The 55423-nt window shown below is 63.1% G+C and carries 58 protein-coding genes (2 of these 58 cut by a window edge); 40 read left to right on the forward strand and 18 right to left on the reverse strand.

The window, feature by feature from the left end; all coding sequences use genetic code 11:
* Both ACFQ6Y_RS25045 and ACFQ6Y_RS25050 read right to left on the reverse strand, forming a co-directional pair.
* Positions 1-471: the 5' portion of a DMT family transporter gene (locus ACFQ6Y_RS25045; RefSeq protein WP_378548689.1), read on the reverse strand. Its footprint begins 390 nt before the window's first position; the window shows 471 of its 861 coding nt (coding positions 1-471); it begins with the start codon at positions 469-471; its stop codon lies beyond the left edge, outside the window.
* Positions 468-1268 carry a crotonase/enoyl-CoA hydratase family protein gene (locus ACFQ6Y_RS25050; RefSeq protein WP_378638375.1) on the reverse strand — a complete coding sequence of 267 codons (801 nt, stop codon included), beginning with the start codon at positions 1266-1268 and terminating at the stop codon, positions 468-470. Before ACFQ6Y_RS25050 ends, ACFQ6Y_RS25045 begins: the two co-directional genes overlap by 4 nt.
* Before the next feature lie 125 nt (positions 1269-1393).
* On the opposite strand from ACFQ6Y_RS25050, the gene ACFQ6Y_RS25055 reads away from it, so the two are divergent.
* The 14 genes from ACFQ6Y_RS25055 (at position 1394) to tuf (ending at position 17371) form a co-directional block, all read left to right on the forward strand.
* Positions 1394-2245 carry a TIGR03084 family metal-binding protein gene (locus ACFQ6Y_RS25055; protein ID WP_378638378.1) on the forward strand — a complete coding sequence of 284 codons (852 nt, stop codon included), beginning with the start codon at positions 1394-1396 and terminating at the stop codon, positions 2243-2245.
* On the forward strand, positions 2242-3963 hold the full coding sequence (locus ACFQ6Y_RS25060) for an acyclic terpene utilization AtuA family protein (RefSeq protein ID WP_378638384.1): 1722 nt from the start codon (positions 2242-2244) through the stop codon (positions 3961-3963). The genes ACFQ6Y_RS25055 and ACFQ6Y_RS25060 overlap by 4 nt, the downstream gene beginning before the upstream one ends.
* Positions 3960-5108, forward strand: coding sequence for an acyl-CoA dehydrogenase family protein (locus tag ACFQ6Y_RS25065; protein WP_378638388.1), 1149 nt, complete (start codon positions 3960-3962; stop codon positions 5106-5108). The genes ACFQ6Y_RS25060 and ACFQ6Y_RS25065 overlap by 4 nt, the downstream gene beginning before the upstream one ends.
* Positions 5105-6703, forward strand: a complete 1599-nt coding sequence (locus tag ACFQ6Y_RS25070) for an acyl-CoA carboxylase subunit beta (protein WP_378638393.1) — start codon at positions 5105-5107, stop codon at positions 6701-6703. The genes ACFQ6Y_RS25065 and ACFQ6Y_RS25070 overlap by 4 nt, the downstream gene beginning before the upstream one ends.
* 8 nt (positions 6704-6711) lie before the next feature.
* A complete protein-coding gene (locus ACFQ6Y_RS25075; RefSeq protein ID WP_378638398.1) occupies positions 6712-8697 on the forward strand; it encodes an acetyl/propionyl/methylcrotonyl-CoA carboxylase subunit alpha in 1986 nt (661 codons plus the stop codon).
* Complete coding sequence (locus tag ACFQ6Y_RS25080; RefSeq protein ID WP_033236424.1) at positions 8697-9857, forward strand: acyl-CoA dehydrogenase family protein; 1161 nt, start codon at positions 8697-8699, stop codon at positions 9855-9857. Before ACFQ6Y_RS25075 ends, ACFQ6Y_RS25080 begins: the two co-directional genes overlap by 1 nt.
* 24 nt (positions 9858-9881) lie before the next feature.
* Entirely contained in the window at positions 9882-10667 is a 786-nt protein-coding gene (locus ACFQ6Y_RS25085; RefSeq protein ID WP_378447207.1) for an enoyl-CoA hydratase family protein, read from the forward strand.
* Positions 10668-10744: 77 nt separating this feature from the next.
* Complete coding sequence (locus ACFQ6Y_RS25090; RefSeq protein ID WP_378447208.1) at positions 10745-11356, forward strand: TetR/AcrR family transcriptional regulator; 612 nt, start codon at positions 10745-10747, stop codon at positions 11354-11356.
* Between the two features lie 50 nt (positions 11357-11406).
* Entirely contained in the window at positions 11407-11955 is a 549-nt protein-coding gene (locus tag ACFQ6Y_RS25095; RefSeq protein ID WP_378638403.1) for a DUF3558 domain-containing protein, read from the forward strand.
* 53 nt (positions 11956-12008) lie between these two features.
* The gene (locus ACFQ6Y_RS25100) at positions 12009-12497 is read left to right on the forward strand and encodes a DUF3558 domain-containing protein (RefSeq protein ID WP_378638407.1); all 489 of its coding nucleotides are present in this window, start codon (positions 12009-12011) and stop codon (positions 12495-12497) included.
* Between the two features lie 409 nt (positions 12498-12906).
* Positions 12907-13281 carry a 30S ribosomal protein S12 gene (gene rpsL, locus ACFQ6Y_RS25105; protein WP_003941908.1) on the forward strand — a complete coding sequence of 125 codons (375 nt, stop codon included), beginning with the start codon at positions 12907-12909 and terminating at the stop codon, positions 13279-13281.
* A complete protein-coding gene (gene rpsG / locus ACFQ6Y_RS25110) occupies positions 13281-13751 on the forward strand; it encodes a 30S ribosomal protein S7 (protein WP_003941856.1) in 471 nt (156 codons plus the stop codon). Before rpsL ends, rpsG begins: the two co-directional genes overlap by 1 nt.
* Positions 13752-13952: 201 nt before the next feature.
* Positions 13953-16055, forward strand: a complete 2103-nt coding sequence (gene fusA, locus ACFQ6Y_RS25115) for an elongation factor G (RefSeq protein WP_003942073.1) — start codon at positions 13953-13955, stop codon at positions 16053-16055.
* Between the two features lie 125 nt (positions 16056-16180).
* The gene (gene tuf, locus ACFQ6Y_RS25120) at positions 16181-17371 is read left to right on the forward strand and encodes an elongation factor Tu (protein ID WP_019744283.1); all 1191 of its coding nucleotides are present in this window, start codon (positions 16181-16183) and stop codon (positions 17369-17371) included.
* A gap of 93 nt (positions 17372-17464) precedes the next feature.
* Here tuf and ACFQ6Y_RS25125 read toward each other — a convergent pair whose 3' ends face one another.
* The 5 genes from ACFQ6Y_RS25125 to ACFQ6Y_RS25145 are packed head-to-tail and all read right to left on the reverse strand — an operon-like array spanning position 17465 to position 20026.
* Positions 17465-18028, reverse strand: coding sequence for a hypothetical protein (locus ACFQ6Y_RS25125; protein WP_378537689.1), 564 nt, complete (start codon positions 18026-18028; stop codon positions 17465-17467).
* Positions 18025-19017 (reverse strand): DUF6286 domain-containing Asp23/Gls24 family envelope stress response protein, encoded by a 993-nt coding sequence (locus ACFQ6Y_RS25130; protein WP_378638414.1) that lies wholly within the window; start codon positions 19015-19017, stop codon positions 18025-18027. Before ACFQ6Y_RS25130 ends, ACFQ6Y_RS25125 begins: the two co-directional genes overlap by 4 nt.
* Entirely contained in the window at positions 19004-19183 is a 180-nt protein-coding gene (locus ACFQ6Y_RS25135; protein WP_003942043.1) for a hypothetical protein, read from the reverse strand. Before ACFQ6Y_RS25135 ends, ACFQ6Y_RS25130 begins: the two co-directional genes overlap by 14 nt.
* A gap of 1 nt (position 19184) precedes the next feature.
* Positions 19185-19562: a hypothetical protein gene (locus tag ACFQ6Y_RS25140; RefSeq protein ID WP_378638418.1), complete on the reverse strand. Its 378-nt coding sequence runs from the start codon at positions 19560-19562 to the stop codon at positions 19185-19187.
* Positions 19559-20026: an Asp23/Gls24 family envelope stress response protein gene (locus tag ACFQ6Y_RS25145; protein WP_003941912.1), complete on the reverse strand. Its 468-nt coding sequence runs from the start codon at positions 20024-20026 to the stop codon at positions 19559-19561. The genes ACFQ6Y_RS25140 and ACFQ6Y_RS25145 overlap by 4 nt, the downstream gene beginning before the upstream one ends.
* Before the next feature lie 127 nt (positions 20027-20153).
* On the opposite strand from ACFQ6Y_RS25145, the gene ACFQ6Y_RS25150 reads away from it, so the two are divergent.
* Positions 20154-21389: an NAD(P)/FAD-dependent oxidoreductase gene (locus ACFQ6Y_RS25150; protein WP_378638421.1), complete on the forward strand. Its 1236-nt coding sequence runs from the start codon at positions 20154-20156 to the stop codon at positions 21387-21389.
* Between the two features lie 42 nt (positions 21390-21431).
* Positions 21432-22196: a glutamate racemase gene (locus ACFQ6Y_RS25155; RefSeq protein WP_378638425.1), complete on the forward strand. Its 765-nt coding sequence runs from the start codon at positions 21432-21434 to the stop codon at positions 22194-22196.
* Between the two features lie 23 nt (positions 22197-22219).
* On the opposite strand, the gene ACFQ6Y_RS25160 is transcribed toward ACFQ6Y_RS25155, so the two are convergent.
* Positions 22220-22588, reverse strand: coding sequence for an SPW repeat protein (locus ACFQ6Y_RS25160; RefSeq protein WP_378537707.1), 369 nt, complete (start codon positions 22586-22588; stop codon positions 22220-22222).
* A 359-nt stretch (positions 22589-22947) separates the two neighbouring features.
* Between ACFQ6Y_RS25160 and ACFQ6Y_RS25165 the strand changes: the two genes are divergently transcribed.
* Complete coding sequence (locus ACFQ6Y_RS25165; RefSeq protein WP_378638429.1) at positions 22948-23685, forward strand: DNA alkylation repair protein; 738 nt, start codon at positions 22948-22950, stop codon at positions 23683-23685.
* 38 nt (positions 23686-23723) lie between these two features.
* Positions 23724-25040 carry a glycosyltransferase 87 family protein gene (locus ACFQ6Y_RS25170; RefSeq protein WP_378638433.1) on the forward strand — a complete coding sequence of 439 codons (1317 nt, stop codon included), beginning with the start codon at positions 23724-23726 and terminating at the stop codon, positions 25038-25040.
* Here the strand turns inward: ACFQ6Y_RS25170 and ACFQ6Y_RS25175 are convergent.
* Positions 25012-26067, reverse strand: a complete 1056-nt coding sequence (locus tag ACFQ6Y_RS25175; protein WP_378447219.1) for a 2Fe-2S iron-sulfur cluster-binding protein — start codon at positions 26065-26067, stop codon at positions 25012-25014. The two genes, ACFQ6Y_RS25170 and ACFQ6Y_RS25175, sit on opposite strands and share 29 nt — an antisense overlap.
* A 361-nt stretch (positions 26068-26428) precedes the next feature.
* Here ACFQ6Y_RS25175 and mdo point away from each other — a divergent pair, with 361 nt between their 5' ends.
* From mdo to ACFQ6Y_RS25195, 4 genes are all read left to right on the forward strand, one after another.
* Complete coding sequence (mdo, locus tag ACFQ6Y_RS25180) at positions 26429-27703, forward strand: NDMA-dependent methanol dehydrogenase (RefSeq protein ID WP_003942095.1); 1275 nt, start codon at positions 26429-26431, stop codon at positions 27701-27703.
* A gap of 85 nt (positions 27704-27788) precedes the next feature.
* Positions 27789-28871: an AAA family ATPase gene (locus tag ACFQ6Y_RS25185; protein WP_378638437.1), complete on the forward strand. Its 1083-nt coding sequence runs from the start codon at positions 27789-27791 to the stop codon at positions 28869-28871.
* A complete protein-coding gene (locus tag ACFQ6Y_RS25190; RefSeq protein ID WP_378638440.1) occupies positions 28868-30391 on the forward strand; it encodes a VWA domain-containing protein in 1524 nt (507 codons plus the stop codon). Before ACFQ6Y_RS25185 ends, ACFQ6Y_RS25190 begins: the two co-directional genes overlap by 4 nt.
* 56 nt (positions 30392-30447) lie before the next feature.
* The gene (locus ACFQ6Y_RS25195) at positions 30448-30795 is read left to right on the forward strand and encodes a hypothetical protein (protein WP_054187805.1); all 348 of its coding nucleotides are present in this window, start codon (positions 30448-30450) and stop codon (positions 30793-30795) included.
* Here ACFQ6Y_RS25195 and ACFQ6Y_RS25200 read toward each other — a convergent pair.
* Positions 30784-31203: an RNHCP domain-containing protein gene (locus tag ACFQ6Y_RS25200; RefSeq protein WP_378638446.1), complete on the reverse strand. Its 420-nt coding sequence runs from the start codon at positions 31201-31203 to the stop codon at positions 30784-30786. The two genes, ACFQ6Y_RS25195 and ACFQ6Y_RS25200, sit on opposite strands and share 12 nt — an antisense overlap.
* 11 nt (positions 31204-31214) lie before the next feature.
* The gene (locus ACFQ6Y_RS25205; protein ID WP_378638450.1) at positions 31215-31577 is read right to left on the reverse strand and encodes an RNHCP domain-containing protein; all 363 of its coding nucleotides are present in this window, start codon (positions 31575-31577) and stop codon (positions 31215-31217) included.
* A gap of 448 nt (positions 31578-32025) precedes the next feature.
* On the opposite strand from ACFQ6Y_RS25205, the gene ACFQ6Y_RS25210 reads away from it, so the two are divergent.
* From ACFQ6Y_RS25210 to ACFQ6Y_RS25220, 3 genes are read left to right on the forward strand one after another with little or no spacing between them, the layout of a single operon-like run.
* Positions 32026-33231: an iron-containing alcohol dehydrogenase gene (locus ACFQ6Y_RS25210; RefSeq protein ID WP_378447225.1), complete on the forward strand. Its 1206-nt coding sequence runs from the start codon at positions 32026-32028 to the stop codon at positions 33229-33231.
* A 58-nt stretch (positions 33232-33289) separates the two neighbouring features.
* Positions 33290-34696 (forward strand): histidine kinase, encoded by a 1407-nt coding sequence (locus tag ACFQ6Y_RS25215; protein WP_378638453.1) that lies wholly within the window; start codon positions 33290-33292, stop codon positions 34694-34696.
* Positions 34693-35376, forward strand: a complete 684-nt coding sequence (locus tag ACFQ6Y_RS25220) for a response regulator transcription factor (protein WP_003942005.1) — start codon at positions 34693-34695, stop codon at positions 35374-35376. Before ACFQ6Y_RS25215 ends, ACFQ6Y_RS25220 begins: the two co-directional genes overlap by 4 nt.
* On the opposite strand, the gene ACFQ6Y_RS25225 is transcribed toward ACFQ6Y_RS25220, so the two are convergent.
* Complete coding sequence (locus tag ACFQ6Y_RS25225; RefSeq protein WP_378638456.1) at positions 35373-35912, reverse strand: RNA polymerase subunit sigma; 540 nt, start codon at positions 35910-35912, stop codon at positions 35373-35375. The two genes, ACFQ6Y_RS25220 and ACFQ6Y_RS25225, sit on opposite strands and share 4 nt — an antisense overlap.
* Positions 35913-35995: 83 nt before the next feature.
* Positions 35996-36490: a GbsR/MarR family transcriptional regulator gene (locus ACFQ6Y_RS25230; protein ID WP_378638459.1), complete on the reverse strand. Its 495-nt coding sequence runs from the start codon at positions 36488-36490 to the stop codon at positions 35996-35998.
* A gap of 68 nt (positions 36491-36558) precedes the next feature.
* On the opposite strand from ACFQ6Y_RS25230, the gene ACFQ6Y_RS25235 reads away from it, so the two are divergent.
* Together ACFQ6Y_RS25235 and ACFQ6Y_RS25240 are read left to right on the forward strand one after the other, a co-directional pair.
* The gene (locus ACFQ6Y_RS25235) at positions 36559-37494 is read left to right on the forward strand and encodes an ATP-binding cassette domain-containing protein (RefSeq protein WP_378638463.1); all 936 of its coding nucleotides are present in this window, start codon (positions 36559-36561) and stop codon (positions 37492-37494) included.
* Positions 37491-39155 carry an ABC transporter permease gene (locus tag ACFQ6Y_RS25240; protein WP_378638466.1) on the forward strand — a complete coding sequence of 555 codons (1665 nt, stop codon included), beginning with the start codon at positions 37491-37493 and terminating at the stop codon, positions 39153-39155. Before ACFQ6Y_RS25235 ends, ACFQ6Y_RS25240 begins: the two co-directional genes overlap by 4 nt.
* Before the next feature lie 23 nt (positions 39156-39178).
* Here ACFQ6Y_RS25240 and ACFQ6Y_RS25245 read toward each other — a convergent pair whose 3' ends face one another.
* Both ACFQ6Y_RS25245 and ACFQ6Y_RS25250 read right to left on the reverse strand, forming a co-directional pair.
* Positions 39179-39967 carry a thioesterase family protein gene (locus tag ACFQ6Y_RS25245; RefSeq protein ID WP_378638469.1) on the reverse strand — a complete coding sequence of 263 codons (789 nt, stop codon included), beginning with the start codon at positions 39965-39967 and terminating at the stop codon, positions 39179-39181.
* A gap of 233 nt (positions 39968-40200) precedes the next feature.
* Complete coding sequence (locus ACFQ6Y_RS25250) at positions 40201-40677, reverse strand: MaoC/PaaZ C-terminal domain-containing protein (RefSeq protein ID WP_378638473.1); 477 nt, start codon at positions 40675-40677, stop codon at positions 40201-40203.
* Between the two features lie 110 nt (positions 40678-40787).
* Here ACFQ6Y_RS25250 and ACFQ6Y_RS25255 point away from each other — a divergent pair, with 110 nt between their 5' ends.
* Positions 40788-41213, forward strand: coding sequence for a DUF6314 family protein (locus tag ACFQ6Y_RS25255; protein ID WP_378638476.1), 426 nt, complete (start codon positions 40788-40790; stop codon positions 41211-41213).
* Between the two features lie 16 nt (positions 41214-41229).
* Here the strand turns inward: ACFQ6Y_RS25255 and ACFQ6Y_RS25260 are convergent, their stop codons facing one another.
* Complete coding sequence (locus ACFQ6Y_RS25260) at positions 41230-41442, reverse strand: molybdopterin-binding protein (RefSeq protein WP_003942061.1); 213 nt, start codon at positions 41440-41442, stop codon at positions 41230-41232.
* A 141-nt stretch (positions 41443-41583) separates the two neighbouring features.
* Here ACFQ6Y_RS25260 and ACFQ6Y_RS25265 point away from each other — a divergent pair, with 141 nt between their 5' ends.
* Positions 41584-41787, forward strand: coding sequence for a DUF4287 domain-containing protein (locus ACFQ6Y_RS25265; protein ID WP_378638479.1), 204 nt, complete (start codon positions 41584-41586; stop codon positions 41785-41787).
* A 6-nt stretch (positions 41788-41793) separates the two neighbouring features.
* Here the strand turns inward: ACFQ6Y_RS25265 and mftM are convergent, their stop codons facing one another.
* Together mftM and mftR are read right to left on the reverse strand one after the other, a co-directional pair.
* Entirely contained in the window at positions 41794-42627 is an 834-nt protein-coding gene (gene mftM / locus ACFQ6Y_RS25270) for a mycofactocin oligosaccharide methyltransferase MftM (protein WP_378638482.1), read from the reverse strand.
* A gap of 30 nt (positions 42628-42657) precedes the next feature.
* On the reverse strand, positions 42658-43257 hold the full coding sequence (mftR, locus tag ACFQ6Y_RS25275) for a mycofactocin system transcriptional regulator (protein ID WP_317552370.1): 600 nt from the start codon (positions 43255-43257) through the stop codon (positions 42658-42660).
* A gap of 150 nt (positions 43258-43407) precedes the next feature.
* Between mftR and mftA the strand changes: the two genes are divergently transcribed.
* From mftA to mftG, 11 genes are all read left to right on the forward strand, one after another.
* Positions 43408-43503, forward strand: coding sequence for a mycofactocin precursor MftA (gene mftA, locus ACFQ6Y_RS25280; protein WP_063836238.1), 96 nt, complete (start codon positions 43408-43410; stop codon positions 43501-43503).
* Positions 43488-43775 carry a mycofactocin biosynthesis chaperone MftB gene (gene mftB, locus ACFQ6Y_RS25285; protein ID WP_007728309.1) on the forward strand — a complete coding sequence of 96 codons (288 nt, stop codon included), beginning with the start codon at positions 43488-43490 and terminating at the stop codon, positions 43773-43775. The genes mftA and mftB overlap by 16 nt, the downstream gene beginning before the upstream one ends.
* Positions 43776-43851: 76 nt before the next feature.
* Entirely contained in the window at positions 43852-45066 is a 1215-nt protein-coding gene (gene mftC, locus ACFQ6Y_RS25290) for a mycofactocin radical SAM maturase (RefSeq protein WP_317552369.1), read from the forward strand.
* 40 nt (positions 45067-45106) lie between these two features.
* Positions 45107-46285, forward strand: coding sequence for a pre-mycofactocin synthase MftD (gene mftD, locus ACFQ6Y_RS25295; protein ID WP_378638488.1), 1179 nt, complete (start codon positions 45107-45109; stop codon positions 46283-46285).
* A 26-nt stretch (positions 46286-46311) separates the two neighbouring features.
* Positions 46312-48243, forward strand: a complete 1932-nt coding sequence (locus ACFQ6Y_RS25300; RefSeq protein ID WP_378638492.1) for a mycofactocin system FadH/OYE family oxidoreductase 1 — start codon at positions 46312-46314, stop codon at positions 48241-48243.
* Complete coding sequence (locus ACFQ6Y_RS25305) at positions 48240-49067, forward strand: mycofactocin-coupled SDR family oxidoreductase (protein ID WP_317552366.1); 828 nt, start codon at positions 48240-48242, stop codon at positions 49065-49067. Before ACFQ6Y_RS25300 ends, ACFQ6Y_RS25305 begins: the two co-directional genes overlap by 4 nt.
* Positions 49067-51016 carry a mycofactocin system FadH/OYE family oxidoreductase 2 gene (locus ACFQ6Y_RS25310; protein ID WP_378638495.1) on the forward strand — a complete coding sequence of 650 codons (1950 nt, stop codon included), beginning with the start codon at positions 49067-49069 and terminating at the stop codon, positions 51014-51016. The genes ACFQ6Y_RS25305 and ACFQ6Y_RS25310 overlap by 1 nt, the downstream gene beginning before the upstream one ends.
* A gap of 52 nt (positions 51017-51068) precedes the next feature.
* Positions 51069-52307, forward strand: a complete 1239-nt coding sequence (locus ACFQ6Y_RS25315; protein WP_378638497.1) for a DUF222 domain-containing protein — start codon at positions 51069-51071, stop codon at positions 52305-52307.
* A 101-nt stretch (positions 52308-52408) separates the two neighbouring features.
* On the forward strand, positions 52409-53101 hold the full coding sequence (gene mftE, locus ACFQ6Y_RS25320; protein ID WP_378638500.1) for a mycofactocin biosynthesis peptidyl-dipeptidase MftE: 693 nt from the start codon (positions 52409-52411) through the stop codon (positions 53099-53101).
* 97 nt (positions 53102-53198) lie between these two features.
* Entirely contained in the window at positions 53199-54596 is a 1398-nt protein-coding gene (mftF, locus tag ACFQ6Y_RS25325) for a mycofactocin biosynthesis glycosyltransferase MftF (RefSeq protein WP_378537756.1), read from the forward strand.
* On the forward strand, positions 54593-55423 hold the 5' portion of the coding sequence (gene mftG / locus ACFQ6Y_RS25330; protein WP_378537758.1) for a mycofactocin system GMC family oxidoreductase MftG. It continues 651 nt past the right edge of the window; the window shows 831 of its 1482 coding nt (coding positions 1-831); it begins with the start codon at positions 54593-54595; its stop codon lies off the right edge, out of view. Before mftF ends, mftG begins: the two co-directional genes overlap by 4 nt.

Below are 55423 nucleotides of genomic sequence, written 5' to 3' on the forward strand. Positions count from 1 at the left end.
GGCCCACGCAGCAGCGGCGATCAACGCGAACATCACCCCGACCGGGTCCAATCCGGATTCGCCGTGATCTCCCAACCCGAGCAGCAGCACTCCGCCGAAGGCGAGCAGCACCCACGCTCCGTCGGCCCATCGACGAGACAGCACTGCGGCCAGCGTCAACGGTCCGAGGAACTCGATGGTGACAGCGGTGCCGATGGGCACCGTGTCGAGGGCGAGGTAAAAGGCACCGTTCATGACGGCCAGCGCGATACCCAACGCGAAGATGCCTTTGCGCTGCCGGTTCGACCACCTGCTCCATCTCGGGCGGACGATGACGCCGAGGATGATCGCGGCGATCGTCAGTCGCAGTGTCGTCGCTCCGGCCGGCCCGATCTGTGAGAACAGCGTCGTCGCGAATGCCGCTCCGAATTGGAGCGAAAGTATCGAGGTGAGGACTGCACCGACCGGCAGTAGCTGACTGCCGGCCTTCATTCTCCGGTGAACTCAGGACTACGACGTTCGAGCATCGCGGCGACGGCTTCGTGGTGATCGCGAGTGTGATGCGCGATCGACTGCATGGCGGCGGAGAGTTCGAGCAGGCTCTCGAGGCTTTGGTGCTGGCCTTCACGGAGCAGTTTCTTGGTCATGCGGAGTACCTGCGGGGGATTGGCTGCTACTCGCGCTGCCAAGGCGTGCGCGGCGGAGAGCAATTCTTCGGGATCGGTGACCTGCGAGATCAGCCCCCAGTCGAGTGCCTTGGTCGCGTCGATCGGTTCGCCGGTGAACGCCATCTCGGCGGCGCGGGCGTTGCCGATCGCGCGGGGGAGCAGCCAGGCTCCGCCGTCGCCGGGGATGAGTCCCACCTTGACGAAGCTCTCGGCGAAGACCGCCGCTGTCGACGCGATGCGGAGGTCGCACATGAGCGAGAGGTCGCAGCCCGCTCCGATGGCGGGGCCGTTGACGGCTGCGATGGTCGGGACCTCACACGTGTACAGAGCGAGGGGAATGCGCTGGATCCCGTGCCGGTAGCCCTGGCGGATCTCGCCGGGAGCGCCACCGAACATGCCTTCCTTGTCCCGCATGTGTTTGACGTTGCCGCCGGAGGAGAAGGCCGACCCGGCTCCGGTGAGGATCACCGCGCGCACACTCTGATCTCGGTTTACTGCGGTGACCGCGTCTTCGAGGGCCTCGATCATGTCGATCTCGGAGATCGCGTTGCGGGTGTCCGGGCGATTGAGGGTCCAGGTGACCACGTCGCCGGTTCGTGAGATGAGTACGGCGTCGCTCATGGGTGCTCCTGTTTGATCGATGGTGCAGGGTCGGTGATCGGTTCCGCTCAGTCTCTCACCACAGGATTTCGCAATAACAATCATTCGTGCTTGATTTTTATAACCTCGAGTGTGATGCTGGTCGCATGGCCGAACTTCAGACGTTCATCGATGACTTGCGGGCCGAAGGTGAGAGCCTCGACGCCCTGGTTGCAGATCTGCCCGAGGAGAAGTGGGCGACATTGACGCCCGCGGAAGGGTGGACCATCGCCCATCAGATCGGGCACCTGCACTGGACGGACAGTGCAGCAATCCTGGCGATCACCGACCCGGACGGGTTCGCGGAGCAGTTGAAGGCGGCGTTCGTGAATCCGGCGGGGTTCGTCGACGACGGTGCTGCCGAGCAGGCCGCCCGGCCGCCCGCAGAGTTGCTCGCCGATTGGCGGGCGGGGCGCACTGCTCTCGTCGAGGCGCTCACCGCTGCCCCGGCCGGCACCAAGTTCCCCTGGTACGGCCCGCCCATGGGCGGTGTCTCCATGGCAACTGCGCGGTTGATGGAGACGTGGGCACATGGACAGGACGTCGCCGACGCTCTTGGTGCCGAACGAGTTCCGACGTCGCGCATCAAGAACATCGCTCACCTGGGCGTGCGGACGCGGAATTTTGCGTACTCGGTCAACGAGAAGACCCCGCCAACCGAGGACTTCCGGGTGGAGTTGACGGCGCCCGACGGTTCGATCTGGACCTGGGGGCCGGAAGATGCGACGCAGAAGGTGACGGGGCCGGCGTTGGACTTCTGCTTGCTGGTCACTCAGCGCGCCAATCGCGCCGATCTCGATCTGGTCGCCGACGGCGGCGACGCGGACGAGTGGCTCGGGTTCGCGCAGGCATTTGCGGGGCCCAGCGGCGAGGGACGAGCCGCCATCGGATCCAGCGGCGAGGGACGAGCGGCCATCGGATCCAGCGGTGAGGGACGAGAATCGAAGGTGGACAGATGAGTTCGGTGCGGATCGGCAACTGTTCCGGTTTCTACGGCGACCGCGTCTCGGCGATGCGCGAGATGCTCGAGGGCGGCGAACTCGACTACCTGACCGGCGACTACCTTGCCGAACTGACCATGTTGATCCTCGGCCGCGACCGGATGAAGGACCCGTCGCTCGGCTATGCGAAGACGTTCCTGCGGCAGGTGGAGGACACCCTCGGCCTCGCGCTCGACAAGGGCGTGAAGATCGTCGCGAACGCCGGCGGCCTCAACCCAGCCGGACTGGCCGAGGCGCTGCGCGAGGTCAACGCCAAGCTGGGTTTGAACGCGAAGATCGCTCACGTCGAGGGTGACGATCTGGTCTCCCGCGCCGACGAACTCGGACTCGGCTCACCGCTGACGGCCAACGCGTACCTCGGCGCCTGGGGCATCGTCGAAGCATTGTCGGCCGACGCCGATGTCGTTGTCACCGGACGTGTCACCGACGCTTCGGTGATCGTCGGTCCGGCCGCCCGTCACTTCGGTTGGAAGCGAGATGATTTCGATCAGCTGGCTGGTGCTGTCGCGGCGGGCCACGTCATCGAGTGCGGCACCCAGGCCACCGGCGGCAACTACGCGTTCTTCACCGAGATTCCCAATCTGGGCCGCCCTGGCTTCCCGATCGCCGAGATCAACGCGGACGGCTCGTCCGTCATCACCAAGCATGCCGGAACGGATGGCGAGGTGAGCGTCGGCACCGTGACGGCGCAGCTGTTGTACGAGATCACGGGCGGACGCTACGCGGGCCCGGACGTGACCACTCGCATCGACAACGCGGTGCTCACCCAGGAAAGCCCGGATCGGGTGCTGATCAGCGGCGTCACAGGCGAGGCTCCGCCGCCGCAGTACAAGGTCTCGCTGAACACACTGGCCGGGTTCCGCAACGAGGCTACGTTCATCCTCACCGGTCTCGACATCGAGGCCAAAGCGGATCTGGCAAAGGGGCAACTCGAATCCTGGCTGACGAAGAAGCCGGCCGAACTGGTCTGGACCCTCGCTCGCACGGATCATCCGGATTCCGATACCGAAGAAACTGCGAGTGCGTTGCTGCGCTGCGTGGTTCGCGATTCCGATCCCAAGGTTATCGGTCGTCCCTTCTCCGCGGTTGCGGTGGAAATGGCACTTGCCAGCTACCCAGGCTTCTCGCTGACCGCGCCGCCGAGCAACGGCCAACCGTACGGGGTGTTCACCCCCGGCTACGTCGACGCGGGATCGGTGCCTCACGTCGCCGTGCTTCCCGACGGCACTCGTGTGGACATCGCTCCGTCCACGCTGACGCAGGACCTCGAACCTGTCGACGAACCCGAGCGTCCGGAGCCCTTGCCGCCTCAGTCTTCGCTCTCGGTGCCACTCGGCACGATCGCCGGCGCTCGAAGCGGCGACAAGGGTGGAAACGCCAACGTCGGCGTCTGGGTTCGCACGGACGATCAGTGGAAGTGGTTGGCGCACACCCTCACCGTCGAGAAGCTCAAGGAACTACTGCCCGAAGCGGCAGAGTTGACCGTCACTCGTTACCAGCTTCCGCACCTTCGTGCTGTCAACTTCGTGATCGAGGGAATCCTCGGTCAGGGTGTGGCTTCGCAGGCGCGGTTCGATCCGCAAGCCAAGGGAATTGGCGAATGGTTGCGCTCGCGCCACGTCGACATCCCGATTTCGCTACTCCCCACATCTGACGAGAAAGAGGATTCACGGTGACCGTGTGGACCACACCGGAAAGGCTTGCGCTTCGCGAGACCGTACGCGGATTCGTGAACCAGGAGATTTTGCCGCACCTGACGCAGTGGGAGCGTGACGGTGAGATCCCGCGCGAATTGCACCGCAAGGCAGGCGCTCTGGGTCTGCTCGGGGCCAGTGCTCCCGAATCTGCAGGCGGTGAAGGCGGTGACGCCGTCGACTCCATCGTGATCTGTGAAGAGATGCATCAGGCCGGTGCGTCTGGCGGGTTGTTCGCCTCGCTGTTCACCTGCGGTATCGCCGTGCCGCACCTGATTGCGGCCGGCGACGAGGCGCAGATCGAGAAGTGGGTCAAGCCGACGCTGCGCGGGGAGAAGATCGGCTCGCTCGCCATCACCGAACCGGGCGGTGGCAGCGACGTCGGACACCTGACAACCACAGCCAAGCGCGACGGCGACCATTACGTCGTCAACGGCGCAAAGACGTTCATCACCTCCGGGGTTCGCGCCGACTTCGTCGTCACCGCGGTGCGCACCGGCGGCTCCGGAGCCGGTGGCGTCTCGCTGCTCGTGATCGAGAAGGGCACACCGGGATTCACGGTGTCGCGCAAGCTCGAGAAGATGGGGTGGCGCGCGTCCGATACCGCGGAACTGTCGTTTGTCGACGCAAGGGTTCCGGTGGAGAATCTGGTCGGGGCAGAGAACAGCGGCTTCGCGCAGATCGCGCAGGCATTCGTCTCCGAGCGTGTCGCCCTCGCCGCGCAGGCGTATGCCAGCGCAGAGCGATGCCTGGAACTGACGCTCGAATGGTGCCGTGCCCGTGAGACGTTCGGCCGCCCCCTGATCAGCCGCCAGGCAGTGCAGAACACCGTCACCGAGATGGCCCGCAAGATCGATGTGGCCAAGGTGTACACGCACTCGGTGATCGAGCGTTACATGGCCGGTGACGGAGATCTGATCGCCGAGGTGTGCTTCGCCAAGAACACGGCCGTCGAAACCGGTGAATGGGTTGCCAACCAAGCGGTTCAGCTGTTCGGTGGCCTCGGCTACATGCAGGAAAGTGAAGTGGAGAGGCAGTACCGGGACATGCGAATTCTGGGAATCGGTGGCGGTACCACCGAAATCCTCATCGGCCTCGCAGCCAAGCGATTGGGGTATCAGTCATGAGTGTCATCCGGTCCACACTGGACACCAATTCCGAGGTCTACAAGACCGCAACCTCGACCATGAACACCAAGCTCGCCGAGATCGAGGTCGAGCACGCCAAGGCGCTGGCCGGTGGCGGCGAGAAGTACACCGAGCGGCACCACAAGCGGGGAAAGCTCTTGGCGCGTGAACGGATCGAACTTCTCCTCGATCAGGATTCACCGTTCCTCGAGGTGTGCCCCCTCGCCGCCTGGGGAAGCGATTTCCCGGTCGGTGCCAGCACTGTGGTCGGTATCGGCGTCGTCGAAGGCGTCGAATGCCTGATCGTCGCCAACGATCCCACCGTGCGCGGCGGCACCAGCAACCCGTGGACGCTTCGTAAGGGTTTCCGCGCCAACGACATCGCCATGCAGAACCGCCTGCCGGTGATCTCCCTGGTCGAGTCCGGCGGCGCAGATTTGCCGACGCAGAAGGAGGTGTTCATCCCGGGTGGGCGTATGTTCCGTGACCTCACGCAGCTCTCCGCCGCCGGAATCCCCACCATCGCACTGGTCTTCGGCAACTCGACGGCCGGCGGCGCGTACATTCCTGGCATGTCCGACCACGTCGTGATGATCAAGGAACGCTCCAAGGTGTTTCTCGCGGGCCCGCCGCTGGTCAAGATGGCCACCGGTGAGGAATCCGACGACGAGGCACTCGGCGGCGCCGAAATGCACGCGCGCAAGTCCGGGCTGGCCGACTACTTCGCCGCCGACGAGCAGGATGCGATCCGCATCGGGCGCTCGATCGTCAAGCGAATCAACTGGATCAAGAAGGGGCCGGCGCCTCGCGCCGAGATCATCGAACCGCTCGAGGATCCGGAAGAGTTGCTCGGCATCGTTCCCGCCGACCTGAAGATCCCTTTCGATCCGCGTGAGGTCATCGCCCGCATCGTCGACGGTTCCGACTTCGACGAGTTCAAGCCGCTCTACGGGTCGTCTCTCGTGACCGGCTGGGCGGAGCTGAACGGCTACTCGATCGGCATCCTGGCGAACGCCCGTGGAGTTCTCTTCAGTGAGGAATCCCAGAAGGCCACACAGTTCATCCAGCTGGCCAACCGCTCCAACACGCCGTTGCTGTTCCTGCACAACACCACCGGCTACATGGTGGGCAAGGAATACGAGGAGGGTGGCATGATCAAGCACGGATCGATGATGATCAATGCGGTTGCCAACTCCAAGGTTCCGCACATCTCCATCCTGCTCGGAGCGTCGTACGGCGCTGGTCACTACGGCATGTGCGGGCGCGCGTTCGATCCGCGATTCCTCTTCGCCTGGCCCAGTTCCAAGTCCGCCGTCATGGGCGGTGCGCAACTCGCCGGCGTCATCTCCATCGTGGGACGCGCTGCCGTCGAGGCGCGTGGCCAGGTCTTCGACGAGCAGGCCGATGCCGGCATGCGCGCGATGATCGAGAACCAGATCGAGGCCGAGTCACTTCCGATGTTCTTGTCCGGGCGTCTTTACGACGACGGCGTCATCGACCCCCGAGACACCCGCACCGTGGTGGGAATGTGCCTGTCGGCCATTGCCACCGCCCCGATCGAAGGCACCGAGAACTTCGGCGTCTTCCGTATGTGAGGCACGCCGTGACAATCACTTCAGTACTGGTCGCCAATCGTGGCGAAATCGCCCGCCGTGTCTTTGCGACCTGCCGCAAGAACGGAATCGGCACGGTCGCGGTGTTTTCCGACGCAGATGCCGACAGCCCCCACGTCGCCGAAGCCGACGCCTCGGTTCGGCTGCCGGGTAACACACCTGCCGAGACGTACCTGCGGGGTGAGCTCATCATCGCCGCCGCCAAGGCTTCGGGCGCTGACGCGATTCATCCCGGCTATGGATTCCTCTCCGAGAACGCAGAGTTCGCGCGCAGCGTCATCGACGCGGGACTGACGTGGATCGGCCCGCCCGTCGAATCCATCGAGCTCATGGGATCGAAGGTCGAGTCCAAGAAGATCATGGACGCTGCCGGAGTTCCGGTACTTTCCGAACTTGATCCCGCCGCGGTGACCGAAGCTCATCTTCCGGTGCTCATCAAGGCGTCGGCCGGCGGCGGTGGACGCGGAATGCGTGTCGTTCGTGAATTGTCGGCGCTGGACGGCGAACTGGAAGCGGCTCGGCGTGAGGCGCAGTCCGCATTCGGCGACCCGACGGTCTTCTGCGAGCGCTACCTCGAGACCGGTCGGCACATCGAGGTTCAGGTCATGGCCGACCGACACGGCGGCGTGTGGGCGGTGGGGGAGCGCGAGTGCTCGATCCAGCGTCGGCACCAGAAGGTCGTCGAAGAGGCACCGTCGCCGCTCGTGCAACGCATCCCGGCGATGCGCGACAAGCTTTTCGACGCCTCGCGGCTCGCCGCCAATGCCATCGGCTACGAAGGCGCAGGAACCGTCGAGTTCCTCGCCGACGAAAAGGGCGACTTCTTCTTCCTCGAGATGAACACCCGTTTGCAGGTGGAGCACCCGGTCACCGAATGCACCACCGGACTTGATCTGGTGGAGCTGCAATTGCAGGTCGCTTCGGGCGACGCGCTCCCAGGCGAGCAGCCGCAGATCCGTGGGCATTCGATCGAGGTGCGTCTGTACGCCGAGGATCCCGCGAAGAACTGGCAGCCGCAGAGCGGTACCGTTCACCACATCGAGTTGCCCGGTGACGTGGCAGAATTCAGTGTCCTGCGTGAGCAGGGTGTTCGCCTCGACTCGGGTGTCATCGACGGCAGTGTCGTCGGCGTCCATTACGACCCGATGCTGGCCAAGGTCATCTCCTACGCGCCGACGCGAACGGCAGCTGCGCGGCTGCTCGCATCGACGCTGGCGCGCACCAGGATTCACGGCTTGCGTACCAACCGCGACCTGCTCGTCAACGTCTTGGCCCATCCGGCCTTCATTGCCGGAGATACCGACACTGCCTTCTTCGAGACTCACGACCTCGAGAAGCTGTCAACACCTCTGGCCGACACCGACGCCGAAAGACTCTCGGCGCTGGCGGCGGCACTTGCCGATGCCGCGCACAACCGGGCGTCGGCCCGCGTCATCGGCCGCTTGCCCAGCGGGTGGCGCAACCTCCCGTCGCAGCCGCAGAGCAAGAGTTACTCCACTGCGTCGGGCGACTACGACGTCCGCTACTCCCTGAGTCGAAGTGGTGTGCTGAATGCAGAAGGCTTCGACGACGTGAGCCTGGTATCGGCAACTGCGACCCGGGTCGTGCTCGAGCAGAGCGGAGTTCGGCGTTCGTTCGACGTGGCTGCCTACGCGAGTGAGATTTTTGTCGACTCCTCGCTCGGACCCGTCGCCTTGACGGCAGCACCGCGCTTCGTGGATCCGTCGGCGGAAGTCGCTGCCGGTTCGTTGCTCGCTCCGATGCCGGGATCGGTCATCCGCCTCGGCGCCGCACTCGGTGACACCGTCACTGCCGGCCAGCCGATTCTGTGGCTCGAGGCCATGAAGATGGAGCACACTGTCACCGCGCCGACTGCCGGTGTCCTGGTAGAACTTCCGGTCGCCGTCGGCCAGCAGGTCGAGGTCGGATCGGTACTCGCACGTGTGGAAGAACCCGCTACAGAAGAGGAAGCATGATGAGTTTCATCGAAACCGAAGAGCAGAAGGAACTGCGGGCATCCGTTTCCAAACTGGGTGAGCGCTTCAACTACGTCGACTACGTGCTGCCCAAGGCGCGCAAGGGCGAGCCGCTCACCGAATTGTGGAACGAGGCGGGCAAACTCGGATTCCTGGGCGTCAACCTGCCGGAGGAATATGGCGGCGGCGGTGCCGGCATCTACGAACTCGCGCTGGTGCAGGAGGAACTGGCAGCGCAGGGTGCCGGTCTGCTCCTGGTTGTGGTCTCGCCGGCCATCTGCGGCACCATCATCGGTAAGTACGGCACTGCGGAGCAGAAGCAGCAGTGGCTACCCAGCCTCGCCGACGGCTCCAAGATCATGGCGTTCGGAATCACCGAGGCCGACGCAGGTTCCAACTCGCATCAGATCACGACGACTGCTCGTCGCGACGGCGAAGACTGGATACTGAGTGGCAACAAGATCTACATCTCGGGCGTCGATCAAGCTGATGCGGTCCTCATCGTTGCGCGCACCGAGGACTCCAAGACCGGCAAGCTCAAGCCCGCTCTGTTCATCGTCCCCACGGATTCTCCCGGATTCGTGAAGACACAGATGGAGATGGACATCATCGAACCGGACCACCAGTTCATCTTGTTCCTCGACGACGTGCGCCTGCCGGCCGACGCTCTGGTCGGTGAAGCTGATGCCGCCCTGATGCAGTTGTTCGCCGGCCTCAATCCGGAGCGCATTCTGGGTGCGTCGATGGCGATCGGTATGGGCCGTTACGCCCTCAACGCTGCGGTGAAGTTCGCCAACGAGCGAACGGTGTGGAAGACGCCGATCGGTGCGCACCAGGGTATTTCACATCCTCTCGCGCAGGTGAAGATCGAACTCGAACTCGCCAAGCTGATGATGCAGAAGGCCGCGGTGCTCTACGACAGCGGTGACGATTTCGGTGCTGCCGAAGCCGCGAACATGGCGAAGTACGCGGCCGCCGAGGCCAGCATCAAGGCACTCGATCAGGCGATCCAGACGCACGGTGGTGCTGGTTTGACGAAGGAATACGGACTGGCTGCCATGCTCGGCGCGGCACGTATCGCCCGCGTTGCCCCGGTCAGTCGCGAGATGATCCTCAACTTCGTTTCGCAGCATTCCCTCGGTCTGCCGCGGTCTTACTAGACGGTCCTACTGAAGAGGAGACTCATGACGGATCAGGACAAGCCATACGTGCGGTACGAAGTATCGGGCGGTGCTGCCACGATCACTCTCGACTCACCCCACAACCGCAATGCGATTTCGACGCGGTTGGTCACGGAGTTGCAGGCGGGGTTGACTTCGGCGGCTGCCGATCCGGCGGTTCGAGCGGTAGTGCTCACCCACACCGGTGGAACATTCTGTGCGGGAGCCGATCTCAGTGAGGCATCCGGGTCGTCCGCATCGCCGGAGGAGGCAGTCAAGGAGCGCGGACGGGGGATGCTGACGCTCTTGCGCAGCATTCTCGAGCTTCCCAAGCCGGTGATCGGGCGCATCGACGGTCACGTTCGGGCCGGAGGCATGGGTCTTGTCGGGGCGTGCGACATCGTCGTCGCCGGACCGGCGAGCACCTTCGCGGTGACGGAATCACGATTGGGTTTGGCAGCATCCATCATTTCGCTCACGGTCCTGCCGAGGCTCGACCAGCGATCCGCGAGCCGCTACCTGCTCACCGGAGAGAAGTTCGGCCAGCACGAGGCCGAATCCATCGGACTCGTCACCTCCGCGTCGCAAGACACGGGGGAGTCGATCACCGAACTGCTCGGCACTTTGCGCCAATGTTCACCGCAGGGGCTGGCCGAATCGAAGTGGATCACGACGCGTTCGGTCCTGGCCGGATTCGACCGGGACGGCGAGGAGATGATCGCGCAGTCGGCTCGGCTGTTTTCCTCTGACGAGGCTCGTGAGGGCATGATGTCTTTCTTGCAGAAGCGTCCGGCAGCCTGGGCGCAGTAGAACATGCGTACTGGAATACGGCAGTAGGCCGAACACGGCAGTGGCTGGAACTCAGGAGTAGAAGGGATGGCGGCGCGATGACTCGAGAGCCCAAGCAGGACCGAAGTCGAGTCACGCGCTCCCACCTGCTCGAAGTGACGGTGGAGTGTCTCGCCGAACTCGGGTGGAGCGCAACGACGATGAGCGTCGTCGCGCAGCGTGCCGGGGTGTCCAGAGGTGCGATGCAGCACCACTTCCCGACTCGTGAGGACCTCATCACCGCGGCGCTCGAGGTGATGTTCGACGCCCGGATGGATCAGGCGCGAAAGGAATCGACCGACCTTCCGGTGGGTGCCGGACGAACCGAGGCGATCATTTCGCGGCTGGTCGAGTACTACACCGGGACCCTTTTCAAGGCAGCACTGCAGGTGTGGACGGCCGCCGCCTCCGACCCCGACCTGCGTGCCCGCGTCCTGCCCCTCGAGGAACGGTTCGGGCGCATCGCGCACCGCATGGCCGTCGAGAGTCTGGGTGTCGACGACTCCGATCCGGTGACGCATCGCCTGGTACAGGCGACACTGGACCTGGCCCGAGGGCTGGGGCTGGCAGACGTACTCACCGACGACTCGCGCCGGCGCACCGAGGTGGTCAAACAGTGGGCGGCGCAATTGGATTCCACGCTGGTTCGGGTACCGGTCACAACCCCCTGAATCGGTAGCGGGGCGTGTGTCGGGGGCCACCGAGAAGTACAGTCGGCTCCATGGCCGCACGCACTCTCACTTCGATCGGGACTTCGGTATTGGCCTCGGCTGCCGTGCTCTCGGTGGTGGTCGGCTGCAGCTCCGACGACGGGTCTGCCGATCGGCCGGGCGACGGCGCCAATTCGCCGGAGCTCGCACCCACCGATCCCGGTCCTATGTTCGCCGAATGCGGCTCGGTGACCGACGAAGAAGTTGTCAACGCCTTCAATCTCGGCACTTTTGCGACGACGACACGCAACGGCGTCGGTTGCCAATGGGAGGTCGCCGGTTCGAATGGCCCGAGCGTCAGTTTCTCCTGGTACCGCGGAAGCCCGATCGGCCGCGAAAGGGCAGGGTCCGACCTGCTCGGGCGTCCCGCCGACGACATCACGATCGGTGGTCACCAGGGCTTCATCGCGTCCACGGCGGGTTCGCTGTGCGAGTTGGGTATCGCGTTCGGCGGAGACTTCGTGCACTGGTCGATCACCTACGGCTTGCTGCCTCCGACCGCTGATCCGTGCACGGTTGCACGGGATCTGATGGAAAAAACAGTTTCGAGGGCACAGTGAGGTACGAGGGCACACTGAAGAGCGCAAGGATCGGACTCGCCCTGGCGGGGTCGATGGTTCTACTCACGGGCTGCGGCTCGGTGGTCACCGGGACTCCCCGCGCGGAGGGCAGCTACCGCGGTAGTGACAGCCAGGAATTTGCGAACGTCCTCCAAGAATGCGAAGCGGTCACCGACGAGCAGATCGCCGGCGCCGTGGGTGCCGACGCCGTCGGTCGTGGGTTCTTCGGCGCTATCTGCCGCTGGGACGGCATCGGGGCCGCGGGTCCGATCAAGATCACCTTCAACTGGTTCGAGACGGGCACTCTCGATCACGAGCGCGCTGCTTTCGAACATCTGGGATACGTGGTGGCGAAGATCGACATCAACGGCAGTAGCGGGTTCCAGGTTCGCCAGCCGGCCGATCCGCAGAGTTGCGGGGTGAGCGCGAGCGCGCCGGCCGGGGGAGTGTTCGGGTGGTGGGTCACCGAGCCGCAAGGCGGAGCGGATCCGTGCGAGGCGGCGGCGAAGCTCGGCGGGTTGACGTTGAACCGCAGCATCTGATCGCGACCGGTCCGGCTACGTGGTTCGAGTATGCGACCAGAGTGTCTGGTCAGAGCATGAGGTCACTATCACCGTGGCCTCGCTTTGACCTTGTGGCGCGCCGACAGGTATCGTTATGGGTCGTGTCCGGCATGCCCGGGCCGATCTGTGTGCCTAGCTAGGTATTGCCGTGCGCGCGTTCGAGCAGATTTTGCTGATGAACGAGCATCCGGCTGCCTGTGTGGGGGTATGCGACACGCCCGACCTCGGGGGTGGTGCAAGGCGCGAAAGTGCTGAGTACAGACTCTGAGGTGGGTGAGGAGCAGCAGCTCTCTTGCTCCAACTGCTAGATCCCTAATTTCAGAACAGCCACGTTTTCGAACGGCCCGAGTTCGCTCGAGCAGTCTGTTCGTCACAAGAAAGCCGGTAAATGCCAACCATCAACCAGCTGGTCCGCAAGGGTCGCCGCGACAAGACCGCCAAGGTCAAGACGGCAGCTCTCAAGGGCAGCCCGCAGCGTCGTGGCGTGTGCACTCGCGTGTACACCACCACCCCCAAGAAGCCGAACTCCGCGCTCCGTAAGGTCGCACGTGTTCGCCTCACGACTTCGGTCGAGGTCACCGCGTACATCCCCGGCGAAGGTCACAACCTTCAGGAGCACTCCATGGTGCTCGTCCGTGGCGGTCGTGTGAAGGACCTCCCGGGTGTCCGTTACAAGATCATCCGCGGCTCCCTCGACACCCAGGGTGTCAAGGGTCGCAAGCAGGCACGCAGCCGCTACGGCGCCAAGAAGGAGAAGAGCTAATGCCACGTAAGGGCCCCGCTCCGAAGCGCCCGCTCATCAACGACCCGGTTTACGGTTCACCGTTGGTGACGCAGCTCGTCAACAAGATCCTGCTGGACGGCAAGAAGTCCACCGCAGAGCGAATCGTGTACCAGGCTCTCGAGCAGGCACGCGAGAAGACCGGCACCGATCCGGTCGTCACCCTCAAGCGCGCCCTGGACAACGTCAAGCCTGCACTCGAGGTTCGTAGCCGCCGCGTCGGTGGCGCTACCTACCAGGTGCCGGTCGAGGTTCGTCCCGGTCGTTCCACCACGCTGGCACTGCGCTGGCTGGTCACCTTCTCGCGTGCACGTCGTGAGAAGACCATGGTCGAGCGTCTCGCCAACGAGCTCCTCGATGCCAGCAATGGCCTCGGTGCAGCTGTGAAGCGTCGCGAAGACACTCACAAGATGGCCGAAGCCAACAAGGCATTCGCCCACTACCGCTGGTGATGTAAAGCGTCGGAGCAACTGCCATCGGGTGGGGCTCCGACGCTTGTCGCCGTTGGCGACCTGATCATCTCGCCGGTTTCCGGACGCAGGTGGCCAGGTTCGCCTCGGCAGAGACATAATTGAAAGACCATGGCCTTGACGGTGGAACACACCGGATACGGCCGACACCCGAAAACCAAGCAACGAGCGGGGAAGAAACCTGTGGCACAGGAAGTGCTGACTGACCTGAACAAGGTCCGCAACATCGGCATCATGGCGCACATCGATGCCGGCAAGACCACCACCACCGAGCGCATCCTGTTCTACACCGGTGTCAATTACAAGATCGGTGAGACGCACGACGGTGCGTCGACGACGGACTGGATGGAGCAGGAGAAGGAACGCGGCATCACGATCACGTCTGCCGCCGTGACTTGCTTCTGGAACAACAACCAGATCAACATCATCGACACCCCCGGCCACGTCGACTTCACGGTCGAGGTGGAGCGGTCGCTGCGCGTGCTCGACGGCGCAGTTGCTGTCTTCGACGGTAAGGAAGGTGTCGAGCCGCAGTCCGAGCAGGTTTGGCGTCAGGCTGCCAAGTACGACGTTCCGCGCATCTGCTTCGTCAACAAGATGGACAAGATGGGCGCGGACTTCTACTTCACAGTCCAGACCATCATCGACCGTCTCGGCGCGAAGCCGCTCGTTCTCCAGCTGCCCATCGGCGCTGAGGACGACTTCGACGGCGTCGTCGACCTGGTCGAGATGCGTGCCATCACCTGGCGCGGTGTAGTTCCGACCGGTGCACTGCCGACCATCGAAGAGATCCCCGCGGACCTCGTCGAGAAGGCTGCAGAGTACCGCGAGAAGCTGCTCGAAACCGTTGCCGAGTCCGACGAAGCTCTCATGGAGAAGTACTTCGGCGGCGAAGAGCTCACGGTCGAGGAAATCAAGGGCGCCATCCGCAAGATGACGGTCGCTTCCGAGCTGTACCCGGTCATCTGTGGCTCCGCGTTCAAGAACAAGGGCGTTCAGCCCATGCTCGACGCAGTCATCGATTACCTGCCGAACCCGCTGGACATCGGCGAGGTCGTCGGCCACAAGCTCGGTGACGAAGAAGTAGAGATCACTCGCAAGCCGAGCAAGGAAGAGCCGTTCTCGGCTCTCGCCTTCAAGATCGCTGCTCACCCGTTCTTCGGCAAGCTGACCTTCGTCCGCGTGTACTCGGGTCGTATCGATCCGGGCGCTCAGGTGCTCAACGCAACCAAGGGCAAGAAGGAGCGCATCGGAAAGCTCTTCCAGATGCACGCCAACAAGGAGAACCCGGTAGACGAGGCCGTAGCCGGCCACATCTACGCAATGATCGGCCTCAAGGACACCACCACCGGTGACACCTTGTGCGATCAGGCGAGCCCCATCGTCCTCGAGTCGATGTCGTTCCCCGCGCCGGTCATCCAGGTCTCCATCGAGCCCAAGACCAAGTCCGACCAGGAAAAGCTGGGCGTCGCGATCCAGAAGCTCGCCGAAGAGGATCCGACCTTCTCGGTCGAACTCGACGAAGAGACCGGTCAGACCGTCATCGGCGGTATGGGCGAGCTCCACCTCGACATCCTCGTCGACCGCATGCGTCGCGAGTTCAAGGTCGAGGCGAACGTCGGTAAGCCGCAGGTTGCGTACCGCGAGACCATCACCAAGAAGGTCGAGAAGCACGACTACACCCACAAGAAGCAGACGGGTGGCTCGGGCCAGTTCGCAAAGGTCATCATCGCTCTGGAGCCTTTCGTGGGCGAAGACGGTGCTACCTACGAGTTCGAGAACAAGGTCTCCGGCGGACGTATCCCGCGCGAGTACATCCCCTCCGTGGATGCCGGTGCGCAGGACGCGATGCAGTACGGTGTTCTCGCCGGCTACCCGCTCGTGAACCTGAAGCTGTCGCTGCTCGATGGTGCTTACCACGACGTCGACTCCTCGGAAATGGCGTTCAAGGTTGCCGGTTCGCAGGCACTGAAGGAAGCCGCCCGCAAGGCCGGCCCCGTCATTCTCGAGCCGCTCATGGCTGTCGAGGTCACAACGCCCGAGGAATACATGGGCGACGTGATCGGCGACCTCAACTCCCGCCGTGGCCAGATTCAGGCCATGGAGGAACGCAGTGGTGCCCGTGTCGTGAAGGCGCTGGTTCCGCTCTCGGAGATGTTCGGTTACATCGGTGACCTGCGGTCGAAGACCCAGGGCCGTGCGAACTTCTCCATGGTGTTCGATTCCTACGCAGAGGTTCCCGCGAACGTCTCGAAGGAAATCATCGCCAAGGCGACGGGCGAGTAAGCACAGCGAGCTCCCCAGCCCGCGCCGGCAAGCGACTTCGGTTTCTTCCGGCACGAAGCACGACCAAGTAACAACCAACCGCACTGCTGCATACGGCAAGCAACAACAGTCCAGGAGGACACAAAGTGGCGAAGGCGAAGTTCGAGCGGACGAAGCCGCACGTGAACATCGGCACCATTGGTCACGTCGACCACGGCAAGACCACGACGACGGCGGCCATCACCAAGGTTCTCGCGGATGCATTCCCCGACCTGAACGAGGCTTCGGCCTTCGATCAGATCGACAAGGCTCCCGAGGAAAAGGCTCGTGGCATCACGATCAACATCTCGCATGTTGAGTACCAGACGGAAAAGCGCCACTACGCGCACGTCGATGCACCGGGTCACGCCGACTACATCAAGAACATGATCACCGGCGCAGCTCAGATGGACGGCGCTATCCTCGTCGTCGCAGCTACCGACGGCCCGATGCCCCAGACGCGCGAGCATGTCCTGCTCGCTCGCCAGGTCGGCGTTCCTTACATCCTCGTCGCCCTGAACAAGGCCGACATGGTTGACGACGACGAGATCCTCGAGCTCGTCGAGATGGAGGTCCGCGAACTGCTGGCCGCTCAGGAATTCGACGAGGAAGCCCCCGTCATTCCGATCTCGGCACTCAAGGCACTCGAGGGTGACCCGAAGTGGACGCAGTCCATTCTCGACCTGATGGCTGCTGTCGACGAGTCCATCCCGGACCCGGTCCGCGAGACGGACAAGCCCTTCCTCATGCCCGTCGAGGATGTCTTCACGATCACCGGCCGTGGCACCGTTGTCACCGGTCGTATCGAGCGCGGCTCGGTCAACGTGAACGAGGAGGTGGAGATCGTCGGCATCAAGGAGACCTCCACCAAGACCACCGTCACGGGTATCGAAATGTTCCGCAAGCTGCTCGACTCGGGCCAGGCCGGCGACAACGTCGGACTGCTCGTTCGTGGCATCAAGCGCGAAGATGTCGAGCGTGGACAGGTTGTCGTCAAGCCGGGCACCACGACTCCCCACACGGAGTTCGAGGGCCAGGCATACATCCTGTCGAAGGACGAGGGCGGCCGCCACACCCCGTTCTTCAACAACTACCGCCCGCAGTTCTACTTCCGTACCACGGACGTTACGGGCGTCGTGACGCTGCCTGAGGGCACCGAGATGGTCATGCCCGGTGACAACACCGAGATGTCCGTCAAGCTCATCCAGCCTGTCGCCATGGACGAGGGCCTGCGCTTCGCAATTCGCGAAGGCGGCCGTACGGTCGGCGCCGGCAAGGTTGCCAAGATCATCAAGTGAGACTCTCGTCTCGCTAGCTGATTCACAGCACTAGAAAAGGCGCTCATTCCCTTCGGGGAGTGAGCGCCTTTTCTGTGTTTGTTTGCTTCTTACCTACTTGGTGGCTTCGACCCGGTCGAGATGCAGCAGAACCTGCACCGCGACGGGTGAGCCGTCGAGGCTTCGCCTGGTTGCACCGGCGATGCGTTCGGCCGAAGCGGTGAATCCGGCGACGTCGATCGCCGGATCTGCGGTGACGACAATCGACAGCGTCGGCAGGCCGCGATCGATCGTCGCTTTGCTTCTGGTGCTTCGCACGCCGCTCAGCTGGGCGAGTTCGGCAGCTACACCGTCGGCAACCGGTCCGAGGTCCACGCTGACGTCGGTACCGGATTCGTTGTGCCGCAAAGTGACTGCGCTCGTTCGGCGCCGGCGAAGGTTCAGGTACAAAAGCCCGAAACCGGTGACGACGCAGAGAACAAAGGTGCCAGAGAGGACCCAGTGCCACCAAGGTTGCTCCGGAAGGCCGAAGAGGACTTCCCGATCAAGTCGTGACACCCAGGTTCGAATCAGCGAGGCACCCGCGTCCCACGCGATGGCGTATGCGCCGGCCGCGAGGAGCGCGATTCCGACAATGAGGACGATGGTCCGATCGACCGCGGAGATCCAACGGTTCACGAGGCGTCCTTTCGTCGGACTGCGGCTTCTCGTCGTGCGGCGGTTTCTCTCACGACCACCGAAAGTTGCAGTGGCTGCTGCAGTATCGCGAGGTGAGGCCGAACGGCTTCGTCGACGGCCGCGGCAAGTTGGGCGCGATCGCCACCGGTGGATTCGACGTGGACTTTGACGTGTTTGCGGTCCACGCTGGTGTGGGCCGAGCTGACGCCGGGAACGATCGCTGCGTGGCTACTGCACAGACGTGCGATGTCCGTCGGTCGCATCCATACCGTCGATGCACTCGGGTTGCCCAGTGGGACATGGGTTTTAGCGCGGCGTTTGATCGCCGACATGATCAGGACCACGCCCGCGACGACGGCAGCGATTGCCACAGGAAGCAGCCACGGTTGCCAGTGCAGACGCGACGTCCATTCCACGGAGTTTCGGATCCAGGGTGCCGATTCGAAAGTTCCACGGTTGATGAACCATTCGCGGGAGACCACGAACGCGAGCGCGAGCAGGCCGCAGGCGATGACGACGGCGGAGACCGCGGCGGCCGGGTTCGCGGACGGAACTCGCGGTGCAATCGGATCCGAGAGCGCCTCCTGTGCAGGGCCTTCCGCGATCTCGACGCCGGAAACGCAAGAATCGTCGGTGCCCTCGGTTGCCGCGATCATGACGTTCATGTCGTGGAGGGGCAGGCCGGTCAGCGACTCGACGCTGCGTCCGACTTCCGCTCGCACGCGCCCGGTCAGTTCGGTGACCGAACACGGCCAGGACACGGCGAGGAAGAGGTTGATGGCGACGGCGTCGCTGCCCATCGAGATGTCGGCTCGCGGAAGGTCGCGTCCGGTCAAGCGGGTCAAACCGCCGGACTGGCGGACCACTCCCGGTACGTTTACCGCTGCGGCCGTGGCGATCTTGGCCATCGCCCGGTCCTTGATGACCAGCGAACCGCGTAGGCCGGGATCGTCTGCCGCGCTCGAATCAACTGGCTCAGCCACGGCCACGGCTTCGAAGGATCGCGCCGAGATCGAGATGTCCGTCGCGGTGCGCTCCGATCGCCATACCGGCGGCGCCGAGCAGGACTGCGAAGACGAATCCGCTGAATCCACCCATGATTCCGGCGAGCGCGAGGAGCAGACCGACCAGCAGTCCGACGGTTGTGCTGTTCATGTCAGTTCCCTTCTCGAATGTTCGGTGCAATGTCGGTGACGGTGGAAGACTCTGTGACTACATTCTCGGAGATATCCGGCAGGTACCCCGCTGTCGACAGGTCTCCGACGGTGACGTCGACCGGTACGTCGACCAACTGCGCCACCACAGCTCGGACACGTTCGGCGACGCTGCGAACGTCGGCCGGGTAGTGAACGGAAATATGTACCGCACAGGAGTTTTCGTCGACGACGACGCCGGTGATTCGGCGCCCTGGTAGGTAGGTTCCCACCTCACCGAACTGCCCGCCGTGCAAATCTGCCACTTCCGGGATCGCAAGAACGGCGTCGGCGACAACCTCGGCCGCGTCGATCTCGCGGCCGGCGTCGGCGGTACTCACTGAACCCTCGGCTTGGCTTCCGGATCGGTACTGCCGCCGCTCTCTGCATCCTCGAAGAGCATGACGTCGAAGACGGTGATGTTGACCTCGGTGACCTCGAGACCCGTCATGCTTTCGACTGCGGCAATGACGTTTCGGCGGATCCCTACCGCCAGTTCGTGGAGTGCGACGCCGTACTCGGCGACGATTCCGATGTCGATGGCGGCTTGTTTCTCGCCCACCTCCACCGCCACGCCCTGGGCATGGTTGACGCGGGCGCCCGGTATGCGGTCGCGAAGTGCCCCCACCGCACGCGCTGTGCCCCCGCCGACGTCGTACACGCCGTTGATCTCGCGGGTCGCGATACCGGCGATCTTGGCGACCACGGCGTCGGCGATGATCGTCTTGCCCTGGGTGCTGACTAGTTCCGCGCCACCGTCGGCGCCGAATCGGACGCTGTTCTTTTCACTGGAATCGCTGGTCATGGGGGCTCCCTGCTCATGTGTCAGTGCGTGCGTCTGAAGTACTTACAACTGTAGTGACTGGTCGGTGGCCATGCGGGATGCACCACACCTACTCCGGCATTTCGTATGGCAGAGTCGGAGGCAAATAGTGACGGCGTTCATAGTGGGCGCTGCAAGTGACGTGGGTCGGACAGGGTGGTACGTGGTGGCACGGATAGTGATCGTGGGTGCGGGTTTGTCGGGACTGCGGACCGTCGAGGAACTACGACGAGCGGGTTTCGACGGCGAGTTGACGCTCGCCGGTGGGGAAACGCATCTGCCTTACGACAGGCCTCCGTTGTCGAAGGAAGTGATCCGTGGTGACAAGGACGAGACAACGCTGCGCCCGGCCGAGTTCTACGTAGAGAACAAGGTGGACCTCAAGCTCGGTTCGCCGGCAACTTCGGTGGACACTGCTGCCAAGTCCGTGGCGTTCGCCGACGGATCCACCCTGGACTACGACGAGTTGATCATCGCGACCGGACTGACTCCGCGTCGAATCGCCGGCCTTCCGGAGCTGACCGGAGTGCACGTTCTGCGCTCCATCGAGGAGGCGTTGTCCCTTCGCGCCGACTTGGCTCCCGGCAAGCGCGCGCTGATCGTCGGGGCCGGCTTCATCGGTTGTGAACTGGCCGCGAGCATGAAGTCTCACGGCGTCGACGTCGTCCTGCTCGAACCCCAACCGACACCGCTGGCATCGGTGCTGGGCCCTGTCGTCGGCGCTCTCGTCGAACGTCTACACCGGAACGAGGGCATCGACGTCCGCGTCGGCACCGGCTTGACCTCGCTGTCCGGTGAGGGAGCGGTTGCCGCCGCGACCTTGAGCGACGGTTCGGAGATCCCGGTCGACGTGGTGGCGATCGGAGTCGGCTCGGTGCCAGTCACGGGATGGCTCGACGGTTCGGGGATCGAACTCGACAACGGAGTGCTCTGCGACGGCGTCGGCCGCACCAGCACCGAACACGTCTGGGCGGTCGGCGACGTCGCGTCCTGGCAGATCGGCGATCGACGCAAGCGTGTCGAACACTGGACCAACGCGGGGGACCAGGCCAAGATCCTGGCAGGCGCCATCACCGGAACCGGTGATCCGGATGCGCCGGCGCAGGTTCCGTACTTCTGGAGCGATCAGTACGACGTCAAGATCCAGGCGTTGGGGACCGTCGCACCCACGGACACCGTTCACATCGTCAAGGACGACGGCCGCAAGTTCGTCGCCTACTACGAGCGTGACGGTGTGTTGGCCGCTGTCGTCGGCGGAGGTAGCGCGGGGGCCGTGATGAAGATGCGTGCAAAGATCGCGGCCGGCACGCCCATCTCGGACGTGTTGGAGTCCACACCAGCCTGAACGGATGAGGCAGGTCCGGTTCCGAGACGATAGATTTGTGCGGTGATCGTTGCACTCATCGACTCGGGACTGGGCCTGCTCCCTACCTCTGCGTGGCTCAGACGCCTGCGCCCGGATCTCGATCTGGTGCTGTCCCTGGATCCGGACGGCGCCCCCTGGGGGCCCAAGCCGGAGCCGTGGGTCATCGACCGGGTCCTCGGTGCGGTGCGGCGGAGCCTCGATCGTGGAGCTCAGGTCATTGTTCTCCCATGCAATACCGCCAGCGTCACAGCGCTGCCGCACGTCCGCGAACTCGTCGGACCGCAAGTGCCCGTCATCGGAACCGTGCCCGCGATCAAGCCCGCTGCCGCCGTGTGCGATTCGGTGGCGATCTGGGCGACCGCCGCGACAACTGCCAGCCGGTACCAAGCCGATCTGATCGAGCAGTTCGGCAACGGCGCCAAGGTCGTCGGGGTGCCGTGCCACGGCCTGGCCGATTCGATAGATCTCGGTGATCGCGCAGCCGCGCTTGCTGCCATCGATTCCGCGGTTGCCCGTACGCCGGACGACGTCAGCGGCGTTGTCCTCGGGTGCACCCACTACCCACTGCTCGCCGACGAAATCGCAGCGAGGTTGCCGGCGGGCGTCACACTCTTCGACAGCGCGGAAGCCGTTGCACGACAGACTTTGCGGCGGATCGACGGGCTCGGCGCCGCGGGCGTGGGATCGGGAACCGTCGAGGTATTTGTGAGCGGGAGGCCGGGCGCGCTACCGCCCAGCGCCGAAGCCTTCGACGCCGGGCGGTTGTTGGGCGCGATCAAAGCCTGATCCAGCCTGTATTCAGCCATTCATCAATGGGCAGCAACGCCGCCGTGTCCCCCGTGATGCATCCGCGCACTCATCACCGGCATCGCACTCACCGCGACCACAACTGTCAAGGCCCCGACCACCCAGGCTGTCCACGACGCACCGCGCAGAGCGTCGAAGTTCATGACCCAGGGTGAAATGAACATCAAGACGCCGAAAACGCCCATCGCGTAATCTGCCATGGCCAGGTCCGGACGTGCCATGTGCGCCAGACCCGACAGTGCAACCAGGACACCCAGGACGACGAGTGACCACATTGCCCGATCGGTGGTGTCGAGCCACATCGGCGAGAGAGCCGCAAAGACGCCGAGAACCACCGCGACGGCATCTTGCATTCGATTCCACGACTTCATGACGAGACCTCCAAAGACGAGAGTGTGTCCACCTGTAGTACACGCCCGCGGAAGATCGAGATCAACTCTCCGCCAATTGCATTCGTGTTGCAGTTAGGGTCGATGCGGGGGTTCGAATATCAAGATTTGTGACCATTCGTCCGGATTGACACGAGCCCACGCGGCGCGCTTGCCGCGATATGTCCCGAGAGTGCCATGAGGGTGAGGGTGGTGAATGCGATAGCGGCGGTGATCATGGGTGGTCCTTTCACTGTCTGTCCCCGAGTGTCGTCTGCCGACCTGTGGCCGAGCAGGGCACACGGTGTGAGGACGCTGAGAATCGAAGAGTCAGCGCGGGCGGCCCGTGAGAAGGTTCTGGGGTGACGCAATCGAGTGCCCAGGACGTGATCGAGCAGTTGGCCGATCTCGCGGATCCCGCAGATGCCGTCCACCTTCAGCGGTTCTTCAAGACGGGGCCGGGGGAGTACGGCGAGGGTGACGTCTTCATCGGAGTGCGAGTGCCGAAGACGCGTTCGGTGGTGAAGAAGCATGTGGGCCTCGCGTTGCCTCAGATACGCCTCCTTCTCGACAGCGACGTTCACGAGCACCGGTTGGCCGGGCTGCTGATCCTGGTCGCTCAGTTCGAAAAAGTCAGTCGCCCAGAATTTTTTGACGACGAGAGTCGCGCCCGCATCGCCGACTTCTATCTCACCGCTGTCGAGGACGGGCGGGTGAACAATTGGGATCTCGTGGATTCGTCGGCCGGCCAGATTCTCGGCGGCTGGCTGTACGACCGAGATCGCCGGCTGATCTTCGAGCTTTCCGATTCGGGTGACCTGTGGCGACGACGGGTGGCGCTGCTGACGACGTACGGCTTCATCACGCGCGGTGACGCGTCGACCACGCTCGAACTTGCCGCACAGGTGCTGGGTGATCGACGGGACCTGACCCAGAAAGCGATGGGCTGGATGCTCCGCGAGGTGGGCAAGCGGGTGGATCGGGATTTGTTGACCGGCTTCCTTACTGAGAATGCAGCAGACATGGGACGCACGGCGCTGAGCTACGCGTGCGAACACCTGACCGCAGACGAGCGAGCGCACTTCCGAGCAGCCCGCTAGACGACTACCGCTCGGTAGGTTGTGGGACGATTCTCGGTATGCCCGCCATCCGTGTCGAGGCGTCTCGAATTGTGACGATCGGTTCACTGATCGCTGCCGGCGTCGCAGCTCTGTGTTATCTCGTGTACTCCGTTCGAGCCGTCGAACCCGTTGATTTTCTCGTCTACCGTTATGCCGCCCAGGCATTTGCCGCAGGCTCGAACATCTACGAGAGCAATCTTGTCGGCCCGTTGATCGTCGACGAGGGCATGCCGTTCACCTACACCCCGTTCGCGGTGATCTTCCTCTGGCCGACTGTTCTCTTCGACTGGTGGACTGCCTATCTGCTGTGGTCGGGGTTGTGCATCGCGGCCGTCGTGTGGACGGTCGCAAGGTTCACTCCCGCGCGCGTCCCGAAGCGGCCCCTGGTCATGGCGGCATTGGTCCTGGCTGTGTCGGTGACGCCCATCGTCAGTGCACACATCTCCTTCGGCCAGGTGAACCTGGTGCTGATGGTGCTCGTCCTGTTCGACGTGACCCGCCGGGAGGATTCGAGATTCGGCCGATGGATTCCGCGAGGACTTCTGATCGGCGTCGCGGCTGCGATCAAGCTGACGCCCGCTCTGTTCGTCGTCTACTTCGTCGTGACGAAGCAGTGGCGGCTCGCGATCTGGAGTTCGATCGGATTTGCCGCGTCAACGGCCGTCGCAGTACTGGTCGACCCGGCCGTCAGCTGGACCTTCTGGTCGGACGTCGTCTGGAATCTCAGCGATCGGGTGGACTTGAGCGGGCAGGCGATCGCGAGTGCCGGCAACAGTTCGCTGCAGGGTGGACTTGCGGCCCTGGGCACCTGGACGGCGGCGCTGGCGATGCCGTTGACCGTGCTGTGCGCGGCGGCAGCGCTCTGGGTCGCCCGAGATGTCTATCGCGTCGGGCGTGCGGTCGATGCGGCGTTGGTGATCGGATTGAGTGCGCCGATCTTGTCGCCGATCAGCTGGATACACCACTGGGTGTATCTCGTGCCCGCTGCAGTCACGGTTCTCTTTCGGCTTCGATCGCCCCTGCAGTTCGGTGCCGCAGCACTGGGGTTGGCGCTCGTCTACTGCGGGCCGAGTATGGGGCAGCAGTTCATCGAGACGTCGCCGCTCCTGCTGCCGTTGGGGTTGGTCCTTCGTGAGGGTTTCCTGATCGTGACCGTGGTACTGATCTTCGCGCTGTGGCGGTTGCCCACAACGGCGCCTGCGTGGGTTTCGGAGTGTGGATCAGACGGCTCAGGAGATGACTCGGAACATGACAAAGCCCCCGATTCCGCAGGGAATCAGGGGCCGTCATGCGTGGAAGCAGGGCTTAGAACTCGATCTTCAGGTGATCGGTGATCGGCTTTGCCTGGCAACCGAGAATGTAACCGTTCGCCACGTCCTCGGCGTCGAGGATTTCGGAATTGTCCATTTGAACTTCGCCTTCGGTGACGGTGCAGGCACACGAGCCGCACTCACCTTCCTGGCAGGAATACGGTACGTCGAGGCCCTTGGCGAGCATGATGTCGACGAGCGTCTGCTTGCGCGGCCAGACGAGGGTGTGGGTTTCACCGTCCAGTTCGACCTCGACAGTCGCGGCGTCGGCTGCTTCCTCGTCGGAGACCTCGGCTACCTCGACGTCACGGAACGGGTCGCCGGCGAGTGAATTGAAGACCTCGGCGTGAACCTGGGTGCGGGGCATGCCGGCCTCTGCCAGTGCCTTGTGGACGGCGTCCATGAAGGGGCCGGGGCCGCACATGAAGGCTTCGTACGAGACAAATGGCTTGGCCAGCGTCGCCAACTGCGAGACGGCGGGCAGTCCCTGCACGGTTTCGATCCAGTGGACAACGGTGAGGCGGCCGGGGTGTTGCGCCGCCAACTCGCGAAGTTCGGCGCCGAAGATGACGGACTTCTCGTCGCGATTCGCGTAGATCAGCACGACATTGCCGCTGCCCTGCGTGAGGGCGGACTTGAGGATCGAGATCACCGGAGTGATCCCGCTGCCTGCACCGAAGAGCAGGAAGTCGTGATCGAGCGACTTGGGCGTGAAGACACCTGACGGCGGCAGCACTTCGATGGTGTCGCCGACCTGGAGTTTGTCGCATAACCAGTTGGAGCCGTAGCCGTCGACGGTTCGCTTGACGGTCACCTTGGGGGCGTCGTCGGTGAAGGGCGAACTGGCCAGGGAGTAGCAGCGAGCGACCGAGCCGGTCTGATCACTCGGGATGCGCAGGGTCAGGAATTGACCGGGCTTGTAGTCGAACTTGTCCTTCAGTTCTGCGGGAATTTCGAACACCAGCGACCGGGCGTCGGAAGTCTCTTCGATGACTCCGGACACGGTGAGTACCGCCGATCGCGAGCTGTGCGGTACCTCGACTGTCGTCATCGCGAAGCTAGTCCTCTCGTGAAGCTGGGTAAAGCGCAGGTCAGTGAAGTGCAACATCTAGAACGTGTTCTAGTTCAATGTTAGCAGTGATGAAAAGCTACTGGGGATCGTAGTCGCCGAGCAACACGTTCCCGATCAGCGGGAACCACCTCGGTCTGATCGGGCCGTCCTGGCAGTCCGGGGCGGGGCCGACCTGCCCGAACGGGCGGTTCGCGGGCGGCGTCCGGGCGGTTGAGCTGCCGAAGCCTGTGCACGGGCTGTTTGTCGGTACACAGTGGAAACCAGGTGAGACGCCGGTCACAAAGAATCGGCTCGAATCCCTCCCGCAGTCACATTCGTGCACATCCCCGAGGAGATACCGATGGCTATCGAGCTCAACCAGATCTGGGACTTTCCCATCAAGGAGTTCCACCCCTTCCCGCGCGCCCTGATGGGTGTGGGCGCTCACGACATCATCGGGGTGGAGGCCAAGAACCTCGGCTTCAAGCGCACCCTTCTGATGACAACCGGTCTGCGCGGTTCGGGCATCATCGAGGAACTGGTCGGCAAGATCGAGTACCAGGGTGTCGAGGTCGTGCTCTACGACAAGGTCGAGTCGAATCCCAAGGACTACAACGTCATGGAGGCCGCGGCTCTCTACCAGAAGGAGAAGTGCGACTCGATCATCTCGATCGGCGGTGGTTCGAGCCACGACGCCGCCAAGGGTGCTCGCGTCGTGATCGCACACGACGGTCGCAACATCAACGAGTTCGAGGGCTTCGCCAAGTCCACCAACAAGGAGAACCCGCCGCACATCGCCGTATCCACCACGGCCGGTACGGGTTCCGAGACGTCGTGGGCGTACGTCATCACCGACACGTCGGACATGAACAACCCGCACAAGTGGGTCGGCTTCGACGAGGCGACCATCGTCACCCTGGCGATCGACGACCCGCTGCTCTACTACACCTGCCCTCAGCACTTCACCGCGTACTGCGGCTTCGACGTACTCGCGCACGGCAGTGAGCCTTTCGTGTCTCGTCTCGATTTCGCGCCCTCGCTCGGTAACGCGATCTACTCGGTCGAGTTGGTCGCGAAGAACCTGCGCGAGGCTGTCTTCGAGCCGCGCAACCTCAAGGCTCGCGAGGGAATGATGAACGCGCAGTACATCGCCGGGCAGGCCTTCAACTCCGGCGGACTCGGCATCGTTCACTCGATCTCGCACGCGGTCAGTGCCTTCTTCGACAGCCATCACGGTCTGAACAACGCCATCGCGTTGCCGCGTGTGTGGGAGTACAACCTGCCTTCGCGCTACGAGCGCTACGCCCAGTTGGCCGGTGCACTCGGTGTCGACACTCGTAACCTCACCACGGTTCAGGCTGCAGATGCTGCCGTCGAGGCGGCCATCCGTTTGGCCAAGGACGTAGGTATCCCCGACAACTTCGGTCAGGTTCGTACCGATTCGTACGCGAAGAACCAGATGAACACCAAGAAGTACGAGGGTCGTGGTGATGTCATCAAGGGTGACGAGAAGACTGTGCGCGCCATCTCCGAGCACATTCAGGACGACTGGTGCACCCCGGGTAACCCCCGTGAGGTCACCGTGGAGTCGATGATCCCGGTTGTCGATCACGCGATCAACAAGTCGTACTTCTAGCAGGGCCTCCGGCCCCGTGCGCGCTTAGGGAGTCCAGAGACTGCTTAAGCGCGCACGGGGGGCTTGCCCCCATGAAAGGTGTTCAATGTCCAATCGCAGTTTCTCCAGCGGATTCGAAGTGAAAGATGCTCTGCGAGAGCAGGACTACATCGCGGACGACGAGTTTGCGGTAGTCGTTCATCTGGCGACGGCGCTGGGGCGTCCGCTCCTGCTCGAAGGTCCGGCCGGTGTCGGCAAGACGGAACTGGCGAAGTCTCTGGCTGCGATCGGGGGCCGCAAACTGGTGCGATTGCAGTGCTACGAAGGGCTGGACGACAATCGCGCCCTGTACGAATGGGACTACGCGAAGCAACTCCTGCACGTGCAGATGCTCCGCGACCGGATCAGCGATCAGGTCTCCGAGTTCGACAGCGTAGCCGAAGCGTCGAAGTTTCTGGCCGATCAGGATTTCGGTTTGTACTCCGAGAACTTCTTGTCCGTGCGGCCGCTGCTCGAAGCGATCCTCTCACCCGAACCGGTGGTGCTCCTGGTCGACGAGGTGGACCGCACCGAGGAATCGATGGAAGCGTTGCTACTGGAGATCCTTGCCGAACAGCAGATCACCATCCCCGAGGTCGGCACGTTCGAGGCCCGATCGCAGCCCTGGGTCATCTTGACGTCCAACGACACTCGCGAACTCTCGCCGGCTCTCAAGCGGCGCTGTCTGCATTACCATCTCGGCTATCCGACGTCGGAGCGTGAACGCGAGATCGTCACGGCCCGAGCACCGGAGGTAGATGCGGCCACGGCCACGGAGGTTGTCGAATTGGCTCGCATCCTGCGTGATCTCCCGCTGCGCAAGAGCCCGTCCATCTCGGAGGTCATCGACGCTGCCAGAGCCGCAACAGTGCTCGCGGCCAGCGGATTCGACACCGCCTCCGACGCCAAGGTGCGCGACATCTTGCTGACGGCGTTGCTCAAGTACTCGTCCGACGTGACGCTGGCCAAGGAGCGATTCGACGGAAAGCTTCTCGAATCATCTTCGCGCGACGGTGGTGAACCGATCGAGCGAGCCACTGTGGCAAGCAAACCCGCCAACACGACGACGGCCGTGTTCCGGGGAACCGGCGGACGCGACCCCCATCAACAGGGAATCCGCGGCGGCAGCGGAATCCGTTCGACGCGATGACGACGCTCGGTGGCCTCGCCGTGTGGCAGCCGTCGTTTGTTCTCGACGTGGTGTCCGCGAGCTTCGGCCGATTGCTGAGGGCGGCCGGAGTTTCCGCGTCACCGGCCGAGGTCATCGAGGTTCGGCGTGTCCTCGCGATGGTCGGCGCCTCGGATCGCGAGACATTGCGAGCGTGTCTCCGGGCAGTGTGCGCCAAGTACTCTCACGAGCAGGCCGGTTTCGAGCGGGCGTTCGACGCGCTGTTCCGGCCGGCCGCAGGCAAAGAACACGCCGAGCGGATGGCATCGCGAGCCGAGGTGGCGGACGGTCTGCCCACCGCGCTCGGGATCGACGAGGATCAAGAAGTTGGTCGGTACGCCGAGTACAACGAGCGTGCGGCCGAGGTAGGCGACTACTTCGACACTCCGGAGGCGGAGAAGGGCTTCAACCCTCACAAGGACGACGACGATGTGTCGATGACGTCGAGTGACGCCGAACTGTCGGTCGATACCGGTTCGGAGACCGGTCGACGCGGGGTCAGTTACACGGTCGACGTGGACCGTGCAGCCTCGGCGGTGGTCGGTGGCCTCAGTACCAGTGTTGCTGCAGCAGTAGTCGGTTCGTTGTCGTGGGACGATCCTACGTCCATCCTGGCCTGGCTGGACGCCTACGACCCGAGCAAGGCGTACGCGGACGTCTCCGACGACGGACCGTTGACGCAGGCGCAATTGAATCGGCTCGTCGAGGCAGTCGAAGCGTTTGTGCAAGCGCTCTCGGCCGCTGCGCTGGCCGAATCCGCTCCCGATGCGCCGGACAGTGAATCTGCTGCCGGTGCAACGCACAACGACATCGAACTCGCGTGCCACGAGGTGCTTCGGCGGATGCGAGGTCCGTCCAGGCCTCGACCCCGTGAGCGCTCTCGTGGGCATCTCGACATGCGCCGCACGGTCCGTTCGAGCCTGCGTACCGACGGAATACCCTTCCATCTGGTCGTGAAAGCCCCTCGCCCCGATCGTGTTCGGCTGCTTCTGATCGCAGACGTGTCATTGTCCGTGCGCCCCATCACCGCGTTCACTCTGCGGATGGCTCAGGCAATGCATCGGCGGGCAGATCGTTGCGAAGTACTCGCATTCGTCGATCGTCCGGTCGACGTGACCGAGACCCTTCTCGCCAGTAGTGGTGACGGCGCACTGGCCGCGGTACTCGCGCACCCGGGTCTGGATCTGGAAGCCAGCAGCGATTACGGGCGGGTGCTCACAGAATTGTTGGACGAGCACGGAAACACCTTGAACTCACGGACGTCTGTCATCATCGTGGGCGACGGTCGGTGCAACGGGTTGCCCCCGCAGGCGGACAAGCTCGAGGAACTCCGCCGAAAGGTCCACCGTCTGGCCTGGATCACGCCGGAACCACAGCGTTACTGGAACCAGGCATCGTGCGCGATGCCGGAGTATTCGGAGATCTGCGACGAGGTTGTTGTTGCCCGAGATGCCGCGCAACTGATGGCAAAGGCCGCTGAACTGGGGCACGCACTTCGCTGATGTCAGTGCACTTCACCGATGTCACTGCGCGATCTGTCGTGAACTAGTTTGATCTCATGTCCGAAATCAGGGGATCGATCTGGCGACCGATCGCGGCGCTGACAGTGCTCGGCGCCGTGTGTGGGGTTGTGGCGCTCGGCGTGTTTCAGTGGTGGTGGAAGTCGTTGGCGTCACCGCACATTCTCACCGGAGGATCCTATCGGGAACCGTTTTCCGAACCGACATACACCGGACCCATATTCATGGACCTCTTTCCGGCAGAACCTGCCCCGTGGTTGTACTCGGGACTGGTCCTCGGACCGACTGTGGTCGGCTTGCTCGCCGGGATCGTGTTCGTGGTCTTCGTCCGGTGTAATCGCGCGCAGAACCGCGCGAGTACACCGGACGAATCATCAGAGCGCTAGCAACGCGCGCGAGCGCAGGCGAGGGTCTGCCAACGGACGTAGCGCCAATCGCAGCAGGACCAAGGCGTTGTCGTCGCCGGCGATCCTGTTGACTTTCAACGTATTGCACTCGACGCACTGGTGAACGAGCATCCATTCACCGTCTTGCCGGACCGACAGGGACAGCGCCGCCATTGCGCCTCTGCACTGTTGTGCTCGGTCGCCGGGAATACGTCCATCGACGTGTCGGCTTGCCAGACAGTTCGGGCAGTGGTTCCGATGGGCGGTGCCCGGCGCCGCAGTGGAGATGTCCAAACGGCATGTGAGACAACGGAAGCTCGATCCTTGTTCTCCGCCGATTCCGTGCAGTACGTGCTTGGCCCGTTGCGGTGCCCGCCGCGCGCGGGTGCTGGGATTCCTACGTGGCATCTGATTCCCCTTCACAAGTCGCCGAAGGCTTCGAGCGGGAAGGGCGGTTGCGCGAGCGGCCGCACTGCCATTCTCATCAACAACAACTGGTTGTCGTCTCGGCTGACGGGGTTGGAGGTGAGTTCGAAGCATTGTGCGCAGCGGTGGATGATCATCCAATCGCCACTACGCAGCACCGCGATGGAAATGGGGGCCATCCGCATTCCGCAGTCTGACGGCCCACCTTCCACCTGGTCGAACAGGTGTCGGGAATGCAGGCAACTGGGGCAATGGTTTCGGCGATCGCCGTCGGGGCCGTGCGTCATGACGGTGAGCCCGCACTGAACGCAGGAGAAGGTGTCGGTATTCGAGATGGAATTGTGTGATCGAGGCACTGGAGAACTCCTAGCTGAGTGAACAAAGCAGGTAGGAGCAGGCCGAGGGGGCCTCGCGGCTGTCAGTCCGTCGTTTGGAATCAGGTTCCGCGGATCAGTAGGTGATCTCGAGGATTGCGGACAGGGCAGGGGCGAGAGGCGCGCTCGGCGCGGGCTGGGTCATAAACACCTTCTGAATCGGTTCTACGGGCCACTCTGGCCGCAACCGAAAGTACAGCGGGACCTTCTCGCCGCGCCATTCATTTTCCCGAGACGCCTTACCTGCCCGAACGGGTAGGTAAGCGCCTCTCCTTCGGTGGGTGTGCCCCGTCTGCTGTCCGCGTAGGCTCGGGGCCAGCGATTGTAAGGTGGATCACACCAGTTTGTGCACGTGGGAGTTGATGCGCTGAGAGCGACGGATGCGAAATCCCGACCGGAGATCTCAGAGCAGCGAGAGGAGAGTGGGGTCGTGTCCGTGGCTTATCCGGATGCTGTGAACCACGGTGTTCATCGCCGCGGTACTGCTGCTCGACTGGTCAAATTTCACGCCCCCGAGATCGTCTTCGGCATCGGTTCCCTGGTCGAGGCAGCACACGCGACTCTGAGGTTCGGCGGGTTCCGACCGTTCCTGGTCACCGATCCCGGTCTGATCGACGCCGGATGGGTCAGCGAACTCGAAGGCCATCTCACCGAGCAGGGGTTGACCGCGACGGTGTGGTCAGGGCTGACGCCCAACCCCAAGGACTTCGAGATCGCGGCCGGATTCGAGGTGTACCAGGAAGGCGAGTGCGACGTCATCATCGCGCTCGGCGGCGGTTCCGTCATCGACGCGGCAAAAGGTGTTGCCGTCCTCGCTGCCAACGGCGGCAACATACTCGACTACGAGGGTGTCGATCAGGCGACAAAACCGATCCCGCCGTTGGTGATGGTTCCCACCACGTCCGGCACCGGCGCGGACGTGTCGCAGTTCTGCATCGTCACGGACACGACCCGCGGCACCAAGATCACCATCATCGGCCGGGCTCTGGTCCCCGATGTCACGGTCATCGATCCGCGGTTGCTCACGACGATGCCCGAGTGGCTCAACGCTGCAACGGGATTGGATGCACTGACGCACGGTATCGAGGCCTTCGTCTCGCTGGCGCACAATCCGTTGACCGATCATCACGCGCTCCGCGCTGTCGGGCTGGTGACCGAGAATCTGGTGCACACGATCCAGGACCCGATGGAGATGGAAGCGCGGTCGGTGATGGCGCAGGCGAGCCTCGAGGCCGGGTTGGCGTTCACCAACGCGATACTCGGCGCCGCGCACGCGATGAGCCATCAGGTGGGCGGCATGCTCGACCTGCCGCACGGCGTCATCAACGGAATTCTGTTGCCCCACGTCATCCGTTTCAATTCCACGACGGACGCTGCTCCCTTTGTTGCCATCGCTGCGGCACTGAGTCTTCCCGAGCAACACGGCACCCCGGAGGAAGCAGCGCTGGCGGTGGCCGATCGGGTCGAACGGCTCGCACGTGAGGTCGGAGTGCCGAAGGGGCTGGGGGAGTTGGGTGTTCGAGAGGAAGATCTGAGTAGGCTCGCCAGCTTCGCTTTGCTCGACGCCTGCATGTCCACCAATCCCCGGGAAGCGACGCAGGAGCAGATGGTGGCGTTGTTCAGAGGTGCCTTGTGAAGATGGGCGCTGCGAAGAGGGACGCTGTGAAGAGGGACGCTGTGAAGTGGTGGAGGCGATGACCGCGGACCTGTCCAGGCTCACCGGATTACGGTCGGGTAAGAGTTCGTTCTACCCGCAGTATCGCGGTGCGGCCGAGCGCCTCGAGCGCGTCGTACATGCGCTGGAATTGATCTCGCGGGCCTTGGTGCGCACCGTCGAGGGCCCGGAAACCCTGGTCTGTGCGGTCGCGGAAGCTGCCCGCGCTCATCTGAGTGCCAACTGGATAGTCTTCGCCTTGGCCGACGGAACCTTGCCCGACGCCGGGCCCCGGAGATTGGTCCTCGGTCCGGATGCGACGCCGTTCCTGGTCGACAATGTGGAGGGGCCACCGCTTCCGGAGGATGTCGTAGAATGCCTCGACGACATCCGTTACGGCAGAATCGAATCCAACTCGGTGATCGACGCTCACTACGCGTTTGTGCCGATCGTGCTCGGCGGTGGTGTGGTCGGCGCCTTTGCGGCCTGGACGCCGGCCAACCGGACGCTCGATACGACGGACGGTGCCGTGCTCAGCATTCTGGCCAGCCAGACTGCTGTGGCCCTGCAGAATTCGGCGCTCTATCAGCGCGGACAGTTACTGCTCGAACGTGCCGAAGATGCGTATGCGGAGGCCAATCGCACGGCGGCCGATCTTGCGGTGCGCAACAGCGAATTGGAGTCCACGCAGCGTCAGCTGGGAGTGGCGCATCGGCATCAGGTGGTCGACGACGAACGTCACAGGATCGCCCGCGAACTTCACGACAGTGTGACGCAAGCGGTGTTGTCGGCCGGCATGCAGATCGAGGTCTGCCGCAGCGACATCCCGGAGGCGGAGCGCAGTGAAAGACTGGACCTGGCAAAGGATTTGACCAGGCGGGCAGTCGAGCAGCTTCGTTCGGCGATCTACGCTCTCAATCATTCCTCGGACGCGGACAGGACGTCGCTGCCCGAGATGCTTGAGCAGCTCGGCGTGGTTCACATGCCCGACGAGTTGGCGGTCAGCGTTCGCGTCGGCGGTACCCCGTCAGAACTTCCGGGCGATGCCGAACACGCTCTTTTGCGGATCGCTGGGGAAGCCCTGTTCAACGCAGCGGTCCATGCTCACGCGAATCGGGCGGTACTCCGTCTGACCTATCGGGCGGACTCGGTGTTGCTGTCCGTCTCCGACGACGGTGATGGTGACCCCGCCCGGATGCGGCTGATTCTCAAACTCGCAGCCACCAACGATCTCGACGGCCGCCATCGCGGTCTCGCGAACATGCAGGCGCGAACCTTGGAGTTGGGTGGCGCGCTGGAAGTGCGACGGGCTCGGATCGGTGGGATTCAGATTCTCGTGCGACTACCACTGCCGCTGCCAGGGGCACTGCCGCTCGACTCGGGCATTGAAAACTCGGGCATGGAAAACCTTTGCTCTACAACTGAAATCGAGAGCGAGGAATCATGACCACTGCGCGCCCCGTCATCACCCGCGGAGCATCGCCGGTTCAGGGATTGGTTCGAATCGTCCTGGTCGACGACCATGCAATTCTGCGGCAAGGTCTCCGCTCGGTTCTCGAGCGCGAAAGCGATCTCGAGATCGTGGGGGAGGCTTCGTCCCTCGCCGAGGCACTCGCCGTGGTCGACAAGGTCGGGCCGGACATCGTCCTGATGGATCTCAAACTCTCCGCCAGTTCGGACTACGAGGGACTGACTCTGTGTGGCCAGCTGTCCTCGGCGCATCCCGGCCTCGGACTGTTGGTTCTCACCACGTTTCTCGACGATCAACTGGTGGTGCGAGCGGTGCACGCGGGTGCTCGCGGCTATGTCGTCAAAGACGTCGACACCACCGAATTGGTGCGTGCGATCAGGGCGGTCTCGCGGGGTGAGAGTGCGTTCGATTCGCGCAGCGCGTCAGCTGTCGTGCGATCGCTCAACGGGCAGTCGTCGTCGAAAGAACGATTGACCGATCGCGAACTCGAAGTGCTCAGACTCCTCGCAAACGGCTTGTCCAACATCAAGATCGGTGAGAGATTGTTCATCTCACCGACCACCGTCAAGTTTCACGTCAGCAACATCATGCGCAAACTCGAGGTGAGCCGTCGAGCAGAGGCCGTCTACGCCGCGAGTAAGCAAGGTCTGATCTAGCTCCGCTCGGAGACCGTCCAGGCGCGCAGCGCTTGATGCTGTACGAGGAGCACGCTCGAACGAGTTGTGCGCAGAGTCGACGCGGTCATCTCGGCAGTCAGACCCACTGCGATTCGTAGTACCAGAACCTCACGTTGGTCGTCGGTCAGGCGACGCGGGCGTTTGAATTGTCCGTCGATGTTGCGTGACTGGGGAATTGACGCAATTCGTCGAGAGGCCAACTCGTACGCAAATGTCTCGATGCGTGTGTCGGCGGAGATCGTGTCGGACATTCGTGTGACGACGTCCAGGGTGCATTGGTGGGCGAGATCGTCGGCGAATGTCGCGACGGGCGTCCCGAGAAGTCTGGCGCGGTAGTAGAGAACGACGCGAGGGTGCAGCCGGGCCAGGAGTTTCGAGAGTGCATGGTGATCGCCGGCGAATGCTTCGGCGGCGGTGCGATTCAACGAAATCGATCGTTCACAGGTTTCGGGTGAAGCGGTGTGTGCGAGGGGCGGAGTCGGTGAAATGTTCGCGCCCCTGATCGACAGCTTCATTAACAACTCCTCGGGTACACCGCACTTCACCGTGCTGGACCGAGAATTGAGGTACCCCGCCGAAATTGCGGGTAAACCTGAAGTTACCTGCCAGGTGTCCGGTCTTTTCGCTGGGAGCGCCAGTCCGCGAGCATGCGCGGCATTTCCGCGGCCATGAAGTCGAAGAAGTCGCGCAGATCGGCCATCCGATCGCCGGCCGTGGTTCCTTCGCCGAGGACTCGAATCCCCTCGTCCGCAACTGCCGAGACCTGATAGAGGGAGGACTGTTTCGTGACAAACGCGTCGGCCCACATCTCGACGCTGACGCAGTAGTGCTGACGTCTCGACCCGGGTACCGCCACACGCTCGATCAACCCGACTTGCTGGAGGTATCGGACGGCTCCGGAGATGGCGGCGGGGCTCACTCCCAACCGAGATCCGAGATCTCCTGGTGTGGACGAGGGCGTCTCGCTGGTCATCAGCGCGGCCCAGACGCGTGCGGGCATCGGCGGAAAACCCATGTCGCTCAGCACGAGTGAGAGTCGCTCGACATAATGTCGGCTCTCGTCCGGGACGACGGTATGGCTGGTGTCGGTCATCGGAACCTTTCGATCTTTCCTTCTTTTCTATCTTCACACATTTGTGAAATCGGCGTACGGTCAAATTCATGGGTGCGGCAATTTCAGTGAAAAGCCTCGTCAAGACCTTCGGTACCACCCGCGCGCTGGACGGCCTCGATCTCGACGTCTCGACGGGTGAAGTGCACGGATTCCTGGGGCCGAACGGCTCCGGAAAGTCCACCACTATTCGGGTGCTCCTCGGCCTGCTCCGCTCCGACTCCGGGGACGCAACCGTCCTCGGCGGCGATCCGTGGCGAGACGCCGTGACTTTGCATCGACGGCTCGCGTACGTACCCGGCGACGTGAATCTGTGGCCCAACCTCACCGGCGGGGAGGCTATCGACCTGTTGGCCGGTCTGCGCGGTGGTCTGGACCGAAATCGGCGCAGCGAGTTGCTCGAGCGCTTCGAGCTGGACCCGACCAAGAAGGCGCGTACGTACTCGAAAGGTAACCGGCAGAAGGTTGCACTAGTTGCTGCCTTTTCGTCGGACGTCGACCTTTACGTCCTCGACGAACCCACATCGGGGCTCGACCCGTTGATGGAAGCCGTATTTCAGGACTGCGTCGAGGAGGTGGCTCACGCCGGGAAGACGGTTCTGCTGTCGAGCCATATCCTCGCCGAGGTAGAGGCACTGTGCGATCGCGTGAGCATCATCCGCGACGGGCGGACGGTGGAAGAGGGAACACTGTCCGAACTCCGGCATCTCACGCGCACGTCCGTCTCGGCGGAGACGGTGCGCCCGATCGGTGGACTCGACGGACTCGGCGGTGTCCACGACGCGGTGATCGACGGTAACCACTTCACCTGCGAAGTCGATAGCGCACAACTCGGGCCACTCATGACGTACTTGGTCGGCTTCGGGATCGTGGCGCTCACTTCCACTCCACCGACGCTCGAAGAACTCTTCTTGCGGCACTACGGTGACGAGCGGGCCAGGGAGACTTCGGTCCACCTGCGGGCCGAGACCGGAGTATTGCCATGACCGTCGTTGCCGAAGCCGCTCCACCGGCGTCGGCAAGTCAGTTCACCGGCACGCGCCGACTGGTTCGGTTGGCTTTGCGACGGGACCGGATCCAGCTTTCCGTGTGGGTCGTCTCGATCGTGCTGTTCATGCTGCTCGTCGTCGCCAGTGTGACCGGGCTGTACACGACACCCGAGGAATTGCGAAACATCGCAGTCAGTTCCGCGGTATCGCCGGTCGCGCTGGCGACCAACGGGATCGTGTCCGGTGATTCGCAGGGCGCGATAGTCGCCAGTCAGTCGGTGCTCGTGTTCGCGTTGGTGGCGGCATTGATGAGCACCCTTGCGGTGGTTCGCCACACGCGACAGAACGAGGAGACCGGCCGCGCCGAGATGATCGGTGCAGCGGTGGTAGGTCGACGAGCGCTCCTGACCTCCGCACTGATCGTAACGGTCGGTGCGAACGTCGTTCTGGCACTGGGAATTGCACTGGGATCGATCGCCGTCGGTTTGCCTGTCGTCGGTTCGTTCGCGTTGGGTGCCTCGATCGGTGGGACCGGAATCGCGTTTGCCGGAGTGGCAGCCGTGACGGCGCAGATCACCGACGGTGCTCGTACGGCCAACGGCCTGGCGGGTGCCGCGATCGGCGTTGCCTTCATGCTGCGCGCGATCGGCGACGTGAACAGTACGGTCGTCGACGACGGAACTCGCGTTGTGAGCGGTTGGTTGTCGTGGCTCTCGCCGATCGGGTGGGCACAGCAGATCAGACCTTTCGACGACGACGCCTGGTGGATCCTGTTGTTGCTGCTCGGATTTGCGGCTGTGCACGTGGTGGTGGCTTTTGTTCTCATCGGCCATCGCGATCAGGGAGCGGGGCTCGTACAGCCCCGTCCCGGCCCGCCGACCGCAGCATCGTGGTTGCCGTCCGCCTGGGGCCTGGCGTGGCGCATGCAGCGAATGACGATGTTCTGGTGGATCTTTGCCGTTGTCGTTCTCGGGTTCGCCTACGGCGCTGTGGGCAACGAGATCGACGCGATGGTGGGATCGTCGCAGCAGACCGCGGAAATGTTCGAGAAACTTGGCGGCGGCGGTACGGATCTGGTGGATTCCTACTTGGCCACTGCTCTGGGGCTCACGTCGATAGTCATCGCGGCGTATTCGGTCCAGAGTCTTCTCCGGATGCGGGGCGAGGAAACATCGGGACGGCTCGAACCGTTGCTGGCAACCTCGCTGTCGCGGCGGAAGTGGATGCTGTCCCACTTGGGGGTGGTTGTCGGCGGCGTGATCCTCGCGCACGTCTTGATGGGTGCGTTCACCGGATTCGCCTTCGGGCTCGTCACGAATGACATCGGCGGCAACACATTTCGGATGACCGGCGCGGCGTTGGCGTATCTGCCCGCGGTGCTTGTCGTCGTGGGGTTGGTGTCGTTGGCTTTCGGACTGTTTCCGACGTATGCGTCGTCCCTCTCCTGGGGAATCTTGGCGGCATGCGTCGTGCTCGGGCAACTCGGTACGTTGCTGAAACTTCCGCAGATAGTGCTGGATCTGTCGCCGTTCACCCACGTGCCGGGTGCCCCTGCCGAGCCGGTGACAGTTCTACCAATTCTGGCAATGATCGTTGTGGCAGTAGTGCTTTCGACAGCATCGCTTGTTGCGTTCCGTCGTCGCGACCTCCAGGTGTAGTCGAGCTGCACTCAATTGGGAGTTCAACGCAGAATTCGACGAAGCTGGCGAGCCCGAGCAGCAAGCCGTCCGGTCGAGTCGAATAGTTCGGATTCGTCAACACAGAGAGTGTCTGTCGCCCAGGCAGTCCCGTGGCGCAGGCGATACCACGGTGAGAGCGTTCGGGGATCTGCCGTGAGGTGCTCCGGTGTGAAATGCGCGGTGAACTCGATGGTCGGTATGGCCACGGGCATCGTCAGTGTCGCGAACAGTCCGGGCGGAAGCGCGTCGAGAAGGACCGCGGCACGCTCTTGCGCCGTGAAATCGAGGTCTGTGAGCAGCCGGATCCAGACGTCGAATTCGGGGGAGTCGCCACCGGCGAACGGCCTCGCGGAATTGATCGGCCGGATGTCGAGGTGCTGGGCGAACGGCACAAAATCCACCGGGATCTCCAGTGGCGGCAGGGTAGACGGGTCGGCCGAACTCGGCTCGACTCCGGGGGCGGACAGCGTCGTGACTCCTGTGTCGCGGGCTAACCGAACAAGGGCGGATCCTGCACCGGTCAGCGTGACGTGGCAACTGACGGTCCGCCCGCCCCGCATCTCGCCGACAGTCAATTCGGCCGGCCCCGGAGGGACGGGGCGGTCCAGGTGTGCCGTGACTGCCAGCGGTTCGGCTCCGGACGCGTCGGCGGCGACCCGCAGCATCCGTGCTACGGCAAGTCCGCCCTGAATGCCGTCGAAACTCCGCCAGCTGGAGTCGAATTCGGTGTGATGACGCGCTGCGTCGGTCGGCGACGTGGCCGTCACGGATGCCTGACTAGTAATTGCCATAGTCAGCAGATTAGATGCTGACTATGGCAATGGCAAGCCAGGGTCTATTCGGGAGTGCTGGACGACCCACCGAAGAGCATGTAGATGAGGATCTGAAGAATGCCGAGAGGATTGATCTCGCCGAGGCTGCTCATGTGTGAGGAACTCCTGATTGCGGGGATGGGTAGTGTTGCGTCGCAACGTCACTGAAAGTACGGCAATTCAGACAATGTGGTGCGGAATTTACCGATAATTCACTGTCCGCGAGTCGGGCGGCAGTGCAGGTAGGCGTCGGTGACCACGTCGAGAACGCGATTGCCGTGCGCATCGACCAGTTTTGCCGTGATGGTGACCAATCCTCGGGAGCGATGGTCGAAAACGACGTTGTCGACGGTGACCTTTCCGCTCAGGGTGTCACCGGGGCGCAGTGGACGCAGGAAGCTCACGTCGCGCATGGTCTTTCCGGCGATCACGTTCCACTGGTCGTAGAGACTGGCAACCACCAACTTCTGGCAGATCGACAGGGTGTGCAGGCCGCTGGCGATCAACCCGCCGAAGACGCCGGACCCGGCGGCTTCCTTGTCGATGTGAAACCACTGGGGATCCCACTGGGTTGCGAACTCGACGATCTCCTCTTCGGTCACCGAATACGAGCCCAATGGGATCACTTGGCCGATCTCGAGATCTTCGGCGAACACTGTGCGTTTGTGAAGGGCGGCCGAATCGTTCATGTCTGTGTGAATCTCCTGCGTGTTCCGGGTGTACTCGGAACATACTCCGGCAGTGTGTTCGAGTCGGTCTCCGGTGTCGTCGGATAATCCAGGGTCACTAGAATCGTCACATGGTTGACGACGCGAAGATCGAGCCCAGGGCGTTGGCAGGAACGTGGCACTTCGAGCGCGACATCGTCGATCGCCTTTCCGGTTCCACCAAGCATGTCTTCGGAGAGACCACTATCTCCGACGCCGATGATGGTCGGATGCGCTGGTACGAGAGTGGAACTCTGCGTGACGGCGATCTGGAACTGCCCGTGTTCCGGACTCTGTTCATCGCCGAGCACGGCCTCGCGTGGGCTGTGACATTCGAGGACGGCAGAGAGTTTCACGACTGGGCACCGGGGGAGGAAGTCGTGCACCTGTGCGGTGCCGATACCTACCGCGGGCGAATCGACGTCACTGCCGGCGATCGATCGGCCTGGACTGTCGTCTGGACCGTGACGGGGCCGAGCAAGGACTACACGATGACCACGCATCTCACCCGGCCCTGATCACAGCGTTCGCCAGTTATTCGACGCCGATCGTCACCTCGGTGGATTTCACGAATACCGTTGCAGCTTGGCCTGGTTCAAGGTCGAGATCCAGCGCGGCATCGCGGGTGATCGACGAAGTCACGATCTGGTTCCCGCCGTCCAATTTCACCTTGACTGTTGCCATGACGGTGCCGAGGTTGACCTCGGTGATGGTGCCGGTGAGTTGATTTCGTGTGGACAGTCGCATCTCTGAACTCCTGTGCTCTCGGGTAGTTGTACCTCGACCCTAAGCTGCCTGGCCCGTGGATACCCAGCGATTCCGCAGGTGCGGACATGCAGGCGAGAGAGTTGCGCGAATGATGTCGGCCGCCCGCGGTAGATTCCGGTCATGACTGAACCTGTGAAGGGCCCGGCGTCGTACTTTCCGTCGATCGAGAAGAAGTACGGTCGGCCGATCGGTGAATGGCAAGAGCTCATTCGAAGCTCAGAGCTCACCAAGCACACGGAATTGGTGAATTGGTTGAAGTCGGAGCACGGTATGGGCCATGGTCATGCGAATGCCCTTGTCGCGCATACGTTGAAAGAAGGCTAGTTCACTTCAGGCGGCAGTAGCGTCCAGCACCAACCAGCCGCCGTGATGCTCGAATACCTCGAACGGCACACCGGTCTGCCGGCCGACTGCGCGCAGCGATTCGAGGTCGAAGGTGCGGATGTGGCCGTGGCACGCGGTGGCTTCGTTTTCGAAGGGGACGGCTATGACGACCCTCTGACGTGCGATTCGGAGTGCCTGCGCAATCACCGCTGCGCCGACTGAGTCGTCTACGTGCTCGAGGAGATGAATCGCAGTGACGGTGTCGGCGCTGTTGTCCGGAGCCGGGACTTTCCCCGCATCGCAGATCACCGTGTCGATCTTGATGCCGAGTTCGGGGGCTACCGCGTCGAGCAGGATCATCGTTCCGGGCAGGATGTCCGTGGCGGTCACGTCCATTCCGGCGCGCGCGAGCCGAAGGGGCAGGAAACCGAAGCAGGACCCCAGATCGAGCACGGAGCCACGAACCAGTTCTTCGGCTTTGTCGTGGATCGGCGCGAAATCCGCAGTGCCGTCCAGTAGTTCGGCAAGCGAGTTCCGGTAGTAGGTGGTCCAGGATTCGAGAGCACCGTCCACGGTGGAGCGAACCAGACCGACCATCGTCAGCTCGAATTCGTCCTGACCGAACTCCGCGTCCTGAATCGACGAGGTAACTCCGGCGACGAGGCGCTCGCTCAGATCGGCCGGATTGAGGGAGTGCCGGACGTGGAGGCGACCGCCTCGACGATCGAGCGAGATCGGACCGGAATCGACCCGTTCGACGGTGACATGCCCGAACGACCACAAGCCCGGCGTCGACGGTGCCAGTGAATCCAGGACCGGTTCGTTTGTGGTGGTGGACATGATCACCTTTCTCGGGTGGCTGATGCTCTATCAGGTGCTGATGCCGGTCCGCAGGGACTGCGTACCTGTTTTCAAGAGTTCCGGTAGCTCGAGTGAATCGTCGGTGAGCCACTGCTCGTACGCCGACATGGCCACCCCGAGCAGAAGATAGCCGACGGTGCGTGGGCCGTGATCGGTCGGTTCGAGATTCATTCGTCGTGCGACGTAGTCGGCGACCACCTGTCGCCACCCTTCGTACATCACCACAGAGTATGCCTGAAGCGTCGGAACTTCGAGGATCAGTTCCATCCGTTTGCGATGTACCGCAGTCTCTTCCGGTGGAAAGGTGTTGAACGTCAACAATGCGGATTCGAGTGCGTCGACCAACGGGATGTCGGCGGGCAGTGAATCCAGGTGCTCGCGCATCTCGCCGAGATGCCCGTCGAAGTCTCCCCAGGGAACGGCGTTCTTGGACGGGAAGTAGCGAAAGAAAGTCCGACGCGCGATGCCGGCGGCGTCGGCTATCTGGTCGACGCTCACCTCGTTGAAGCCGACTGTGGAGAACAGTTCGATGCCGATCGTGCTGATTCCCTCCTTCGTTGTGGAGGGGCGACGACCTATCCGAGCGGACGGTTTCTTGCGGCTACGCATACTTTTCTCGCTCCATGTGTGTCATTCTGCACTCGATGCCATTACAGTGGTGAACCGAGTCACAGTGAAGTCCCACTAGTGACCACCAACTCCCAGGTTGGAAGTCTGATCTACAGACTTCCAGACGGAGTGCGAACGCAGGAGGAATCCATGTCAGATCGTGACAACAAGGCGCTCGAGAACGACCTCGTCGAGGAGTCCCTCGTGGAGGAAGTTTCCATCGACGGCATGTGCGGCGTGTACTGACCGTGTCTGCTTTGGATCTCGATGCGGGGTGGAAACTCCACCCGCAGGTAGCGCTTCGCCCCGAACCTTTCGGGGCGTTGCTCTACCACTTCGGAACGCGCAAGCTCTCGTTCCTGAAGAACACGACCATCGTTGCGGTGGTCAAGGCGTTGCCAGACCATCCTGATGTCCGGTCCGCACTGCGTGCGCAAGGCATCGAAGATGACGCGGCTCCCCAATATGCCCGCGCGCTGAGCACTCTCGCCGATTCGCACATGATCGTGCCTGTCTGAGCCAGACGCTCGCCCCCACGTGCGGAACAGCCCTTCTGCACGTTCGCCCGCTTCATTTCTTCGCGAGGACACAGCCATGACCTCAGTTCTTGAACAGCCATCCCCACCCGCCAAGGTGGGTCGCCTCGTCGATCAGTTCGAACTCGGACTCGACGCCCCGATCTGCCTGACGTGGGAACTCACCTACGCCTGCAACCTTTCCTGCGTGCACTGCCTGTCGTCTTCGGGTCGTCGTGACCCCAACGAGCTGAGCACCGAGCAGTGCAAGTCCATCATCGACGAGCTGCAGCGTATGCAGGTGTTCTACGTCAACATCGGTGGCGGCGAGCCGACGGTACGCTCCGACTTCTGGGAGCTCGTCGACTATGCGACGGACCACCAGGTTGGTGTGAAGTTCTCCACCAACGGCGTGAAGATCGACAAGAAGGTCGCCGCACGGCTCGCGGCCAGTGACTACGTCGACGTGCAGATTTCCATCGACGGTGCCACTGCTGAGGTCAATGATGCTGTGCGCGGGCCTGGTTCGTTCGCTATGGCCGAGCGCGCTCTCGCGAACCTGAAGGAAGCCGGCTTCAAGGACGCCAAGATTTCGGTGGTCGTCACGCGGCACAACGTCAGTCAGCTCGACGAGTTCAAGGCTCTCGCCGACAAGTACGACGCGACACTGCGCATCACCCGCCTGCGTCCTTCGGGCCGCGGCGCCGACGTGTGGGATGACCTGCACCCGCGTCCCGAGCAGCAGCGTGAGCTCTACAACTGGTTGGTGGCCAACGGTGAGGGCGTCCTGACGGGCGACTCGTTCTTCCACCTCTCCGCGTTCGGCGATGCACTGCCCGGTCTCAATCTCTGTGGCGCGGGCCGTGTCGTGTGCCTGATCGACCCGGTCGGCGACGTGTACGCGTGCCCGTTCGCGATTCACGATCAGTTCCTCGCCGGAAACATCGTGAAAGACGGTGGATTCCAGGAAGTTTGGCAGCACTCGGACCTGTTCGAAGAGCTGCGCTCGCCGCAGACCGGTGGTGCCTGCAGCAAGTGCAACCACTACGACTCCTGCCGCGGTGGCTGCATGGCAGCCAAGTTCTTCACCGGGCTGCCGATGGACGGCCCTGATCCCGAGTGCGTCATCGGAAACGGTGAAATGGCCTTGGCCGGCGCGGGAGAGATCCCCAAGTCCAGCGTCGACCACTCACGTTCCGGTCAACGTAAAACCCCGCGTGCATCGGTGCCACTGACACTGATGATGCGTCCCCCCGCCAAGATTTGTGACGAAAACCCGCTTGCGGGAATGTAAGTAGCCTTTCCGGCCACTTGCGATACGAGAGGTTTGACTGATGGCAAAGAACGCATTCTTCGAGACCGTCGCCGAAGCACAGCGACGTGCGCAGAAGAGGCTCCCCAAGTCCGTGTATGCGGCGCTGGTGGCCGGATCCGAAAAGGGCCTGACCGTCGACGACAATGTCGCGGCCTACAGTGAACTGGGTTTCGCTCCGCATGCGGCCGGCTTGCCGAACGAGCGAAACATGGCCACCACCATTATGGGGCAGGACATTTCGCTTCCGGTGATGATTTCGCCGACCGGTGTGCAGGCAGTGCACCCCGACGGCGAGGTAGCGGTAGCTCGAGCGGCCGCAGCACGGGGAACGGCGATCGGCCTGAGTTCTTTTGCCAGCAAGTCCATCGAAGAAGTTGCAGCGGCCAACCCGCAGGTGTTCTTCCAGATGTACTGGGTCGGCAGCCGCGACGTGCTCCTGCAGCGTATGGAGCGCGCTCGCGCCGCCGGTGCCAAGGGCCTGATCATCACCACCGACTGGTCCTTCTCGTACGGCCGCGACTGGGGCAGCCCGTCCATCCCCGAAAAGATGGACCTCAAGGCGATGTTCCAGTTCGCACCCGAGGGCATCATGCGCCCGAAGTGGTTGTTGGAGTTCGCCAAGACCGGCAAGATCCCGGATCTGACCACCCCGAACCTTGCGGCTCCCGGTCAGCCGGCGCCGACCTTCTTCGGTGCGTACGGCGAGTGGATGCAGACGCCGCTTCCGACGTGGGAAGACATTGCCTGGCTGCGTGAGCAGTGGGGCGGGCCCTTCATGCTCAAGGGCATCATGCGCATCGACGACGCCAAGCGAGCTGTCGACGCCGGTGTCTCCGCGATTTCCGTCTCCAACCACGGTGGTAACAACCTCGACGGCACCCCCGCGCCGATCCGCGTACTCCCGGGGATTGCCGAAGCCGTGGGCGATCAGGTGGAAGTTGTTCTCGACGGTGGCATTCGACGCGGCGGCGATGTCGTCAAGGCGCTCGCTCTCGGCGCCAAGGCCGTCATGCTCGGGCGCGCCTACCTGTGGGGCCTCTCGGCAAACGGTCAGGCCGGAGTCGAGAACGTGCTCGACCTTATGCGGATGGGCATCGACTCGGGACTGATGGGCCTTGGCCACTCGTCCATCACCGAACTGAGTCCGGCGGACCTGGTGATCCCGGATGGCTTCACCCGCACGCTGGGTGCGAGCTGAAACTCCGGCTCTGATCGAGCTGTGAGTTGAGCCTTTACGAACACACAACCCTGGCCGGACGCACCGTCCGGTCCAGGGTTGTTTTCGGTCCGCACGAGACCAATCTGTCCCTCGGCCGCGAACTTTCGGATCGGCACCGGGCCTACTACCAACGCCGTGCCGAGGGCGGTGCCGGGATCGTCGTCACGGAAGTGGCGTCGGTACTGGACAACGACTGGCCGTATGAGCGAGCACCGCTGGCTTCGGAGTGCGGCCCGGGGTGGCAGTCGATCTCGACGGCGTGCGCTTCGTACGGAACATTGGTTCTTGCCGGTCTCGGTCATACCGGGATGCAGGGTTCGAGCGCATATTCACAATCGGTGCTGTGGGGACCGTCGCGGGTAGCCGACCCGGTGACGCGCGAGTTGCCGTTGGCAATGGGGCAGCCGGAGATCGACCAACTGATAACCGGCTTTCGCGACGCAGCGGCGCTGGCGATCGCTTCGGGAATGGACGGCGTGGAACTCGATGCCGGCCCTCGAAGTATTCTGCGGCAATTCCTTTCGGGCCTGACCAATACTCGACGAGACCGATACGGCACTGATCGCGCTGCCCTCCTTCGTGAGGTCATCTCGGGAGTGCGTGAGGAACTCGGACCGGACCACGTTGTCTCCTTGCGGTTGTCCTGCGACGAGGAAGCACCGTGGGCGGGATTGACACCCGATCTTGCAGCAGGCTTTGCGCGTGAAGTATCTCCGCTCCTCGACCTCCTTGTCGTCGTCCGAGGTGGACTCTATTCGGCTGACCGATACCGTCCCGACTTTCACTGCTCGACGAACTTCAACCTCGCCCTGTGCCGTGACATCAAGGCCGCGGTCACGATTCCCGTTGTCCTGCAGGGGAGTGTCGTTGACGTCGCCGAGGCTCACGCGGCGCTGGAAATAGCCGAGTTCGTCGAGATGACGAGAGCCCAGATCGCAGACCCGGACCTGGTCGTGAAAGCCGCGCGCGGCGATCGTCCGCGGCCGTGCGTGCTCTGCAATCAGACGTGCCTCGTGCGTGATCCTCGCAACCCGGTCGTGACGTGCGTGGGGAATCCGAGCGCGGGTTTCGAGACGGTGGACCCCGATGAGCGAGAGCAGATTTCGACACCGGGAGCCGTGCTGGTCGTGGGGGGTGGCCCCGCCGGGATGGAGGCCGCGCGGATCTCGGCGGTGGCGGGACACTCGGTCACCCTCGTCGAGAGTTCATCGCAGTTCGGCGGCATGATCCGAACTTTCGCGCGAGGTGACGGCCGCAGCCGATTCAATCTCCTCGCGCAGTGGCTCGAGGACGAATGCCGTCGAAGCGGGGTGACGATGCGAACCGGAGTAGCGATCGACGCACAGGATCTCGACGGCGCACGCAGTCGGGGCGAGTTGGTTGTGGTTGCCACCGGTGGTGCTGCGAGGCCACCGGCATATCCGACCGACGACTCGGTTCGATGGCTGGATGCATCGGAAGCCCTCGAGAAACTCACTTCGGTGGGGCCGGGCCCGGTAGTTCTGATCGATCCGCTCGGTGGGCCGATCGCGGTGGCGCTCGCAGAAGCACTCGCAGCCAAGGGCAGCTGCGCCTCGATTGTCACCCCGGACACCATCGTCGGTTCGAGGCTCGGCGCGAGTGGCGATCTGGTCGGCGCCAACACCCGCATCCAGCAGGCCGGGATCACCCGAGTGCTCGCTTCGCGTGTCGTCGAAATCGCCTCAGGGGCCGTCTGGGTCGAACACGTCTACACCGGTGAGCGGTCTCGGCTCGAGTGCGAAGTGTTGATCGATTGCTCGCCCCGTCTGCCGAACGAAACCCTGAATGAAACCGGGAGTATCCGGGTCGGGGACGCGGTTGCCCCGAGAACTGTTCTCGAATCCATCCGCGAAGGGCGCTTTGCAGGGTTTACTACTAGAACGAGTTTCAATTCTGCAGAGAGGGCTATCTCATGACACAGGGTTCAGTTCGTTCGCTCGAAGGCCGCGTTGCGTTCATCACCGGCGCAGCACGCGGTCAAGGACGTGCGCACGCGGTCAAGATGGCGCGCGAGGGAGCGGCGATCATTGCGGTAGACGTGTGCGCGTCGGTGGCGTCGGACAATTCCTACGAGGCAGCAACTTCCGAGGACTTTGCCGAGACTGTGCGTCTTGTCGAAGGGGAGGGTGGGAAGATCCTTGCTCGCGAGGTCGACGTCCGTGACGGCGCAGCCCTCACTGCGGTGGTCAAGGACGGCGTCGAGCAGTTCGGGCGTCTCGACATCGTGGTCGCCAATGCCGGCGTCTGTAACTGGAATCGTTTCTGGGAAATGTCGGACGAGCAGTGGGAAACGCTGATCGACATCAACCTGACCGGAGTCTGGAAAACCCTCAAGGCCTCGGTGCCGGCGATCATCGAAGGTGGGCGCGGTGGATCGATCATCGTGGTCAGTTCGGTGGCGGGACTCAAGGCGTTGCCCGGTCAAGCGCATTACGCGAGCGCCAAGTTCGGTCTGGTCGGGCTGACGCAGGCCGCGGCAAAGGAACTGGGGGAGTACAAGATCAGGGTCAACTCGATCCATCCCTACGGAGTCAATACGCCGATGGGCGTCGACCAGGGCGCGCTCGAGGTATTTGCCAAGTTCCCGCAGTACCTTCCCAACTTCACTCCGATCCTCTCGGACATCGCTTTTGCCGAACCCGACGAGATTGCCGATACCGTTCTGTGGCTCGCCGGTGACGGTTCACGCACTGTCACGGCAAGTCATATCGCGCTCGATCAAGGAAACTCCAAGGTCTGATGACGCCGTACCCGCGCCTCTTCACGCCACTGCGCCTGGGCAACCTGACACTCCGCAATCGAGTCGTGTTCTCCGCACACCTGACCAATTACGCGGAGAACGGGTTGCCGACGGAGCAGCACGCGAGCTACTACGAGGCGCGGGCCCGCGGCGGTGCGGGTCTGATCATCACCGAGGAGCACTCGACGCATCCTTCGGATCGACCGTACGAGAAGATGATTGCAGGCTATCGGCCCGAAGCAATCGAGGGGTACCGGCGGATCACCGACGCCGTTCATGCGCATGGTTCGTCGATTCTCGCGCAGATCAACCACAACGGCGGTCAGGGTGCTGGAACCTATTCGCGATTGCCGCTGTTGGCGCCGAGCGCGGTCGCCGATCCGTTGTTCCGCGAGGTGCCCAAGGCCGTGGACGACGCGAACATCGCCGAGATACTCGCAGGGTTCGCTCTTGTTGCGCGCAACTGCGTCGCCGGTGGCTTCGACGGGGTGGAATTGCAGGCGTCGCAGTCGTCCATCGTGCGCGCCTTTCTCTCACCCTCGACGAACCTGCGCACCGACCGTTACGGCGGAGGCGTGGCAGATCGTGCGCGTTTTCTGCTCGAGGTGCTGGGGGTGCTTCGTGAGGCCGTCGGCCCGGATCGTGTGCTCGGCGTGCGCCTGAGTGGATACGAAGGAACGCGGGGTGGGATCGAACTGTCCGACGCGGTAGCCACCGCCCAACTCATCGAAGCCGACGGTCGTGTCGACTACATCAACACTACCGTCGGAATGGCAACGGAAACACTGCATCTGGTCGAAGCGTCGATGGCTGTACCCATCGGCTACGCCAACTTCGTCCCGTCTGCGATCCGGGAGGTGGTCGATCTTCCCGTGGTCGGCGTCGGCCGTTTCAAGACGCCTGAGCAAGCTGAAGCTGCGCTCGCGGGCGGTGTGTGCGATCTGGTGGGTGTGGTTCGTGGGCAGATCGCCGATCCGGATTTTGTGAACAAGGCGCGTGCCGGTCAGTCGGTGCAGGTGCGAACCTGCTTGTCCTGCAACCAGGAATGCGTCGGGCGGATGGGTCTGGGGCGTTGGTTGGGGTGCACCGAAAATCCGCGCGCCGGTCGAGAATCGGTCCCACTGCCGATGCCGCGGCGACGAGGTCGCACTGTGATGGTGGTCGGCGGCGGCCCTGCCGGCCTGCAAGCTGCGGCCACCGCGGCCCAGCGAGGTCATGCGGTGACGCTGTTCGAGCGTGAACGAAGACTCGGTGGACAGATTCTCACCGCCTCGGTGGTCCCCGCTCGCCGAGAACTTGCCGACCTCGTCCGAAATCTCGAATCGGAGTGTCGCCGAAGCGGTGTCACGATCGAGCTGGGTGTTGGAGCTGATCTCGCGATCGTGGAGGAGGGCGTGCCCGACGTGGTAGTGATCGCAACCGGGGCGCGGCCGGTGCGCCCAGCGTGGGCGGGTGGATCCGAGCGTGTGGTGGGTGTTCGAGAGGTTCTCGACGGCAAGATTTTGCCGAGTGGAACGGTGCTTGTCTACGACGAGTTGGGATTCCATCAAGGTACGTCGGTGGCGGAGTTCCTCGCTGATCGAGGCTGTGCGGTCACGATCGCGACCAACGGCATGGTGGTCGCGCAGGACCTGAGCATCACCTTGGATTTCGAGGCGTGGAACCGCCGGGCGTTCGAGAAGTCGATCATGCAACGGACGGATCTGATGGTGACTTCGGTGAGAGCTGGAGCCTCGCCGCTCGTGAGCTTGGTTCACCTTCCGACGGGTGTGGTCGAGGAAGTTGCGGTCGACTGGGTGGTTTTTGTAACGCAGCAGGAACCTGTCGACGAGCTATGGAATGCGTTGCAGGGAAGTTCTTTCGAGACTTTTCGAATCGGTGACGCTCTGTCGCCGAGACGTTCGCATGCCGCGGTCATCGAAGGTCATCGAATTGCGTTGTCGATATAAGTCGTCCGTTATGTCCCTGGTTATCGAAAGTATGTTCGATTAAACTTTCGGCATGGACAGTCGGGAAGCGTGGCAGTTGGATGGTGAGGGCCTCAAGAATGAGGTTCTGGATCTGGTGCGTGTCCGGCATGAGTTGCAGTCGCGGATGGTGTTGTTGATCGTGGAGATGTTTTCCCGTGAGGTTCTCGGCGGGAAGGGTTTTCGGGCGATCGCGCAGTGGTTGCATGGTTCGACGAATTTGGAGATCGGTGAGTGCAGCCTGCTGGTCAGTCTGGCGCGGTTGTTGTTGCTCGAACCTGTTGTCGCCGATGCATTCCACCGAGGTGACGTTGATGCGTTGAAGGCCCGTCAGGTGGCGTCCTTTTGTCAGCATCCGCCGAAGAACATGACCCCGGCCGATGTCGACAAGGCCCGCGGGATCCTGCTCGACCTGGCGTCGAAGAACATCGCTGATTGTGATGCGGTGCGGGCGGCGATCCGGCGGATCGAGAAGCAGTACGGCAAACGCGAGGACGGCGTCCCTGTGGGTGAGGATTCGGAGCGCAATGAGTTCTATGCCTCGAAAGGCCTGTACGGCAGAGTAACTGTGAAGGGTGATCTGGATGCGGTCAACGGTGCCCGTCTGATCACGTTGTTGTCGAGCCTGTCGGCGCCGACGCCGGAGAAGGACGGCGTGAAGGACACGCGTACTCCGGCGTTGCGGCGCGCGGACGGGTTCTGCGAACTGCTGCGGCGGTACGAGCGGGCGGGGTTGGGTCCGATCGAGGGTGGGGTGAAACCGCATATCACGGTGACTGCGTCGGCGAAGGACATGACGGACCTCAAAGCCTTGAAGGATCTACTGCCGTCGACTCAGGAACTGGGTTTCGCGTGGACGGATTGGGTGGGCCCGATCAGCATCGATACCGCACGGATGTTGGCGTGCGACTGCACCGTCATCCGGATCCTCCTGGACGCGAATGGTGTTCCGCTCGACTGCGGCAAAGAAGCGAGAACAGCGACGGTTCCGCAGCGCCGGGCTCTTGCGGTTCGTGACGGTGGGTGTGCGTTTCCGGGGTGCGGGACTCCGTCGGGGTGGTGCGATGCCCATCATATTGTTCACTGGAATGATGGTGGCCCAACGGATCTCGATAATCTGATCTTGTTGTGTGGTCATCATCATCGGACACTGCACCACACGGAATGGCGAGTCGAGATCGGCCCGGATCGGAAGACGGTGTTCTACCCACCGATGTCGGTTGATCCGTATCAGCATCCGATCGGTGGGAACAGTCCGCCGACAGCGGCGTGAACCGCGACCAGTGAAAACTCATACACCGGGGCACAACCATGCCCCGGTATATCCGCATGCTGTGTTGCGGTGGGAGGGGCCTGCACCAATACGATCGGGGGATGAGTTCTCCGCGTGACCTTGCTGCCATCCCGAGCCCGGCGCTCGAGGGTACTGCGCTCACCGTCGTAGTCCCGGTCGGTTCTTTCGAACAACACGGTCCGCATCTGCCTCTCGATACGGACACTCGGATTGCAAGAGCAGTCGCGCAGGCTCTGCCCGACGTCGTCGTGGCCCCGGCCATCGAATACGGGGCGAGCGGAGAGCACGAAGGTTTTGCCGGCACTGTCTCGATCGGTGCCGAGGCTATGGAAATCGTCGTAGTCGAGTACGGAAGGTCCGCATTCCGGTGGGCGAAGCGGGTGCTGTTCGTCAACGGTCACGGCGGAAATGGACCCGCATTGGCCAAAGCGGTGGCACTTCTGCGGTATGAGGGGCGTGATGCCGCTTGGGCGCCGTGCGCTGTTGCGGGTGCCGACGCGCATGCCGGGCACACTGAAACGAGCCTATTGCTGCACCTTTCGCCCGATTTGGTGCACATGAGCCTTGCTGAGACCGGAAATTTGTCTCCTATCTCAGACCTGATGCCAGGAATGCGTTCGGGCGGTATGGTCGCTGTGTCGCAAAACGGCGTTCTCGGCAATCCAGTCGGGGCTACCGCCGAAGACGGCGCATACATCTTCGGTGAGTTGGTAGGACGCGTGACGGATGGACTGGCCCGGTGGGAGCCTGGTCCAGATGGGAGGCTTCGGTGACGACCACGACCGAGTGGGGGCGGACGGTCCACCTGCGACGGCTTTCGAGGCTGCGACGAGTTGCAGCACGACGGGCTACGTCCCTTACGATCACCTGATGCGACCAGCAAGACTCCCCGACGGCTTCGGCATTCGGTTGGACCCCAAGGTGCGCACGTACTCGGGTGGCCGGGTACTCATCGGCGGATCTCCGACGCGGATGCTCAAGCTGGCTCCGACGGCTGCGGCGATGATCGGTGACGGCTTCCTCGAGGTGGTCGATCAGCAGAGCGCTGCGGTTGCGCGACACCTTCTCGATTCGGGTGTCGCGAATCCTCGTCCGATGTCGACGCCGTCCGCTGCGGATGTCACCGTCGTGATTCCGGTCAAGGACAACCAGGCAGGCGTCGAACGCCTACTGCCCGTCCTCAAGGATCTGACCGTCATCGTTGTCGACGACGGTTCGGAAGTGCCGGTGGAACCTCGGCGAGCCTGCCCGGGCACCGGCACCATCACAGTAGTGCGGCACGAGAGCGCCCGCGGACCCTCGGCGGCACGAAACTCGGGATTGCGTTCGGCTCAAACACGTTTCGTAGCTTTCCTCGACTCCGACGTCATCCCGCGTGCCGGTTGGCTCGAGTTGATGTTGGGTCACTTCAGCGATCCAGGGGTTGCCCTCGTTGCGCCCCGCATCGTCGCCCTCGATCCATACGGGACGGCGCTGGCGCGGTACGAGAACATGCGATCGTCTCTCGACCTCGGACGCAAGGAAGCTGCGGTGAAATCGGGCAGTCCGGTCGCCTATGTCCCCAGCGCCGCCGTGATCGTCCGGCGCGACGTAGCGCTCGAATGCAACGGTTTCGACGAGAGTCTCGAAGTAGCCGAGGACGTCGATTTCTGCTGGCGCCTACAGGCTGCTGGTTGGCGTCTGAGGTACGAACCGGTAGCGCACGTCGCTCACGATCATCGAGTGCAGTTCGACAAGTGGTTCGCCAGGCGTGCGTTCTACGGGACGGGTGCGGCGCCGTTGGCTGCCAGGCACGAGGGTTCGGTTCCGCCGATGGCGATGTCGTTCTCGACGCTCTTCGCATGCATCGCCGCCGCAACACTGACACGTTCCGGTCTTGCCGGCGCTCTCGGCGCTTTGCTGTTCACCGTCTACCGGCTGCGAAAGATGTTCACCGGTCTGAGTCAGCCCACCCGGATCGCGGCCATCCTCACCGCGCAAGGGTGTGTCGGTGGATTCTGGCAACTCGCATCGGCGATGTGTCGTCACTACTGGCCCGTGACGCTCTTGGCGGTGATCGCCTCCCGTCGAATACGACGACTGGCCGTCGCAGCAGCCGTCGCCGAAGGGTTGGTGGACTGGTATCGCCACCGTGAGCCAGGCGGACTGGGACCGGTTCGGTACGTCTTCTTCAAACGAGCAGACGACATCGCTTATGGAGCCGGACTCTGGCGTGGCGCATTCGACGCCCGCGACTGTGCGGCGCTGAAACCTCGAATCACCAAGTGACAGAAGCCGACTACGCAGATTTTCTGGTTGTCGGTGGTGGCACGTGTGGCTGCGTCGTCGCAGCCAGGCTCAGTGAAGATCCATCCGCCACGGTGATGCTCCTCGAATCGGGAAGCGGATACCGTTCGGCGCTCGAACTTCCGGACGTCCTGAGTGATCCGTACCGACTGCCGGTCGGACCTGCGAGCGAATACACGTGGACGTATCCGGTCGAGTTGACACCGCGTCGGGCGTCCACGATCGCGCGCGGGCGGACACTCGGTGGGTCCGGGGCTGTCAACGGCGCGTACTTCACCCGCGCAACCCGCGCCGATTTCGAGAACTGGCCGAGTTCGTGGCGATACGACGACGTATTGCCGTACTTCAAGAAGTCCGAATCCGATCGTGATTTCGAGGGCGAGTTCCACGGGAGCGGCGGTCCGATCCCGGTCGAGCGGCGAGCGTGGGACCAACTGCATCCACTGAGCGGTGAGTTCCAGGCCGCAGCACTCGCAGCTGGTTTTCCCGACGACGTCGACAAAAATGCGCCTGACTCGTTCGGCGTCGGCCGGGTGCCGCTGAACGTATCGGATCATCGTCGGATCAGTACTGCGGTCGCCTATCTGATGCCGGTGTTGCACCGCCCGAATTTGCGGGTGGAATCCGGCGTGAACGTCATTCGTATCGCGTTCTCGGGAACCCGTGCGATCGGCGTCGACGTATTCGACGGCGGTAACGTCCGGCGCATTCGTGCCGACCACGTGATCGTGTGTTCGGGTGCGGTGGCGACGCCACACATTCTCTTGAATTCCGGCATCGGTCCGGCGGAACAACTTGCAGAGCAAGGA

Source organism: Rhodococcus sp. NPDC056516 (assembly GCF_042794655.1).
GTDB lineage: Bacteria > Actinomycetota > Actinomycetes > Mycobacteriales > Mycobacteriaceae > Rhodococcus_F.

What these genes read in the sequence shown, in the direction of transcription:
- ACFQ6Y_RS25050 (WP_378638375.1), bottom strand. Translation starts at nt 1,268, where the DNA reads ATGAGCGACGCCGTACTCATCTCACGAACCGGCGACGTGGTCACCTGG.
- ACFQ6Y_RS25055 (WP_378638378.1), top strand. Translation starts at nt 1,394, where the DNA reads ATGGCCGAACTTCAGACGTTCATCGATGACTTGCGGGCCGAAGGTGAG.
- ACFQ6Y_RS25060 (WP_378638384.1), top strand. Translation starts at nt 2,242, where the DNA reads ATGAGTTCGGTGCGGATCGGCAACTGTTCCGGTTTCTACGGCGACCGC.
- ACFQ6Y_RS25070 (WP_378638393.1), top strand. Translation starts at nt 5,105, where the DNA reads ATGAGTGTCATCCGGTCCACACTGGACACCAATTCCGAGGTCTACAAG.
- ACFQ6Y_RS25080 (WP_033236424.1), top strand. Translation starts at nt 8,697, where the DNA reads ATGAGTTTCATCGAAACCGAAGAGCAGAAGGAACTGCGGGCATCCGTT.
- ACFQ6Y_RS25085 (WP_378447207.1), top strand. Translation starts at nt 9,882, where the DNA reads ATGACGGATCAGGACAAGCCATACGTGCGGTACGAAGTATCGGGCGGT.
- ACFQ6Y_RS25090 (WP_378447208.1), top strand. Translation starts at nt 10,745, where the DNA reads ATGACTCGAGAGCCCAAGCAGGACCGAAGTCGAGTCACGCGCTCCCAC.
- ACFQ6Y_RS25095 (WP_378638403.1), top strand. Translation starts at nt 11,407, where the DNA reads ATGGCCGCACGCACTCTCACTTCGATCGGGACTTCGGTATTGGCCTCG.
- ACFQ6Y_RS25100 (WP_378638407.1), top strand. Translation starts at nt 12,009, where the DNA reads ATGGTTCTACTCACGGGCTGCGGCTCGGTGGTCACCGGGACTCCCCGC.
- rpsL (WP_003941908.1), top strand. Translation starts at nt 12,907, where the DNA reads ATGCCAACCATCAACCAGCTGGTCCGCAAGGGTCGCCGCGACAAGACC.
- rpsG (WP_003941856.1), top strand. Translation starts at nt 13,281, where the DNA reads ATGCCACGTAAGGGCCCCGCTCCGAAGCGCCCGCTCATCAACGACCCG.
- ACFQ6Y_RS25135 (WP_003942043.1), bottom strand. Translation starts at nt 19,183, where the DNA reads ATGAACAGCACAACCGTCGGACTGCTGGTCGGTCTGCTCCTCGCGCTC.
- ACFQ6Y_RS25145 (WP_003941912.1), bottom strand. Translation starts at nt 20,026, where the DNA reads ATGACCAGCGATTCCAGTGAAAAGAACAGCGTCCGATTCGGCGCCGAC.
- ACFQ6Y_RS25160 (WP_378537707.1), bottom strand. Translation starts at nt 22,588, where the DNA reads ATGAAGTCGTGGAATCGAATGCAAGATGCCGTCGCGGTGGTTCTCGGC.
- ACFQ6Y_RS25170 (WP_378638433.1), top strand. Translation starts at nt 23,724, where the DNA reads ATGCCCGCCATCCGTGTCGAGGCGTCTCGAATTGTGACGATCGGTTCA.
- ACFQ6Y_RS25175 (WP_378447219.1), bottom strand. Translation starts at nt 26,067, where the DNA reads ATGACGACAGTCGAGGTACCGCACAGCTCGCGATCGGCGGTACTCACC.
- mdo (WP_003942095.1), top strand. Translation starts at nt 26,429, where the DNA reads ATGGCTATCGAGCTCAACCAGATCTGGGACTTTCCCATCAAGGAGTTC.
- ACFQ6Y_RS25185 (WP_378638437.1), top strand. Translation starts at nt 27,789, where the DNA reads ATGTCCAATCGCAGTTTCTCCAGCGGATTCGAAGTGAAAGATGCTCTG.
- ACFQ6Y_RS25190 (WP_378638440.1), top strand. Translation starts at nt 28,868, where the DNA reads ATGACGACGCTCGGTGGCCTCGCCGTGTGGCAGCCGTCGTTTGTTCTC.
- ACFQ6Y_RS25195 (WP_054187805.1), top strand. Translation starts at nt 30,448, where the DNA reads ATGTCCGAAATCAGGGGATCGATCTGGCGACCGATCGCGGCGCTGACA.
- ACFQ6Y_RS25200 (WP_378638446.1), bottom strand. Translation starts at nt 31,203, where the DNA reads ATGCCACGTAGGAATCCCAGCACCCGCGCGCGGCGGGCACCGCAACGG.
- ACFQ6Y_RS25215 (WP_378638453.1), top strand. Translation starts at nt 33,290, where the DNA reads ATGACCGCGGACCTGTCCAGGCTCACCGGATTACGGTCGGGTAAGAGT.
- ACFQ6Y_RS25220 (WP_003942005.1), top strand. Translation starts at nt 34,693, where the DNA reads ATGACCACTGCGCGCCCCGTCATCACCCGCGGAGCATCGCCGGTTCAG.
- ACFQ6Y_RS25225 (WP_378638456.1), bottom strand. Translation starts at nt 35,912, where the DNA reads ATGAAGCTGTCGATCAGGGGCGCGAACATTTCACCGACTCCGCCCCTC.
- ACFQ6Y_RS25230 (WP_378638459.1), bottom strand. Translation starts at nt 36,490, where the DNA reads ATGACCGACACCAGCCATACCGTCGTCCCGGACGAGAGCCGACATTAT.
- ACFQ6Y_RS25235 (WP_378638463.1), top strand. Translation starts at nt 36,559, where the DNA reads ATGGGTGCGGCAATTTCAGTGAAAAGCCTCGTCAAGACCTTCGGTACC.
- ACFQ6Y_RS25240 (WP_378638466.1), top strand. Translation starts at nt 37,491, where the DNA reads ATGACCGTCGTTGCCGAAGCCGCTCCACCGGCGTCGGCAAGTCAGTTC.
- ACFQ6Y_RS25245 (WP_378638469.1), bottom strand. Translation starts at nt 39,967, where the DNA reads ATGGCAATTACTAGTCAGGCATCCGTGACGGCCACGTCGCCGACCGAC.
- ACFQ6Y_RS25250 (WP_378638473.1), bottom strand. Translation starts at nt 40,677, where the DNA reads ATGAACGATTCGGCCGCCCTTCACAAACGCACAGTGTTCGCCGAAGAT.
- ACFQ6Y_RS25255 (WP_378638476.1), top strand. Translation starts at nt 40,788, where the DNA reads ATGGTTGACGACGCGAAGATCGAGCCCAGGGCGTTGGCAGGAACGTGG.
- ACFQ6Y_RS25260 (WP_003942061.1), bottom strand. Translation starts at nt 41,442, where the DNA reads ATGCGACTGTCCACACGAAATCAACTCACCGGCACCATCACCGAGGTC.
- ACFQ6Y_RS25265 (WP_378638479.1), top strand. Translation starts at nt 41,584, where the DNA reads ATGACTGAACCTGTGAAGGGCCCGGCGTCGTACTTTCCGTCGATCGAG.
- mftM (WP_378638482.1), bottom strand. Translation starts at nt 42,627, where the DNA reads ATGTCCACCACCACAAACGAACCGGTCCTGGATTCACTGGCACCGTCG.
- mftR (WP_317552370.1), bottom strand. Translation starts at nt 43,257, where the DNA reads ATGCGTAGCCGCAAGAAACCGTCCGCTCGGATAGGTCGTCGCCCCTCC.
- mftA (WP_063836238.1), top strand. Translation starts at nt 43,408, where the DNA reads ATGTCAGATCGTGACAACAAGGCGCTCGAGAACGACCTCGTCGAGGAG.
- mftC (WP_317552369.1), top strand. Translation starts at nt 43,852, where the DNA reads ATGACCTCAGTTCTTGAACAGCCATCCCCACCCGCCAAGGTGGGTCGC.
- mftD (WP_378638488.1), top strand. Translation starts at nt 45,107, where the DNA reads ATGGCAAAGAACGCATTCTTCGAGACCGTCGCCGAAGCACAGCGACGT.
- ACFQ6Y_RS25305 (WP_317552366.1), top strand. Translation starts at nt 48,240, where the DNA reads ATGACACAGGGTTCAGTTCGTTCGCTCGAAGGCCGCGTTGCGTTCATC.
- ACFQ6Y_RS25310 (WP_378638495.1), top strand. Translation starts at nt 49,067, where the DNA reads ATGACGCCGTACCCGCGCCTCTTCACGCCACTGCGCCTGGGCAACCTG.
- ACFQ6Y_RS25315 (WP_378638497.1), top strand. Translation starts at nt 51,069, where the DNA reads ATGGACAGTCGGGAAGCGTGGCAGTTGGATGGTGAGGGCCTCAAGAAT.
- mftE (WP_378638500.1), top strand. Translation starts at nt 52,409, where the DNA reads ATGAGTTCTCCGCGTGACCTTGCTGCCATCCCGAGCCCGGCGCTCGAG.
- mftF (WP_378537756.1), top strand. Translation starts at nt 53,199, where the DNA reads ATGCGACCAGCAAGACTCCCCGACGGCTTCGGCATTCGGTTGGACCCC.